Below are 41,002 nucleotides of genomic sequence, written 5' to 3'. Positions count from 1 at the left end.
TGCGGCCGGTCCGGCCGCCGCACCGGCCCGCGGGCAGCGGCGCCACGCCGCTGCTGGTCGCCTTCGGGATCGTCTTCGGCCTGGCGGCGCTGCTCGTCCTGCTCGCGGTCCTCGCCAATCTCGGCTGACGCCCGCGCGGCCCCGTCGGTGTGGCCGCCTATCCTGGACCGAATGAGCGACTTCGATCCCACCGCCGCCGACACCGTCGACAGCGCCGTGCTGCGCCGCTTCGTCGCCGTCGGGGAGGAGTTGCACTTCGCCCGCGCCGCCAAGGCCCTGCACATCGCCCGGCAGAGCCTGAGCCGCACCGTCATCGACCTCGAGAACGAGCTCGGCACCAGGGTTTTCGTGCCCGGCGCGTCCCCGACCCGGCTCACCGACGACGGGAGCGCGCTGCTCGACTACGCCCGGGCCCGGCTGGCCGCCGAGGCCAGGGCCGCGCAGGAGGTGGTGCCCGAGGCGCCCGCGAGCCTGCGGGTCGGTTTCGTCCCGGGGGTCACCGTCGCCAAGTGGTCGCGCATCTGGGCCGAGCGTCTGCCCGGGCACCCGCTCGAGGTCGTCGGGGTCTCCCAGGCCGAGCAGGAGAGCGCGCTGCGCGAGGGCCGGGTCGACGTCTGCTTCGTGCGCCTGCCGATCGACCGCGAGGGCCTGCACGCGATCTCGCTGTACCGGGAGACGCCGGTCGCGGTGGTGCGCAAGGAGGACGAGCTGTCGCTGCTGACCGAGGTCACCGACGCCGATCTCGACGGCGAGATCGTCCAGCCCACCGGCGATCTCGACCGGGCGGCCGACACGCTGGCCCTGGTCGCCGCGATCGGCGGGGCGGTGGTCGTCCCGATGTCGATCGCCCGGCTGCACCACCGGCGGGACCTGGTGTATCGCACCAGGATCGGCGTTCCCGACACCGAGATCGCGCTGGCCTGGGCCACCGGGGGCACGGCCGACCCGGAACTGGTCGAGGAGTTCGTCGGCATCGTGCGCGGCCGTTCGGCCAACAGCTCGCGCGGCAGCGCGGACCGGGCCGCCGACCGGGCCACGGCACCGCGCGCCAAGGCCGGCGGGAAGAAGGGCGGCGGGCGCACGGCGACGAAGAAGGCCGCGCCGCAGCGCGGCAAGCAGCCGAGAGGACGATCGGGCGGTCGCGGCAGGCGCTGACCGGCCCCGGACACGACGACGCCCGCGGACCCGGAGAGGGCCGCAGGCGTCGGGGACCGGGCTAGCGGGGGATCCGCTTGGTGACGGTGTCCAGGACCAGGATCAGCGCGATGAGGCCCGCGGTACCGACCAGGAAGATGTCCTCGACGTGGCCGTGGTGGTTACCGAACAGCATGGCGAGCAGCGCGACCACGGTGACCCAGCCGGCGATCTTGAACGTCTTCGGCGACTCACCGCTCCAGCCGAACGCGGCGGAGGGCACCTCGGCCGGGTCGACTTTGGTGACGACGGCGCTGGTGGCGGGTGCGAGTTCCGTGGCGGCCACGATCGCTCCTTAGGCTCGTGCTTGCGGTAATTGCTGCGCCTATCGTGGCATACGACTGTGCGTCGTAGCCAGCAGCCCTGCCACAATGGGCCCGTGTCCCATCCCGCATCGTCGCGTGAACCTCTCCCGGCAGGCCCGGGCGAGAAGGTGAAGGTGCTGCTCCTCGGCAGTACCGGATCGATCGGAACGCAGGCCCTCGAGGTCGTCGCGGCCGACCCGGACCGCTTCGAGATCGTCGGTCTGGCCGCCCGGGGCGGCAACACCGCGCTGCTCGCCGCCCAGATCGAGGCCACCGGCACCCGCAACGTCGCCGTGGCCGACCCGGCCGCCGCGGCCGCGCTCGGGGTCGAGCTGGCGGGCGCCGCGGCCGTCACCGAACTCGTGCGCCGCACCGAGGCCGACGTCGTCCTCAACGCCCTGGTCGGTTCGCTGGGACTGGAACCGACCCTGGCCACCCTCGAGTCCGGCACCCGGCTGGCGCTGGCGAACAAGGAGTCCCTCGTCGCGGGCGGGTCGCTGGTGACGCGCGCCGCCGCGCCGGGACAGATCGTCCCGGTGGACTCCGAGCACTCCGCCCTGGCCCAGTGCCTGCGCGGCGGCCGGGCCGAGGAGGTCGACCGGCTGGTGCTGACCGCCTCGGGTGGCCCGTTCCGTGGGTGGACCACCGAGATGCTGGAGTCGGTGAACCCGCGCGAGGCGAAGGCGCATCCGACCTGGTCCATGGGCCCGATGAACACCCTCAACTCGGCCTCGCTGGTGAACAAGGGCCTGGAACTCATCGAGACCCACCTGCTGTTCGGCATCCCCTACGACCGCATCGATGTCACCGTGCACCCGCAGTCGATCGTGCATTCCATGGTGACCTTCACCGACGGTTCGACCCTGGCCCAGGCCAGCCCGCCGGACATGCGGTTGCCGATCGCGCTGGCCCTGGCCTGGCCGGACCGGGTGCCCGGCGCGGCCGCGGCCTGCGATTTCACCACCGCGCAGACCTGGACCTTCGAGCCGGTCGACGACGAGGTCTTCCCCGCCGTCCGGCTGGCCAGGCAGGCGGGCGAGGCGGGCGGCAGCGTGACCGCGGTCTACAACGCGGCCAACGAGGTGGCGGTCCAGGCGTTCCTCGACGGCGCCCTCCGATTCCCCGATATCGTGCGCACCGTGGGCCGTGTGGTCGAAGCCGCCGACCGCTGGCACGCCGAGCCCGATACCCTGGACGATGTCCTCGCGGCCGACAGCTGGGCCCGGCACCACGCCACCGAGATCATCGCGAGCTGACCGCTGCCGCCGACGAGCAAAGGGAACACATGGTTTACGCGTTGGGCTTTGTGCTGTTCGCACTGGGCATCACGATTTCGGTCGCGTTGCACGAGTGTGGGCACATGTGGGCCGCGCAGGCCACCGGGATGAAAGTGCGGCGGTACTTCATCGGGTTCGGCCCCAAGGTCTTCTCGTTCCGCCGCGGCGAGACCGAATACGGTCTCAAGGCGCTGCCGCTGGGCGGCTTCTGCGACATCGCGGGTATGACCGCGCTCGACGAGATCGACCCCGAGGACGTCGACCGCGCCATGTACCGGCAGGCCACGTGGAAGCGGCTGCTTGTCATGTTCGGCGGCATCCTGATGAACTTCGCGCTCGGCTTCGTGCTGCTGGTGGTGCTGGCGATCGGCTGGGGCCTGCCGCACCTCGACCAGCCGCCCGCCACCCAGCTGGGCACCATGAGCTGCGTCGCGGCGCAGAACCCCGACCGCACCCTGCGCGACTGCGCGGGTGACGGCCCCGCCCAGCGGGCCGGGCTCCGGCGCGGCGACATCGTGACCGCCGTCGCCGGCGTGCCGGTCACCACCTGGGAGCAGTTCCAGGCCGAGACCCAGAAGCAGACCGGCCCGTTCACCTACACCGTCCGACGCGACGGCACGACGACCACCGTGTCGGTGACCCCGGAGCGGGTCGTGCGCTACGCCAAGGACGGCACAAGCAAGGAGGTCGGCGCGGTCGGTGTCGGCCCCGACTTCTACCCGCCGGAGAAGTACGGCCCGATCGCCGCGGTGCCCGCCGCGGCGTCGTTCACCGGGGAGATGTTCGTCCAGACGGTGAAGTCGCTGGCGCAGATGCCGCAGAAGGTGTCGGCGCTGTGGACCGCGGTCACCGGCGGCGAGCGCGACCCGGAGACGCCGGTCAGCGTCTACGGCGCGAGCCGCATCGGCGGCGAGACCGCCGAGCGCGGCCTGTGGGGCGTGTTCATCATGGTGCTGGCCAGCCTGAACTTCTTCCTCGGCGCCTTCAACCTGCTGCCGCTGCTGCCGCTGGACGGCGGTCACATCGCGGTCGTGCTCTACGAGAAGGTGCGCGACACGGTGCGCGGCTGGCGCGGCAAGCTGCCCGCCGGGCCGGTCGACTACCTCAAGCTGCTGCCGGTCACCTACGTGGTCGTGGTCATCGGCGGCGCCTACATGCTGCTCACCCTGGCCGCCGACATCGTCAACCCGATCCGCCTGCCCTGACCGTCGTCCGCGATCGCGTGCCAGGCTCGGGTCGCGGCGGTGCCGGTTACGCCCGAGTAGCCGTCCTCACAGGGTGCGCGCCGGCGCGGCGCGACTAAGCTCGGAAGACGAACGGCCAGGTCGATCGATCATTCGCGCAGAAAGTAGGCAGCCGACAGTGACCAGCACAATCGGATTGGGGATGCCCGCCGCCCCCGCCGCTGTCCTCGCACCGCGGCGCAAGACCCGGCAGCTGATGGTCGGCTCGGTCGGCGTCGGCAGCGACCACCCGGTGTCGGTGCAGTCGATGACCACCACCAGGACCCACGACGTCAACGCCACCCTGCAGCAGATCGCCGAGCTCACCGCCTCGGGCTGCGACATCGTGCGGGTGGCCTGTCCGCGCCAGGAGGACGCGGACGCGCTGGCCACCATCGCGCGCAAGTCGCAGATCCCGGTCATCGCCGACATCCACTTCCAGCCGCGCTACATCTTCGCCGCGATCGACGCGGGCTGCGCCGCGGTGCGGGTGAACCCCGGCAACATCAAGGAGTTCGACGGGCGCGTCAAAGAGGTCGCCAAGGCGGCCGGCGACGCGGGCATCCCCATCCGCATCGGCGTCAACGCCGGTTCGCTGGACAAGCGGATGATGGAGAAGTACGGCAAGGCCACCCCCGAGGCGCTGGTGGAGTCGGCGCTGTGGGAGGCCGGGCTGTTCGAGGAGCACGGCTTCGGCGACATCAAGATCTCGGTCAAGCACAACGACCCGGTGGTCATGGTCGAGGCCTACCGCCAGCTCGCCGCGCAGTGCGACTACCCGCTGCACCTCGGCGTGACCGAGGCGGGCCCCGCCTTCCAGGGCACGATCAAGTCGGCGGTCGCCTTCGGCGCGCTGCTGAGCGAGGGCATCGGCGACACCATCCGCGTCTCGCTCTCGGCGCCGCCCGCCGAGGAGGTGAAGGTCGGCGGCCAGATCCTGCAGTCGCTGAACCTGCGGCCGCGCAAGCTCGAGATCGTGTCCTGCCCGTCGTGCGGCCGCGCCCAGGTCGACGTGTACACCTTGGCCAACGAGGTGAGCGCCGGGCTGGAGGGCCTCGAGGTGCCGCTGCGCGTCGCGGTCATGGGCTGCGTCGTCAACGGGCCGGGCGAGGCCCGCGAGGCCGACCTCGGCGTCGCGTCCGGCAACGGCAAGGGCCAGATCTTCGTCAAGGGCGAGGTCGTCAAGACCGTGCCGGAGGCGCGGATCGTGGAGACCCTCATCGAGGAGGCGCTGCGCATCGCCGAGGAGATGGGCGAGCAGAGCGGCGGCGGAGCGCCGGTCGTCACCGTCGGCTGACCGGGTCCCGGTCACGTTTTCGCCGACTCGTACCACCCGGCGGGGTTTCGTGGCAGGCTGGAGGCGTGCGGAGTCTGCTGGAGCCGACGCGACGGTCCAAGACCGGCCCCGCGCGCCCCGTGCCGGTGCGCGAGTTGGCTCAGGTCCTGAAAGCGCTGGATACCGATCCGGTGGCCTCGTGCATGATCGCGGCCCGGGTCCAGGAGTTCGGTCTCGACGCCCGGGTCGGGCTCGGCGAACTCTGGAGCCGCGGCGCCCCCGCCGACTCCCTCTGTTTCTCCGGCGCGAACCTGGTCCCCTTGCACGGTGACCTGGACGACCTGCGCGCCTTCGCCGACCGGGCCCGCCGCTGGCCGCGCGTGTGCTCCTCGGTCGTCGGCCGCCGGGAGCTGGCGCTGCCGCTGTGGGAGATGCTCGCCCCCGCCTGGGGCACCCCGCGCGACCTGCGCGCCGACCAGCCGCTGCTCGCCCTCGACCGGCCCGCCGTGACCGCCTCCGACGGCGCCGTGCGCCGGGTCCGGCTCGACGAGATCGATCGCTACCTCTCGGCCGCTATCGCCATGTTCATCGAGGAGGTCGGCATCGACCCGCGGGCGGGCGACGGCGGGCGTGGCTACCGGCGGCGGATCCGCAGCCTGATCGAATCCGGCCGCGCCTGGGCGCGTTTCGAGGACGGCGAGGTGGTCTACAAGTCCGAGATCGGTGCCCTGTCGCGGCGCACCGGCCAGATCCAGGGCGTCTGGGTGCATCCCGACCACCGCGGCAACGGTCTGGGCACGGCGGGCACGGCCACCGTCGCCAATGCGGTTGTGGCGACCGGCCGTACGGCCAGCCTGTACGTCAACGACTACAACTCCGTCGCCCGCCGCGCCTATCACCGCATCGGCTTCCGCCAGATCGCCACCTTCGCCACCGTGCTGGTGGATTGAGCCGTCCCCGGGCGGAATTCGCGCCGTCCCGGCGTGTTGGGCGCCGCGACACGTCGGCGGCCGGGGCTACCATCGGGACCGATGAGGACACCGATGCTCACCAGTTTCGCGGTCGCTGTTCTCGCCGTCGCGGCGACCGCCTGTTCGTCCGGCGCCCAGGGGCCGGTCCCCGCCGCCGACGCGTTCGCGCGTGCCCTGGCCGCGCACGACACGGCCGCGGCCGCCGCGCTGACCACCCAGCCCGAACGGGCCCGGCCCGCACTGGATTCGGCGTGGGCGGAGCTGCAGGCGGAGAAGCTGTCGGTCCGGATCGGGGACGCGCGGGTCAGCGGTGACACCGCCACCGTCGACTACACCTACGAGTGGACGCTGCCGAAGAACCGCGTGTGGACCTACAGCGGCGAACTGCAGATGGGCCGCACCGGCGGGGCGTGGCAGGTCCGTTGGACCGCCTCGGACCTGCACCCCAAGCTCGGCGACACCCAGACCATGGAGCTGCGGGCCGCGCCCGCGCCGCGCGCGCGGGTCAACGAGTCCGCGGGCGGTGACGTGCTGGTCCCCGGCAAGGTGTCGCGGGTGATCTTCGACGCGGGCGCCGCCCAGGACCCGGCCCGGACCGCCGACGCGCTCGGCGCGAGCCTGGTCCGCGTCGACAAGACCCTCACCGGTCCGGCCGTGCTCGCCGCCGCCCGCCGCGCCTCGGGACCCGTCACCGTCGTGCGGCTGACCGAGGGGGAGTGGAACGAGGTCGGGGGCGAGCTGATCGGCCTGCCGGGGGTGACGGTCACCCAGGAGTGGGACCTGGTCGCCACCGATCGCCACTTCGCGCCGGACCTGCTGAGCCAGGTGCGCAAGTCGGTGATCGCCGAGGTCGACGGCAAGGCGGGCTGGTCGGTGGTGACCCGCAACGCCGACGGCGCCGACACCGACGTGCTGCACGAGGTGCCGGCTCAGCCGGCGCCGTCGTTCTCCCTCAGCATCGACCGATTCGTGCAGAACGCCGCCCAGCACGCGGTCGACCTGCGCACCGAGCAGACCATGCTGGTGGCGCTGCGCCCGTCGACGGGCGCGATCCTGGCCGTCGCCCAGAACGCGGCGGCCGATCGCGACGGTCCGGTCGCGACCATGGGCCAGTACCCGCCGGGTTCGATCTTCAAGACGGTCACCGCCTCGGCCGCCATGGCCGCCGGGACGGTCACCCCCGACACGGTGCTGCCGTGTCCGAGCCGGATCACGATCGGGGAACGCACCATCCCCAACTACGAGCTGTTCACCATCGGCAGCGTCCCGATGGCCAACGCCTACGAGCGCTCCTGCAACACCACCTTCGCCAAGCTGGCCAGCGGGCTGTCCGGCACCGCCCTGCCCGAGGCCGCCGCGCGCCTCGGCGTCGGCCAGGACTACACCGTCGACGGTCTGCCGACCTTCGGCGGCTCGGTGCCGCCGGCCGAGGACCTCGTCCAGCGCAGCGAGGACGGCATCGGCCAGGGGCGGGTACTGGCCAGCCCGTTCGCCATGGCGGTGATGGCGGCGACGGTCGCGCACGGCTCCTCGCCGGTGCCCTATCTCATCGAGGGGCGGCCGACCGTGGTGAAGGGGGAGCGTCCGCCGATCGATCCCGCCGTGGTGGACGGCCTGCGCGCGATGATGCGCCTGGTGGTGACCGGCGGTACCGCCGAACGGATCCGGGACCAGGGCGAGGTGTACGGCAAGACCGGCGAGGCCGAGGTCGAGGGCGGGTCGCACTCGTGGTTCGTCGGCTACCGGGGCGACATCGCCTTCGCGACCCTGCTGGTCAAGGGCGGCAGCTCCGACAACGCGGTGGCGGTCACCCGGGACATGTTCGCGGCGCTGCCGCCCGGCTACTGAGTCGTCAGCGGGCGGCGGCCGCGGCCGCGAAGGAGGCGATGTCGACGGGGGCGAGCAGGCCGCGCACGACGGCGAGGGAGGTGTCGGTGGCGTGCTCGGTGGCGGCCTCGTGCTGGATCTCGTAGCCCGTGGTGGGTCCGGCCGGGTCCGCGGGATGGGCGCGGTCGAGCGCGTCGATGGTGGCGGCGCCGCCGAAAATCATCGCTCCGATGGTCAGAAACATTGTGGAACGCTTCATGATTCGTCTCCCTCACGCCCGGGCGGAACGTCGTGCGGTGGATCGAGCGGCGTTACCCTTTCCGTTCTGTACGCCGTATGGCCATTACTGGAAAGTAGCTGACGAATGCACCGTAGGGCGGAAACGGCGCGCGGAACAAGCCGCTGGTGACCAGCGACACGGAATCGTTGCTTTTCGGATCCCGATCAGATCCGCTGCAGCGTGGCGGCCAGATGGTGCTGCAGGGATTCGCCGACCGCGGCCATCCGCAGGGTGTAGTCGACGGTGTCTCCCGTGACGTGGAAGGAGCGGCCGAGCCCGGTCACCGATTTCGCCGAACCGGACAGCCCGATGTTCGTCGAGTTCAGTTCGAGCCGGACTCCGTCGGTGGTCTCGGTGACGGTGCCCTCGCAGATCTCGGTGATCCCGGTCGGGTGGGCCAGGATCAGTTCCACGCGGCCGGGCGCGGGGCTGCGCAGGTAGCCGGTCTCGGCGTGCAGGCCGCGGCCGTCGTCGGCCGCGCGGGTGCGTTGCCGGTAGGTCAGGAAGGGGCGGCCGAGGTGCCCGAAGGAGATCTCCTCCAGATAGTCGAACGGCGCGATGGTCGGGTATTCCCCGTGGCCACGGCCGCGCCAGCGGCCGAGCAGCGGGGCGAGCGCCGCGATGTCGGGATGCAGCGGGACGGGGGTGGTGGTTTCCGCGGTTTCGGCCACGCGCGACAGCCTACGCGCGGGCGCCCGGCGCACCGCCCTCGGCCCGGTCGCCCGCGGCCGACGTTACCGGCGCGCCCGACGACCTTCCCGCGATAGGGTGTGCCTCGCCGCCGCCCGAGGTGCGGCGAGCCGCAAAGGAGTAGACGTGTTGGGACATGTGAGGCCCGCCCGTGGGTTTCGCGCCGGGCTGGTGCGGTCCGCGGTGTTCGGCGCCGCACTGGTCATGGCCGCCGCCTGTTCGGATTCCGGGACGGGCGCCGAACCCGCCGCCATCGACGGTAATCGGTACAGCCAGACGATTCTGGCCGCGAATTCCGACGCCGCGCACGCCCAGTTCACCCAGGCCGACCTGGTGAACGCGTGGGGTCTGGTGGATCGCCCGAAGGGTGCCGGTGGGCATTTCTGGGTCGGTGCGGGCGGGAAGTCCTTCCAGTTCCTCGGCGACGTGCATTCGTCGTCGGACCCGAAATTGCAGAAACTCTCGCAGGACGGCCTGAAAACCGTCGTGGTGCCCGGCGCGGACGCCGATCCCGGCGACAAGAGCATCGGCAAGACCACCGGCGCGGTCTTCAACGGCGCCCCGGTGAATTCCGACGTGTTCGTGGTGCGCGACCAGCCGGTCACCTTCGACGACGGTTTCGTGCTGCCGCTGACCGGTTCGGCGCGGGTCGTGTTCGCCACCGACTCCGGTCGGCTGGCGGCGTGGACCGAGCTGGCGCCCGACGGCGCCACGGTGCGCCGCGACGGCCCGGCGGTGCAGGTCTTCGACGGATCCGCGGCCGGCATGTCGTTCACCGGGCTGGCCGTCGCCCCGTCCGGAGATCGCCTGCTGGCGGCCGACTTCGGGGAGAACCCGCAGCTGCGGACCTTCGACAAGTTCTGGCAGCCGGTGGCCACCACCGGGTTCGCCAACCCGTTCGCCACCGGTGAGGTGCTCGACGTGACCGCGCCGGAGAAGGGCCGCAAGGCCGTGCCCGGCGATCCGGTGCCGTTCAACGTCACCACGATCGGCGGCCGGGTCTTCGTGACCTACGCGATCAGCGGCAAGGATCCCAAGGACGCGAAGAAGTTCGCCAAGGGCGCCGAGGTCGCGCTCGACGCCAAGGGCGAACAGGCCGCGGGCGGCAAGCCCGATCGCGGCAAGGTGGTCGAATTCGACGCCGCGGGCAAGCTGGTGCGCATCCTCGACGACGACGGCCGCCTGAACGCGCCGTGGGGCGTGACCATCGCGCCGTCGAATTTCGGTGTGCTGTCGGGCAAGCTGCTGGTCGGTAACTCCGCCGGGCTCGGCCGGGTGCTCGCCTACGACGACACCACCGGCAAGTTCACCGACTACCTGCGCGACGGCGACGCGAAGGCGATCGAGATCGCCGGCCTGCACGCGCTGGTGTTCGGCGACGGCGACACGCTCGGCGACGCGAACGCGCTCTACTTCACCGCAGGCCCCGACAACGGTCGCGGCGGCCGGTTCGGCAGCCTGCGCCTGAAGTAGGAACGCCCACACCGGACACGGGCGGCGTAGCGGACATCTCGGATGTCCGCGCGCCGCCTGTTCCTTCCCGGGCCCGAGTGCGGGACAGTGGTGACGGGAAGTTTGCCGGTGTCATCGTCCGTCACCTCCGTGGCGGCCGGTGCCGGAGCAGGAAGGTCGGGCGATGAAGGTTTTCTGTGCTGTGGCCGGTTGCCGTACGGGGGAGGGCCGCCATGGTTGACGGCTCCCCGCTACCGGATCGGGACGCGGTGCTGGCCGCTCTGCGCGGCCTGCCCCACGACGGTCATCCGATGCTGACGGCGGCCGCCGAACTGGTGGCGTTGCACCGCCGCCGCGAACGCGGTCCCGTCGTCGCGGCGGCCGAAGTCGACCGCCGCCGTGCGCATCTGGTCCGCACCATCGACCGCTGGGCGGTGCTGGCCACGCCGGTTCCCGCGTGTTGGGCCCAGGTGAGCAGCGAATCGGTGGGCAGCCTGGTCGACCGGCTCGCCGCCCTGTCCGAGGCGGTCTTCGCGGTCCCGGACGAGTTCTTCTACGCCGAATGGCGCCGGCTCGACGCCCTGGCCCACGACTATCAGGAGCTGATCGAGGCCCTGCGGGCGGGCACCCACACCCTGCCCGCGCCCGCCTGGTAGCGGCCGGGAAAGGGTTCCGGGCCACCCGATTCCGGCGGCGTACCATCGGTGACGGGGGCCGCCGCCGGGTTCCCCGCTGCCCGAGGAGAGCGAGGTCGGCGTGCGTGATTCTCCCGTCATCCCCGATCCGCGCCCCGCTCGGCCGGCCGGAGCCGGCCTGGGGATCGGTTGTGCCGCAGCGGAGTTCGTCGGCCGGAGCGCTCCGTCCGCCGCGCCGGTGCGTCACTCGCCGACACCCGCACGCGGCGCCCGAGACGATCCCGCCTCGGGCGCGGACACCCGCGCCACTCCCCGGCATCACCGACCGGCACGCGAACGCGCCGAGCCGGCGGACCGGGCCGACAGCATCCCGGTGCCGGCGAGCCCGCCCGCGTCGGAACGGGCGACCCACACCGATCCGGCGGCGGTCGCCCTGGCGCCGGTGTTGCGCTTCCGGCCCCGGAGTGCGGAAGCCTCCGGAAGCCCGCTGTTCTGCGTCGCCCCGTCCGACGGCTTGGCCTGGCCGTACGCCGGCCTGACGGCCCATCTGCCCCCTTCGGTCCCGCTCTACGGCCTCCAGCCGCCGGGCCTCACCGCGGGGCCGGTGCCGGGGGGGCACGGGGGAGCCGGGGCCCGCCCGCGGAACGGTTCCGGCAGACACCTGGCACCCGGCGACGGTCGCGGACTTCGCCGAGCACGGCGCGGCGTCCCTGCGCACGGTGGCGGCACACGGTCCGTATCGCCTGCTCGGCCTCGGTTTCGGCGGCTTCGTCGCCTACGAGATCGCCGCGCGGCTGCGTGCGGCGGGCGAGCAGGTCGACCTGGTCGTGGTCGACTGCGTTCCGGGCCGGGGGGAACGCCCGGACGCCCCGTCCGCGAACGCCTCGACCCACGCGGGAACCGTGCCGACGGCCACCTCCGCCGAGGCCCCCGTCCCGGGCCCGGCGAACCCCCTCGACCTCGCCCGCGTCACCGGCGTCGTGCGCCCCCGCACGGCGGGCGTGGCCTCGGCCGCGCGGTCGGCGACGGCGACCTACCGGCCCACCGCGTCGGACATCGACCTGACCGTCGTCGTCCTGGCCGGGACCCGCGTCGGCGCCGACGACCCCGCCGCCGCGCTGCGGCGGTGGCGCAGGCACACGAGCGGGCGGGTGACGGGGAGACTGCTCGACGCGGCGCCGGGCGAACTCGCCGCGCCCGAGGTGTCGGCGCTGCTGGCCGAGATCCTCGACGCGCACCCGCGCGGGTGATCCGTCAGCGGAAGCTCTCGCGCACCTGCTGGAGCAGGGCCGCGGAATCGCGGGGGCTCAGCGCCATGGCGCGCAGCTGGTCGAAGATGACGCCGAAGCGGCGGATCTCGTCGTAGCCCTCGACGAGGACGTGGGTCGCCAGGCTCTCGACGTAGACGACCTCGGGGTCGGTCGGGTTGTGGAAGTCGAGCAGCGTGAACGAGCCCGCCATGCCGGGGTGGGCGCCCGCGTCGAAGGGCAGGATCTGCAGGATGACGTTCTTGCGCTGGGTTTCCTTGATCAGCTGGTCGAGCTGACCGGCCATGACCGCGGGGCCGCCGACGACGCGGCGGATGGCGGCTTCGTCCATCACCACCCACAGGTCGAGTGGTTCGTCCTTGGTGAGGTTGACCGCGCGGTCCATCCGGGCCCTGGCGCGGTTCTCCATGGTGGCGGCGTCCAGGCGGGGCATGGTCGTGTCGATGACGGCGGCGGCGTAGTCGTAGGTCTGGAGCAGGCCGGGCACCGTGGAGGTCTGGTATTGGCGGGCGGAGAGCGCCTCGGCCTCGAAATTGATGAAGGCGGCGTAGACCTCGGAGACCGCGCCCTCGTATTCGTGCGACATGCCGGGTTTGAGCGCGTCGGCGAGTAATCGGTTCGCTTCTTCGCGTTGGGCGTCGCTGACCTGATAGAGGTCCAGCATGGCGCCGAGAGTGCGCCGTTGGGGGCGCGCCTGCGCCATTTCGATCCGGTACAACGTCGTGACGTTGATTCCCGTGCGCGCGCTGACTTCTTCCTTGCTGAGGCCGGCGCGCTCGCGTAGCTCTCGAAGCATCGCGGCCAGTCTGCGGAGCCTGACGGTGAGTGCGGTCCGCTTGCCTGCCATGCGTTCCCCTTCGCTCGGTCGTTTCGCATTATTGCGTGTGCGCCGTCCCGCTGTCACGGGATCGGCGCGAACAGGGTTGTTAACGCCCCTTCAGCCCGCCGTACTGGGAGTCAAGGGGTCTTACGCGCTCCGAATCCTGTTGATGCACACGACATCTGTACTTGCATCTGTGTGTACGGACCTTGACCGCAGGAGTGACAACGCAATCTTGCGTTCTTGCGACAAGGGGAGCATGATCCAGCTAGCCTAGTCGCCAGTTCGACCATCCAGCAGGGCTAGGGATTAACCGAATCGAGAGCGAATCATGTTGGTACATAAATTGTTGGTGCCGGGTGAATTCGGGGTGCGGCGATGAGCGCGCCGGTGGTTGGGGTACTGCCGACCGCGCCGCAATTGTTGTGTGCGTTCCAGGGGCGTCGTTTTCAAGATCGCGAATTGTTGCGATCGGCGCACGCGCTCGCGGAACTGCACGAGCGGAGGGTGCAGGTGCGCGATGCCGCGCTGCTTGCCGAGATCGATTGCAGGCGGGGTGAACTCGTCGACGACATCAACGACTGGATCACCACCGAGGTGCCGCAGCCGCGCAGTGGCGCGTCGCTGCACACCGAGAGCCTCGGTGCGGTGGTGGACCGGATGGCCCGCAGCTGGGTCGACGCCAATCAGGCCATCGATGTCGACGGCGCGCGCAGCGACAACACGCACAAGCACTGGTATCACCTGGCGGAGCTGGTCGACGGCTACACCGACCTGGTGACCGATGTCGCCGGAGGCCGCAGGCGGCTGCCGGAGCAGTAGTGAGAGTTCCATGATTTGCGACGGTGTGCGCGAGCGGGGAGAGCCCGACGCGCACACCGTTTTTCGTCATCCGGCGTCGGTGAGCACGGTGTCGAAGGCGACCCGGTCGCCGCGGTAGAGCGAGCGGACCCGCTCCACCGGTTCGCCCGCCGCGTCCACGCTGCGCCGGTGCAGCAGCAGCATCGGCAGGGCGGTGGTGCACTCGAGCAGGCCCGCCTCCCTGGGGGTGGCCAGGACGGTCTCGACCCGCTCGCTCGCGCGGGCCAGGGCGGTGCCCGAATGCCGGATCGCGGCGTAGAGCGACGTGGTCGGGTCGTAGTCGGCGTAGAGGTGGGCGAACCGGTGCAGCGGGAGGTAGGTGCTCTCCAGCCCGATCCGCTCGCCGTCGGCCAGCAGGACGCGTTCCAGGTGCATGACCGGGGTCTGCGGCGCGAGCGCGAGCGCGTCCGCGGTGTCCTCGTCGGCCGGCTCGTCGGCCCAGGTGACCAGGATGCGGCCGGGCACCCGTCCCTGGCTGATCGCGCCCTCGGTGTAGGAGCGCAGCGACAGGGGCTGCACGAGTTTGGGTCGCGAGACGACGGTGCCGCGCCCTCGGCGGCGAATCCGCCCGGCCACCAGCAGTTCCCGCAGCGCCTGGCGCACGGTCTCCCTCGCGACGCCGAAGCGGCCCGCCAGTTCCCGTTCCGACGGGACCGGGTCGTCGGTGGCGAGCTCGTCGAGGATGGCCTCGATCTCGGTGCGCACCTGATAGGCCTTGGAGAACCGGGTGGTCTCGGTCGATCGCATGGTCCCAGCCTACCCGAATTGGTCTATACCAATTGTTAACCCGCTGTTCGCGCGGGCCACACCCATCGGTCTAGACCATTCGTCAGGATGGTCGCATGCGATTGGTCATCATCGGCGGCGGGATCCTCGGCACCGCCCACGCCTGGGCCGCGGTCACCCGCGGTCACGAGGTCGTGCACCTGGAACGGGAGCGGGAGGCGCGCGGCGCGACCGTCCGCAACTTCGGGCTGGTGTGGGTCTCGGGCCGTGCCCCCGGCGAACTCGCGATCGCCCTGCGGTCGCGGGAGCTGTGGGAGGAGATCGGCGGGCGGGTCAGCGGGGTCGGGTTCCGTCCCGCCGGCTCGATCACGCTGGCGCGCACCGCCGCCGAGCTCGCGGTCGCCGAGGCCGCCGCGGCGGGCCCCACCGCGGCCGAGCGTGGCTTCACCCTGCTCGACCCGGAGCAGGTGCGGCGAGTGAATCCCGCACTGCGCGGGGACTTCCTGGCCGGGCTGCACTGCGCCACCGACGCCGCGGTCGAGTCCCGCCGAGCGCTGCCCGCGCTGCGCGCCTACCTCACCGGCACCGGCCGCTACACGTTCCACGAGGGCGTCGAGGCCCGGGCCGTCACCGACACCGGCTCGGGCGCGGTCGTGCTCGACGACCACGGCCGGCGCTTCGAGGCCGACGTGGTCGTCCACTGCCCGGGGGCCGCCCATTCCGGCCTGACCCGCGAACTGGCCGGCGACCTGCCGGTGCGGCGCGTGCGCCTGCAGATGATGCAGACCGAGCCGCTGGGCGAGCCGCTCACCACCGCGATCGCCGACGGCGACAGCTTCCGCTACTACCCCGGGTTCGCAGGCCCCGCCCTCGACGCGCTGGCCGCCACCCAGTCGCAGACCGCGACCGCCGCCGAACACCGGATGCAGCTGCTGTGCGTGCAGCGCCTGCACGGCGGCCTCACCATCGGCGACACCCACGAGTACACCGAACCGTTCGGCTTCGACGTCGACGAGGCGCCCTACGAACACCTCACCGAGGTGACCGAGGCGTTCCTCGGCCGTCCGCTGCCCCGCGTGGTGCGCCGGTGGGCGGGCGTCTACAGCCAGAGCGTCGACCCCGGCGCCGTGTGCACCCGGGTCCGTGCCGCCGACCACGTCTGGGTCGTCACCGGTCCCGGCGGCCGCGGCATGACGCTGGGACCCGCCATCGGCGCCGACACCGCCGACCTACTCGATCTGTGAGGAACACCGTGCCGGAGAACACCATCCAGCTCGCCGTGCTCGACATGGCGGGTACCACCGTCGCCGACGACGGGCTGGTGCTGCGCGCCTTCGACGCCGCCGCCACCAGCGCGGGCATCCCCGCCGCGGGGCCCGAACGCGAGGCCGCGCGGCGGTACGTGCTCGACACCATGGGGCAGTCCAAGATCGTGGTCTTCCGTGCCCTGCTCGGGGATGAGGACCGCGCCGCGGCCGCCAACCGCGCCTTCGAGGCCGCCTACTCCGACCTGGTCGACGCGGGCGGCGTCGCGCCGATCCCCGGCGCGGCCGCGGCGATCGGCACCCTGCGCGAGGCGGGTGTCAAGGTCGCCCTGACCACCGGGTTCAGCCGGAGCACCCAGGACCGCCTGCTCGCCGCGCTCGGCTGGACCGACCTGGCCGACCTCACCCTCGCCCCCGCGCAGGCCGGCCGCGGCCGCCCCTACCCGGACCTGGTGCTCACCGCCGTGCTGCGCCTCGGCGTCGACGCGGTCGACCGCGTCGCGGTCCTCGGCGACACCACCAGCGACATCGGCACCGGCCTCGCCGCGGGCGCGGGCATCGTCGCGGGCACCCGCACCGGCGCGCACACCGCCGAGCAGCTGCGCGCCGCGGGCGCCACCCATGTCGTCGACTCGGTCGCCGACTTCCCCGCGCTGGTCCTCGGCCCGCGCCCCTGACCCCGGCGCGTCCCGCCGCCGGTTCCCGTCCCTCCGACCTCCCCTCGAACCAGAGCGAAAGTTGCTGTCACCGTGCGTATTCCTCCCCTCACGCGCCGCCGCCCGACCCGACTCGCCGTGCTGCTGCTCGCGGCAACCACCGCGGCCGCGCTGACCGCGGGCTGCGGCGGCACCGGCACCGGTTCCTCCGGCGGCGACACCGTCACCGTGTACTCCGCCGACGGCGTCGGCGGCTGGTACAAGAACCGCTTCGCCGAGTTCACCGCGCAGACCGGCATCGCGGTCGACCTGGTCGAGGCCGGGTCCGGGGAGGTGGTCAACCGGGTGGACAAGGAGCAGTCCAACCCGCAGGCCGACCTCGTGGTCACCCTGCCGCCGTTCATCCAGAAGGCCGAGGCCGCGGGCCTGCTGCAGCCCAGCGGGATCGACACCTCGGCCGTGCCCGCCGCGGACAAGGACCCCGACGGCACCTACGTGACCCTGGCCAACAACTACCTGTGCTTCATCGCCAACGGGTCGGTCGACGCGAGCGCGCTGACCTGGGACGACCTGCTGAAGCCGGAATACAAGGGCAAGCTGCAGTATTCGACCCCCGGCCAGGCGGGCGACGGCACCGCCGTGCTGATCCTGCTGCAGCAGCTGCTCGGCAAGCAGGGCGCGCTGGACTACCTGGGCAGGCTGCAGGCCAACAACGTCGGCCCGTCCTCCTCGACCGGCAAGCTGCAGGCCAAGGTCGACAAGGGCGAGCTGCTGGTGGCCAACGGCGACGTCCAGATGAACCTGACCACGGTGCGGGAGAAGGGATCGACGTTCTCGGTGTTCTTCCCCGCGGGCGCGGACGGCAAGCGCTCCACCGTCGCCGTCCCGTACGTGATGGGCCTGGCCAAGGGCGCCCCGCACAAGGACGCCGCCACCCGGCTGATGACCTACCTGCTCGGCGCGGAGGCGCAGGCGAAGCTGGGCCCGGAGGCCTTCGCCGTTCCCGCCCGCGCGGAACTGCGCGCCGGGGAGACCGCGGGCCCGACCACGGTGCTGCGGGGCGTCGAGGTACTGCCCGTGGACTGGACCAAGGTCCTGAGCGAGCTGGACGCGGACCTGGCCGCGTACCAGAAGGCCACCGGCAGCTGAGCGGCGCGGGCCACGAGGAGCGCGAACGATGAACGACGGACACGGAATCCGGACCCGATCCGCCACGACGGCCACCGACTCGACGGCCGAACCCGCCATCGTGTTCGACCGGGTCGGGGTCAGCTACGGGCGCGGTCGCGCCGCGGCGGTCGCCCTGCGCGACTTCTCACTGCGCGTCGCGGCCGGGGAGACCGTCGCGCTCCTCGGGCCGAGCGGTTCGGGCAAGTCCACCGCGCTCAAGGCGCTGGCCGGTTTCGTCCGGCCGACCACGGGCACGGTGCGGCTGGCAGGCCGCGACGTCACCGATCTGCCGCCCGCGCGGCGCGGGATCGGCGTGGTCGTCCAGTCCTACGCGCTGTTCCCGCACATGACCGTGCGCGGCAACGTGGCCTTCGGCCTGCGGGCGCAGCGGGTCCGCCGCGCCGAGATCGCCCCGCGCGTGGCGGAGGTGCTGGAGATGGTCGGCATGGCGGGGTATGCCGACCGGCTGCCCCGCGAGCTCTCCGGCGGCCAGCAGCAGCGGGTCGCGATCGCCCGCGCCCTGGCCATCCGGCCGAAGGTGCTGCTGCTCGACGAGCCCCTGGCCGCCCTCGACGCGCAGCTGCGGCAGTCGATGCTCGGCGAGCTGCGCGACCTGCGCACCGCGCTGCCCGGCACCGCCATGATGTACGTGACCCACGATCAATCAGAGGCGCTGGCGCTGGCCGACCGCATCGCGGTGATGCGCGATGCCCGCCTGGTCGACATCGACACCGCCGAGAACCTGTGGCAGCGCCCGCCTTCCGGGTTCACCGCCGCCTTCCTCGGCGGGGCGAACCTGGTGCTCTGCACGGTCAACCGGGTCGCAGGCGGCAGCGCGCTGGTCACTGCGGGCACCGCCACCCTGCGCGCGCACGCGCCCGAACCCGGGGTGGGTCAGGGTGATTGGGCGCCGGACAGCGCGGCCCTGCTCTGCGTGCGTCCGCACACCGTCCGGCTCGGCGCGGCCGGCGCCGCCGAGTCGATCGCGGGCACCGTGGTGTCGAGCGTGTGGCGCGGCGCGACCACGCGCGTCTCGGTCGCGCTCCCCGGCCTCGACACCGAGATCGCCGCCGACGTCCCGGGGCGGCACACCCACGCGCCCGGCGCCCGGGTCGGCCTCCGCTTCGCCGACCCGGCGGGCGTGCTGATCCCCGCGGCGGTGGAGCGCTCGTGAACACCGCCGTCACGACCCCGCCGCCCGCCCGGGTCTCCGTGCCGCGCCCGCGCCGGGTGCGGGCCGCCGTGTGGTGGACGCTGCCGCCGGTGACCGTCGTCGCGCTGATCGCGGGCTACCCGATCCTGCGGGTGCTGACCGAGTCCACCGTCACGCCCACCGGCCGCGGCCTGTCGGTGTGGACATCGGTGGTCGGGTCGCCGCAGTTCCGCGACGCGCTCTGGCGCACCGTGTCCATCGCGGCCTGCTCCACGCTCGGCTGCCTGGTGCTCGGCACCTTCCTGGCGGTCGTGCTCGCCTTCGTCCCGTTCCCCGGATCCGCAGTGGTCGGCAGGCTGATCGACACGGTGCTGACGCTGCCGTCCTTCCTGATCACGCTCGCCTTCACCTTCCTCTACGGCACCGCGGGCGCGGTCAACGCGCTGATCGCCCGGATCACCGGGAGCCCAACCCCCGCGCTGGATTTCCTCACCACCCCGCTCGGGGTGGTGCTGGCCGAGGTCACCTTCTTCACCCCGTTCGTCGTCCGGCCGCTGCTGGCCTCCTTCGCGCAGCTGCCGCGCGAACAGCTCGACGTGGCGGCCGCGCTCGGCGCCTCGCCCTGGCGCGTGCTGCGGCAGATCGTGTTGCCCGAGGCGTGGCCCGCGCTGGCCGCGGGCGGCAGCCTCGTCCTGCTGCTGACCCTCAACGAGTTCGGCATCGTCCTGTTCACCGGCGCGAAGGGCGTCATCACGCTGCCCGCGCTGATCTACACCCGCGGCATCGTCACCTTCGACCTGCCCGGCGCGGCCGTCCTGGCCACCGTGCAGGTGGCGCTGTCGCTGACCCTGTACCTCGGCTATCGCCTGATCTTCGCCCGCGTCACCCACCGGAAGGGGGCCTGAACCGTGCTCGTCTGGACCCGCCGCGGCAGGGCTGTGCTGATCGCCGTGTTCGCGCTCGTCGTGCTCGTCGTGTTCGTCGCGCCGCTGGCCACCGTCGTCCTCGCCGCGCTGGCGGGCCGCTGGACCGGGCCGCTGCCCTCGGACCTGGGCACCGGCCACCTCGCCGCCGCGCTCTCGGGAGAGCAGCTGGCGAGCCTGTCGGTCAGCCTGCAGACCGCGTTGCTGGCGGGCGCGGTCGCGCTGGTGCTGGGGACCTGGGCCGCGCTGGCCGCCCGCGAGGCGCCGTCGTGGGTGCGCCGAGGCACCGACGCCGTGTTCCACCTGCCGGTCGCGGTGCCGTCGGTGGCGATCGGCCTCGGCGTGCTCATCGCCTTCAACCAGCGGCCGCTGCTGCTGGGCGGCACCACGTGGATCGTCGTCCTCGCCCACACCGTGCTCGTCCTGGCGTACGCGTTCAGCGCCGTGTCCGCGGCGCTGGACCGCCTCGACCCCGCCTACCGGCAGGCCGCCGAATCGCTCGGCGCCGGACCGGTCCGGGTGCTGTGCCAGGTGACGCTGCCGCTGCTGCTGCCCGCCCTGGGGGCCGCGGCGGGGCTGGCGATCGCGCTGTCGATGGGCGAGCTCGGCGCGACCATCATGGTCTACCCGGCCACCTGGAAGACGCTGCCGGTGAGCATCTTCGCCCAGACCGACCGCGGCGAGATCTTCGACGCCGCGGCCGGGACGACGGTGCTGGTCGCGGTGACGCTGCTCGCCCTCGTCGTGCTCGGCCGGCTGCGCGGGCGGGCCGCCCTGCGCTGATCGGGCCCGCAGTCACCCGGCGGCCATACGATGAATCCGTGTCCGTACTACCCCTGATCTTCACCGCGGGCTGGGCCAGCGGGATCAACGCCTACGCGGTGGTGTTCCTGCTCGGCCTGTTCGGCCGCATCGGCTGGGCCGCCGACGTCCCGCCGGGCCTCCAACGCACCGACGTGCTGGTCGCGGCGGCCGCGCTGTTCCTCGTGGAGGCGGTCGCCGACAAGATCCCCTACCTGGATTCGTTCTGGGATTCCTTCCACACCGTCGTGCGTCCCGCGTCGGGCGCCGTCGTCGCCGCGCTCATCGCCGGCCAGGACGATTCCCTGCCCACCCTGTTCGCCGCCGCGGTCGGCGGCACCACCGCGCTGGCCAGCCACGTCGTCAAGGCGGGCACCCGCATGGCGATCAACACCTCGCCGGAACCGGTCACCAACGTCGTGGTCAGCACCGCCGAGGACCTCGGCGTGGCGGGCGTGGTCACCCTCGCCGTCTTCTTCCCGATCCTCGCGGCCGTGATCGCCGCGATCGTGCTGGCCGTCGGGTTGTGGATCGTCTACGCGTCCTGGTCGCGGATCAGGCGCTACCGGCGGCGCCGCAGGGAACGCCGCGCGGCACGCGCCGGTGGGGGAGCGGCGTCGCCGGTGTGAGCGGCCCGCCCCGGCCCGCCGCGACGAGCCCGGCGTGCTCGCGCGGCGCGGGCGAGCGCCGGGATCCGGTCGGCGCGTGGGGGATCAGAGCAGCGCGCCGGTGTCGACCGCCGTCAGGCCGCCGTCCACCCGCAGGTCGTGACCGTTGACGTAGGCGGCGTCCGAGGAGGCGAGGAACGCGACCGCGGCGGCGACGTCGTCGGCGGTGCCGACCCGGCCCGCGGGCGTCGATCCCGCCGCACCGGCCCGGGCGGCGGCGGAGAGTTCCGCGCGGAAGGCCGGGGTGTCGATGTAGCCAGGGCTGACGGAGTTCACCCGGATCCGGCGGGGCGCGAGTTCCGCGGCGAGGGAACGGGTGAGGTTGTGCACCGCGGCCTTGCTCGCTGCGTACAGCGCCGAGCCCGGCACGCCGCGGTGCAGGCCGAAGGACGCGTTGACGACGATCGCGCCGTGCTCGCGCAGGATCGGCAGCGCCCGCTGGATGGTGAAGAACGCGGCCTTGAGGTTGCTGTCGACGACCCGGGCGAACAGGTCCTCGGTCACCTCGGCGACCGGCTGGAACGACCCGATGCCCGCGTTGGCGAACAGCACGTCGAGGTGCCCGAACCGCGCGCGGACCTCGGCGATCAGCGCGTCGACGTCGGCGAGGTCGCCGCCGTCGCCCGCGACCCCGTGCGCCGCCGCGCCGAGCGAGGCGACCGCCGCGTCGAGCCGGGTCCGATCCCGTCCGGTCACGACGACCCGCGCGCCCTCGTCGATCAGCCTGCGCGCGGTCGCCAGGCCCATCCCGCTGCTCCCGCCGGTGATCAGCGCCGTCTTACCCTCGAATCGGAAACCGTTGTGCGTCATGGGTCGAGCCTCGCCCGGCGCGGGGCGCGCCGCCAGTGCGTGGTGAACAGGGGTGTGCCACCACCACCCTCACGCGGTGCGGCTCGCGAGCGAGGAGGCCCGCAGGGCGGCCAGGCGTTCGGCGGTCCCGGTGTCCGGGCGTGGGTTGTAGAGCACCAGCGAGCGGTCCGGCTGATCGGCGATGATCAGGGTGGTGGCGTCGAAGTACAGTTCTCCGGCGTCCGGGTGCCGCAGGGCGTTGATCGCCTGCGCGGGCACACCCACGTCGTGACGTTGCCACAGCCGCGCGAAGTCGGGGTCACGGCTCGCGAGTTCGGCGGCGACCCGCTGGAACTCCCCGTCCCCGGCCGCCCGCGCCGCGTCGGCCCGATAGGCCGCGACGACCCCGGGCGCGGCGTCGGCCCACAGCGCGGGCAGCCCCCGATAGCGCGGACTGGTGAAGAAGGTCACCAGGCAGTTGTGCGGCCTGCCCGGCACACAGCCGAAGACCGCGCCCGCGAGTTCGTTGAACGCCAGGATGTTCCAGTACCGGTCCCGCACGATCGCGGGACCGCGCTCCCAGCCGTCCACGATCCCCCGGATCTCCGGGCCGACCTCCGCCCCCGAGGAGCCGACCACCGCGGGCGGATTCAGCCCGGCCAGCACGTACAGGTGCGCCCGCTCGGCGTCGTCGAGCCGCAGCACCCGGGCCACCGCGTCGAGCACGTCGCCGGAGACGGTGATGTCACGCCCCTGCTCGAGCCACGTGTACCAGGACACCCCGACCCCGGCGAGCATCGCCAGTTCCTCGCGCCGCAGTCCCGGCGTCCGCCGGTTCCCGGCCGCGGGCAGCCCCACCTCGGCCGGGCCGATCCGGGCCCGCCGGGTCCGCAGGAATTCCTTGAGCTGTGCCCGGCGCGCCACCGAAGCCGCACTCGTCATACCGTCCACGGTAGTCAGCGCACCTGCGGCGCCACCTTCGACCCGAGCAGCTCGATGCTGTGCAGCACCTGCTCGGGCGGCAGGGTGCCGACGCTGGTGTGCAGCATGAATCGGTCGAGGCCGAGGGTGTCGCGCACGTCGGCGATCTTCTCCGCGACGCGGTCGGGGGAGCCGACGAACAACGAGCCGCCCGGGGAGCGGAGGGCGTCGAACTGGTCGCGTGTCATCGGTCCCCAGCCGCGTTCCCGCCCGATCACGGACATGGCCCGCGCGTAGGGGGCGTAGAAGTCGGCCACCGCCCGGTCGTCGGTGTCGGCGACGTAGCCGTGGGCGTGGACCGCGACCGGCTGTGGTTCGTGCCCGCCCTGTTCGAGGGCCCGGTGGTAGAGGTCGACCAGGGGCCGGAACCGGGCGGGCTGGCCGCCGATGATCGCCAGCGCGAGCGGCAGGCCGAGCAGACCCGCCCGGACCACCGACTCCGGGCTGCCGCCGACCGCGATCCAGACCGGCAGCGGCCTGCCGTCGGTGCGCGGGTAGACCACGGCCTCGCGCAGCGGCGCCCGGAACCGGCCCGACCAGGTGACGGGTTCCTCCTCGCGCAGGTGCAGCAGCAGCGCGAGCTTCTCCTCGAACAGGGCGTCGTAGTCGGCGAGGTCGTAGCCGAACAGCGGGAACGACTCGGTGAACGAGCCGCGCCCGGCCATCAGCTCGGCGCGCCCGTTCGAGAGGCCGTCCAGGGTCGCGAATTCCTGGTAGACCCGGACCGGGTCGGCGGAGCTCAGCACCGTCACCGCGCTCGTCAGCTGGATGCGTTCGGTGCGCGCGGCCGCGGCGGCCAGGACGACGGCGGGCGCCGAGGCCGCGAAATCGACCCGGTGGTGCTCGCCGACGCCGTAGACGTCGAGGCCGGCGGCCTCGGTCGCGACCGCCTCGTCGACCACCTGACGCAACCGTTCGGCGGCCGTCGGCGCGGGCCGGTCGCCGACCGCGTAGCGCTCGGCGAAGGTGGTGAGTCCCAGTTCCATGGCTGCTCCGTTTCCGGTCGGCGTTGCTGGTCAGCTTAAACGGACCGTGGTCCGAAAACATTCCGGTGTGCGGGTGGGCGCCGGGTGGGCGCGCGACGGCACGCCCATTAGTCTGGTGAAATGTCTGTCAGTACCCGTCAGCCGCTCGTGCCCGGCGTCCAGTCGCCGATTCGCGACGTGCCCCGTTCCATCGAACGCCCGGAGTACGTCTGGAAGAAGACCGCCAACGAGGGCAGCGAGCCCTGGGTGCAGACCGCCGAGACCATCGAGAAGATGCGCATCGCGGGCCGGATCGCGGCGCGGGCGCTCGAGGAGGCGGGTAAGGCGGTGGCGCCCGGCGTGACCACCGACGAACTGGACCGCATCGCCCACGAGTACATGTGCGATCACGGCGCCTACCCCTCGACCCTGGGCTACAAGGGCTTCCCGAAGTCGTGCTGCACCTCCCTCAACGAGGTGATCTGCCACGGCATCCCCGACTCCACCGTGATCCAGGACGGCGACATCGTCAACATCGACGTCACCGCCTACATCCACGGCGTGCACGGCGACACCAACCGGACCTTCCTCGCCGGCGACGTCGACGAGGAGGTGCGCCTGCTCGTGGAACGGACCGAAGAGGCCACCAACCGCGCCATCAAGGCCGTCAAGCCCGGGCGCGCGCTCAACGTCATCGGCCGCGTCATCGAGTCCTACGCCAACCGCTTCGGCTACGGCGTGGTTCGCGACTTCACCGGCCACGGCGTCGGCCCCACCTTCCACAGCGGCCTGGTCATCCTGCACTACGACCAGCCCAGCATCGAGTCGGTCATCGAGCCCGGCATGACCTTCACCATCGAACCGATGATCAACCTCGGCGGCATCGACTACGACATCTGGGACGACGGCTGGACCGTGGTCACCAAGGACCGCAAGTGGACCGCGCAGTTCGAGCACACCCTGGTCGTGACCGACACCGGCGCCGAGGTCCTGACCCTGCCGTGAGCGGGGCGCGGGTCGAGTCGCCCGGCGCGGAGCCGTCGGCGCCGCCGTTCGACGAGCGCGCGGGCGCGGCATGGACATGAGGGGCGTGCGCGGCGCCCTGCTGATCGCCGGCACCACCTCCGACGCGGGCAAGAGCGTGGTGGTGGCCGGCCTCTGCCGGCTGCTGGCCCGGCGCGGGGTGCGGGTCGCGCCGTTCAAGGCGCAGAACATGTCCAACAACTCCGTCGTGACCCCCGACGGCGGCGAGATCGGTCGCGCGCAGGCGCTCCAGGCCCGGGCGTGCGGGCTCGAACCCAGCGTCCGGTTCAACCCGGTGCTGCTCAAACCCGGCAGCGACCGCCGCTCCCAGCTCGTGGTGCGCGGCAAGGCCGTCGGAACCGTCGGCGCCCGCGACTATTTCGAACACCGGCAGCGTCTGCGCGAGGTCGTCGCCGACGAACTCGCCGCGCTGCGCGCCGAATTCGACGTCGTGATCTGCGAGGGCGCCGGTTCCCCCGCCGAGATCAACCTGCGCGCCACCGATCTGGCGAACATGGGTCTGGCCCGCGCGGCGGATCTGCCCGTGCTCGTCGTCGGCGACATCGATCGCGGCGGCGTCCTCGCGCATCTCTTCGGCACCGTCGCCGTCCTGGAACCCGAGGACCAGCGACTCGTCTCGGGCTTCCTGGTCAACAAGTTCCGCGGCGACGTCGACCTGCTCCGGCCCGGCCTGGAACAGCTGGAGGCCCTGTCCGGCCGCCCCACCCTCGGCGTGCTCCCGTTCGCCCCCGACCTGTGGCTCGACGCCGAGGACTCCCTCGGCACCGTCGCGGGCGCCCCGGTGGGCCGTCCCGCCCCGCCGCACGGCCGGGACTGGCTGAGCGTCGCCGCCGTCCGCCTGCCGCGCGTCTCCAACTCCACCGACATCGAGGCGCTGGCCTGCGAACCCGGCGTCGCCGTGCGCTGGGCCGACCGCCCCGACCAGCTCACCGGCGCCGACCTGGTCGTCGTCCCCGGCAGCAAGGCCACCGTCTCGGACCTGAACTGGTTGCGCGCCAACGGCCTCGGCGACGCCCTGCGCGCCCGTGCGGCCTCCGGCCGTCCCGTGCTCGGCATCTGCGGCGGCTACCAGATGCTCGGCACCCGCATCGACGACGACATCGAATCCGGCGACGGATCCACCGAGGGCCTCGGCATCCTCGACCTCGACATCACCTTCGCCGACCCGAAGATCGCCCGCCGGTCCACCGGCACCCACGGCCGAATCCCCGTCGCCGGCTACGAGATCCACCACGGCCGCGTCACCCGCACGGCCGAGTCGCCCTGGCTCACCGTGGACGGCGCGCCCGAGGGCGCGGCCCGGGGCGGGGTCTGGGGCACCCACCTGCACGGGCTCCTGGAGAACGACGTCTTCCGCCGCGCCTGGCTCGCCGAGGTGGCCGCCCACGCGGGCCGCACCGGATTCGCCTGCGCCCCGGACACCTCCGTCGCCGACGTCCGCACCGCCCAGCTCGATCTGCTGGCCGACCTCATCGAAGCCCACGTCGACCTCGGCGCCCTGCGAGACCTCATCCGCGACGGCGCCACCCCGGATCTGCCCGTGATCCGGACCGCCCTGTGACGGCCGGACGGCTCCGCGCCACGACCTTTCTGAACTTTCGCGACCATCTCTTCGGCGCCGACAGCGCGCACGGTTACCGCTGGATCGACCTGCGCGCCTTCGTCTTCCCCGATGGTCCCGCCGATCAGCTCCTGGTCGGCCTCCTCGCCGCGACCGACTACCGCGACGACTACGTCGGCGGCGGCGTGGATCCGGCGGGGAGGGTCCACGGCCCGTATCACCTCGCCGCGATCACTCCCGCGGCCTTCGCCACCGTGGACACGGCGACGGCGGACGCGATCGTGGACCGGTGGCTGCACCTGCACGGCCCGATCCCGCCCGGTCTGGCGGCCGAGATCGACACCACCGTGTACCGGATCCTCCACCGGGCCGACACGATCCACGTCCTGGAGGATCCGGGCGCTCACGCCCGCCACGACTACGGCTGGATCCACACCGAATTCCACGAACTGGTCGCGATCGGGCCGGGCCCGGGCGAAGTGACGCTGATCGTCCTGGCCGACGACTGACGGTTCCCTGTCCGGCACCGGCCTCTTCGGCGCCGAGGGGATGAGCCGCGGACCGATCCGGTGCCCGGACCGGCTGTCAGTACCGCCAGGCCGATTCGCGTGCCGAGTCCCGCGCCCGCGCGATCATGCCGTCGATCTCCGTGCACAGCCGACCCGTATCGATCGGCATCGCCTCGATCCGCTCGCCTTCGCGGATCAGGTAGCGGCCGTCGTCGACGTAGTCGATGACGGTGATCTGGGTGCCCCGGTCGGTCGAGCCGTCCAGTGCCGCGCCGTGGTCGACCCGGACCTCGGCGTAGGTGCGGAACGGTCGCTTGATCAGCCGGGTCGCCCGCTCACCGGCCGACCGGTGCATGGATCCGCGGTCCACCGGCTGGTCGAACTCCGAGCGATGGATGTCGACCGCGGGCTCCGCGCCAGGCCGCACGTCCGGCAGCACACCGAGCAGCTGCCGGACCACCGTCTGCGCGGGCCGCAGGGACACCATGATGTTGGCGCCCTCGCGGAACTCCGCACCCGGAATCTGCGCCGCCACCGCGCCGTTGCCCGCTTCGATCGTCGCGCAGGCCCGCACCATCCGGTCCCGTCCGTCGCGCCGGTACCCGAACATCTCCACCCGCACCTCCGGATGCGCCAGCGCGTGCAGGGCGTGGAAGAGCGCTTCCTCGTGCCGCATGCGGTCGATCATCGAGTTCGCCGCCGTGCGGCACGACTCGTCGAACTCGGCCTGCGAGGCGGCCCCCGACCGGAACTGCAGCGGAAACGGCATCCGGTCGCGGCCCAGCGTCTCCCAGACGACCCAGAACTCGAACTGGGTCAACTCCCAGGTACCGCTCATGCATCCCCGCCGATCACCGGTGGCACGTGCTTCTCGTCCGGACCGAGCAGTTCCTCGTAGACCCGGCGCAGCCAGTCGGGCGCGTTGTGCTCCGACTCGTCCTCCTTGCCGCCACCCCGGCCGGGCGCACCCATACCACCCATGCCGCTCATCCCCGAACGCGCGGTCCCGGCCGCCGCGGTGGTGCCCGCACCCGCCGCCGTCGGATTCTGCTGTCCCGTACCGGGAATGCTCTTCCCGGCCCCGGGGGTGCCGCTTCCGGGGCTACCCGAACCCGGCCCGCCGGATCCGGTCGGGTTGGTCCCCGCCGGATTGGTCCCCGCCGGGTTGGTGCCGTTCGGCGTCGTCGGGTTCGTGGTCTCCGGTGTGGTCGACTGCGGGGTCGTCGACGACGGATTGGTGCTCGTGTCGTCGTCGTTGTCGTCCGTGGTGGTGTCGTCCGGGTTCTCCGTGGTCGTGGCCGGATTCTCGGTGGTCGACGCCGGATTGGTGTTGGGGTTGGTGCCGTTGGGCGTGGTCCCGTTGGGGTTGCCGGACCCGTTGCCGTTGCCGTCGCCGTCGTTGTCCGGGATCTCGCCGTTCGGCTTCGCCTGCGGCGTCACCGGCAAGGGCACCTTGGGCACTTTGGTGTCGGCCTGCAAGGCCACCGGCCGGTAGACCGTCTGCATGATCTCGTTGGCCTTGTTCTCGGCGTTCTGTGCGCGGCGTTCGTCGGTGCCGGAGATGAACCAGCCGGTCACGCCGCCCGCCCCCGGCAGTACCGAGTTGGCGACAATGTTCACGCCGCTCGCCAGAATTCCGCCCGACCGGCCCTCCGAAGGCTGGGGCACCTGGTAGTACACCTGCTGGAACCCGGTGTATGCCTCTTCCATCTTGTTCGCGATGAGCGAGGCGGCCTGGTCGACCTTGTGCACATCACCCAGGTAGCTCTTCACGCTCGCCAGCGCGCTGTCGGCCGCCGAACCCGACCAGCCCCGCTGCATCTCCTTGGCGATATTGTCGTGGAACGCAGTGGCTTTGGTGGTGGTGTCCGTCGCCAGGTCTTTCCAGGACTGCACGCTGTTGCTCATCTCGGTGAGCTTGATCGAATCGATGAACTCCATGATCTTGGCATGGGGAACTCCGACGAAGTTCTCGATGACACCGTCGACCAGCACCGGCGCGGTGTACTCACCGGAGAAGCCCTGTCCGAGGGTGGCGTTCTCCGCGTAGAGCCGGTTCCGGGCATTGTTGCCATCGGTCTGGGCGTTCTTCTCCGGTGTGGTCGGGCTGATCCCGGAGGTGAACAGGTCGGTCACCCGGCCACCGAGGTAGCCGAGTGCCGACAGCGTGTAATCGTATGAGTCGCTCATCTTTCCCCCGTGCGTCAGCCCAGATTGTTCGTCTTGGCCTTGATTGCCGCCTGGGTCTGCTCGTCGCAGGCCTGATAGGCGGCGCCTGCCTTGCGGTACATGTCGGCCATGGCTTCGATGACCTCGATGTGTTGGCGTGCGGCTTCGGAGTAGGACCCGGAATTCGCGCCGCCGTCGGCCAGATCGGAGAACTTCTTGCCGAGTGCCTTGGCCGAGGCGAGATTCCCGAATGCGTCAGCGCGGACCAGACCACGGCTTCTCGTCGACAGGTCACGAAGCTGCCCAGCGTAGTCATCGCACCACTTGGCGCACCGCTCTGCGGCATCGAACTCGATGATCAACCGACCCGCTGCGGCTTCTCCCGCAAGGCGCTGTAGTTCTTGGACCATCGTGGCAGGATTTGTCACGGACGCTACCTCCTATGGATTTCCGCTCGGCCGCACTACTCCGGGAGGCTGGCGGCGATCTGCTCGGCGGCGCGTGTGGCGAAGGTGCACGGGTCGGTGCTGGTCTTGCTGTCGACGAATTTGTCGGTCGATACAGAGATCACGCCCTTTGTCGACTCGAACGCGATATCGCATTCCACCGGAGGGTTCTCTGTGCCGACGTACGACTGAACCGCTCTACGTCCGCGGATCTGCACGTCCTTGAAGTCGTGGAAGAGGCCGTTGGCCCTATAGTCGGCCATGGTGTACGAGGTGGCGCTGACCAGCATGTAGTGGCCCCATCGCTCATCCGACTTGTCCGCACGCCACTTGCAGCCGACGAACCTCTCGCGATCGCGGCCGAAGGGCTTCGTGTCCTTGGTCGCCGGATCCGCACCGGTCGCGGCAATCACACTGTCTGGCAGCGTGCACGGATCGAACAACTGCTCCTTGGACAGTGGTACCCCCGCTGCGCTGGTCGTCGGCGCCCCGGACCCCGTGACGGTCTCCCCACATCCCACGACGGCGAGCGCCACCGCGCACACCCCGGCCACGACACCGATCACCCGCATGGGTACCCCCGACCTTCGACTCGACTCCGGGTCACGATAGCAGAGACATCGGGGGCCGCCGACTCGGCCGAAACCGCGCCCACCTGCGCAAACATGAGTTCGTCCCCTCATCAGGCGCGTCCTTTCCCCACAACGTCTCGATGGATAGGACGCGCCTGACCCCGATCCGGTTCCCATTTCGGCAGTGGCTTCCGCATCGTTGTGGCCCGGCGGTGCCGCACTGCACCTTGCGCGCGGCCGCCGACCGGGCAATCGAGGGGACGGGTCTCTGGTTCAGTGGAAGCTGGTGTGCCGATCAGGCACCGTCCAGTGCAGCACGCTGTATATGGACGGCCGGCGCCATCTCCTCCGTGCGTCAGCCGAGATTGTTCGTCTTGGCTTTGATGGCCGCCTGGGTCTGTTCGTCGCAGGCCTGATAGGCGGCGCCTGCCTTGCGGTGCATGTCGGCCATGGCTTCGATGACCTCGATGTGTTGGCGTGCGGCTTCGGAGTAGGACCCGGAATTCGCGCCGCCGTCGGCCAGATCGGAGAACTTCTGGGCCAGCGCCTTGGCCGAGGTGAGATTGCCGAAGGAGTCTCTACGCACCAGTCCTCGGCTTCTCGTCGAGAGGATGCGCAGTTCACGAGCGTAGTCGTCGCACCATCTCGCACACCGCTCGGCGGCGTCGAACTCGATGATGAGGCGGCCGGCCGAGGCTTCGCCGGCCAGGCGCTGGAGTTCCTGGACCATGGTGGCTGGATTCGTCATCGTCGCTCCCTGGTTGTCAGCTGGGCCCTGCCCTACTTCGGCAGGCTCGAGACCACCTGCTCGGCGGCCTTCGTCGCGAAAACGCAGGGATCGGTAGTCGTCTTGCTGTCGACGAACTTGTCGGTGGAAACGGAGACGATCCCCCTCGAGGTGTTGAAGGCGATATCGCATTCAACCGGCGGGTTTTCGTTGCCGACGTACGATCGCAGACCTGCACGGCCACCGATCTGGACATCAACGAAGTCGTGGAAGAGTGAGTTCGCCCGATAGTCCTCGAGGGTGTAGGTGGTCGAACTCACCATCATGAAGTGGCCCGAACGGCCATCCGAGTTCTCGGCCATCCACTTGCAGGCACGGAACCTCGACGGTTCCCGACCCAGTGGGTTCGTGTCCTTGGTGGCCGGGTCCGCACCGGTCGCGGCGATCACACTGTCTGGCAGTGTGCACGGATCGAACAGCTGCTCCTTGGACAGTGGTGTCCCCGCTGCGCTGGTCGTCGGCGCCCCGGACCCCGTGACGGTCTCCCCGCATCCCGCGACGGTGAGCGTCACCGCGCACACCCCGGCGACGACACCGATCACCCGCATGGGTACCCCCGACCTTCGACTCGACTCCGGGTCACGATAGCAGAGACATCGGGGGCCGCCGACTCGGCCGAAACCGCGCCCACCTGCGCAAACATGAGTTCGTCCCCTCATCAGGCGCGTCCTTTCCCCACGACGTCTCGATGGATTGGACGCGCCTGACCCCGATCCGGTTCCCATTTCGGCAGTGGCTTCCGCATCGTTGTGGCCCGGCGGTGCCGCACTGCACCTTGCCGCGGCCGCCGACCGGGCGACCGAGGGGACAGGTCTGAGATTCAGCAGGTATGTGGTCTGCTGGTGAGGGACCGCCCAGTGCAGCACGCGGTGTATGGGGCAGCGTCGGCGACAGGTGTATGCATCTCGGTCTTCCCCAGCGCTCATCATCGGGGGTAGAGGATCGGCGGGCGGCGTCCAGCGCGTGCGTCACCCGAGATTGTTCGTCTTGGCTTTGATGGCCGCCTGGGTCTGTTCGTCGCAGGCCTGATAGGCGGCGCCGGCCTTGCGGTACATGTCGGCCATGGCTTCGATGACCTCTATGTGCTTGGTGGCGGCATCGGCATACGAACCGGTACCCGCGCCGCCGAGTGCCAGATCGTTGAACTTCTTCCCCAGCGCGATCGCCGAGGTCAGTTTTCCGAAGGAGTCGACGCTCACCAGGTTCTGCGTCCTCGCTACGAGTCGGCGCAGGTCCGTGACGTAGTCGTCGCACCATCGTGCACAACGCTCAGCGGCGTCGTACTCGATTATCAATCGTCCTGCGGACGCTTCCCCCGCCAGACGTTGGAACTCTTTCGTCATCTCGGTCGGTGTCGTCATCGAATCAGCTCTCTCAACCCGGCCGCGATCACCGGGGTACCGAAGGAGCGACCTGTTCCGCGGCGATCGCGGCGAACTTGCAGGGATCAGTCGATGTCTTGCTGTCGATGTACTTGCTGGCGGTCACGAATATCACGCCTTGCGAGGTGGTCGAAAACGCGATTTCACACTCGCTCGGAGGCTCGGCCGTACCGAGGTTGAATTGGATGGCGTCGCGATCTCCGACCTTGACTGCACGGAAATTGCGGTAGTAGCTGTTGGCTCGGAAGTCATCGAGGGTGTGTGTTGTCGACCCCACTGTGATGAAGTGGCCCCATCGCCCATCGGACCCCTTGGCTTCCCACTGGCATCCCTTGAACTGCTCCCGGTCGACGCCGAACGGGTGCGACTCACGCCAACTCGGATCCACACCGGTCGCCGCGATCACACTGTCCGGCAGCGTGCACGGATCGAACAACTGCTCCCTGGACAGTGGTGCCCCGGCAGCACTGGTCGTCGGTTGTCCGGACCCGGAGACGGTCTCCCCACAACCCACCACAGCGAGCGCCACCGCGCACAGCCCGGCAACGACACCGATCACCCGCATGGATACCCCCGGCCCTCTCCTCGACTCCGGCTCACGATAGCAGAGACCGCAATCGCCACCCCATCTGCCGAAACCGCTTCTACCTGCGAAGATGTCACACAATCCGCTTCGCGGCGCGTCCCTTGACGCAACGTTCTCGATGAATTGGACGCACGACTCACCAGCCGGGTTCCCTCGATTTCCGGGTGCCGTCCTGGGCCGGCCGCGCGCGGCCGGAGCGGTGACACGCGGATGAGGCAGGAGCTGATCTCCGAGAGCAACTCACGCGGCTGTCCCCGCTCGGCGATCGTGGATACAGTGGCCGAAACGTGCGCGGGCGTTTCGGAATCCGTGTGAATCGGCGGGAGGGGCTGCCTCGGTGAATGCCGAACTGCGGGGGCTCACGGTGCGGGTCGATACCGGCCGGTGGAGTGGGGTGCTGCTGTCGGGAGTGGATCTCGTGGTGCCCGCCGGGCAGGTCACCGCCGTGCTCGGTGGGCCGGGCGCGGGTAAGTCGATGCTGGCGGCGGCGCTCGCCGGGCGGCTGCCGGCGGCGGCCGAGGTGTGCGGGCAGGTGCGGGTGAACGGCGAAGTGGTCGAGGGGCGGCGGTGGCCGCGGCTGTGGGGGAGCGTGGTCGGGTTCGTGCCGCAGGACGGCGTCACCGCGTTCGAGCCGGGGGACACGGTGGGGGCGCAGCTGCGGCGGGTGGAGCGGCGGCATCGCGCGTGGACGGTCGAACGGGCCTGTGCCGCGGCGAGTTACCCCGGGTACGCGAGGGATCTGCTTCCCGCGCAACATTCCGGCGGGCAGATCCAGCGGGCCGCCCTCGCCGCCGCGTTGCTGCCCGCGCCCCTGATCCTGATCGCCGACGGGCCCACGAACTCCCTGGACCCCTGGACCGCCCACGAGGTGTGGACGGCATTGCGCGACTACGCCGACGCGGGCGCGGCGGTGCTGGTGGTCAGCAACGAGATCCGCATGCTGGTCACCGAGGGGTTCGCGGATCGGCTGGTGATCGTGCACGCCGGGGCGGTGATCGCGGCGGGGACACCCGGCGAACTGGCCGAATCGACGCAACCCATGGTGCGCCTGCTGCTCGGAGCGGCGATGTGACACCGTGTCCCGGCGCGGCTGCCGGCGGCGGCCGCTGCTCGGTGCAGCGCGCGGTATGCGGCCGGTATTTCGCCGAGCTCACGATCGGCGTCGCGGGACCGGAAGGCGGCGCACGCGCCACGTGACGGCTACGGGCGGGGGATGGCCTCGGAGAGGGTGGAGGCGGCCGCGGCGGCGATGGTGCACAGGTCGTTGGTGACCTTGCTGTCGGAGAAGCGGCCCGCGGTCACCGCGACGGTGCCCTGGCCGCTGTCGAAGGCGACGCCGCATTCGATCGAGGGGGTGCTGGTGCCGACCGAGAACTGGAGGGCGGTGCGGTTGTCGAAGGCGATCGTGCGGAAGTCGCGGTAGTTGTCGTTGCGGCGGATGTCGTCGAGGGTGTGCGAGGTCGACGCGATCTGCAGGAAGTGGCCGGGGTTGGAGCCCGCGGCGTCGGTGGACCACCGGCAGGTGATGAAGCCGATCTTGGAGGCGCCGAAGGGGTTGGTGTCCTTGGTGGCGGGGTCGGCGCCCGCGGCGGCGAGGATGCGATCGGAGACGGTGCACGGGTCGAACAGCTGCATGGTCGCGGCCGGGGTGTTGCGGACGGTCGGTGGTGCCTCCACCGGGCCCGTGCCACCCTCGGCGCTGCCCGAGCAGCCCGCCAGCACCGCCGCAGCACCGACGATCGCCATGATGCCGATTACACGCATTGCCATTCCCCATACCTCGAAAGTCGGCTCACCGTAACAAAGCTCGCCGTGCGTTGCAGAACAATGAGATCCTCGCTGTGGATGATCCATCATGGATCTCCTGGCCCTCGGGCACCCTGCGCCCCAGGTGTACCAGCAGAAATTACGGCGAAAGGGCCGGTCGGCGCGCGGGCCGACCGGTGCGGGTTTCCGGTATACCGGGCTTACGGTCCGGAGCGGGCTACGCGTCGCGGACGCGGTCGCCGAACCCCGGGAACGCGGCGAGGGCGAACAGCAGGGCCGGGCCGCCGAGGATCAGCATGCCGATGAGCCACAGGAAGTCCGTCGCCGCGGCCGCGGGGGTGTGATAGGCGTGGTTGATCGAGCCGATGTCGATGAGAACCGTACGCGCGCTCACGATCTCGCCCGCGTGGACGTCGGCCAGGCGCACCTCGCGCCCGTCCTCGAGGATCCGCCCGACTCCGGCCCGGCTGCCGGTGCCGATGGAGCCGATCGACCCCTCCTCGATCCGCACGGTGACCTCGTCGCCGAGCCCCAGCAGATAGGCGACGGCGTTGACGGGCTGCACGGCGCCGAAGACGGCGCCGGCGCCGAAGAGGAGAGCGAGGACCCCGAAGGCCATCCGGCGCAGTACCGACGTCATCCGTGCCCCCTTCGTCCCCGCGAATCGGTCCGTGCGCCATGGTACGGACGAAACGACCGCCACCCCGGTGGATTTGCCGGATCCGGCCCGCGACCGGGAGCGGGCTCGCCGGTGTGTGGGCGGTCTCCTCCCGCGTGGTGCACCACACCGTGTGAGAGTTCCCGCAATCGGGGGGTGCCCGGGTGTGAAACCCCAGTACACGGGCGGAAACAGACCGGCGGAAGCTGACGTAACGCGCTGCCGCTCTCAGGCGGAACGTGTACGGTACGACGACATGAAATCGCGGCAGATCACGGTCGGTGAACGGGTCTTCACGGTGCGGGTCGACGGCCCCGACTCGCGGCACAGTGTGCTGTTGTTCCCGGACTCCGGCGACCCTGCCGACGTCTTCGACAAGGTGTGTGAGCGCCTGCACAACTCCGACCTGCGGACGGTGGTCGTCGAGTCGGTCGACGGCCTGGAACCGGCCGACGTGCACGCGATCCTCGACGAGGTCGGCGTGCCCTACGTCAACGTCGCCGGGCGCGGCGCGGGCGCGGCGCTGGCGTGGCGGCTGTGCGCGGGGCCGTTCGGGCGGTTCATGAGCCTGGTCGTGGCCGACGCCGGACATCCGGCGGTCGACGGCGCCGCCGTGGCCCCGATGGAACTGCCGGTCACCATGCTGGTGAGCAACCGGACGCCGCGCGCGACCGCGGACGCCTCCGGTCGCTACGTCTACGGCGAGTTCCGGGTGGTGCCGGTCGACGTCGACGACATCGCCGCCGACGCCGACGCCGAACTGGCCACCGAGATCGTGCTGCGCACCAGCCTCTGGTGACTCGGCTGACTCAGCGCTTCACGTAGCCGGCCAGCCAGTCCAGCCAGCTGTCCATCTCCTCGAACGCGGTGGCGCGCACGGCCTCCGAGGACAGGAACACGTCGTGGCGGGCGCCGTCGATCGGGACGATGTTCGTGCGGTCGCCCAGGCAGCCCGCCCAGCGCTGGATCTGGGTCACGTCGAGCACGGCGTCGGCCACGTCGACGGCCGGGCTGTGCTCGCGGGCGAACTTGGTGATCCGCGAGCGCAGGATGAGCGCGGGCGCGCCGATGTCGAGGCCGCGGTGCAGCTGGGCGTGGCCGCGGCGGATGGCGCGCAGCCAGCCGAGGCGCACGGCCTCGCCGGCCAGCGGCTTCCAGTCGAGGTTGTAGTCCCATTCGCCCGCCTTGGAGTGGTGCAGGCTGTCGCCGTAGGCGGTGCTTACGCCGGCGCCGGGCAGCTCGGCGAAGGCGCGCAGCTTGCCGACGGCGTTGATGATCGGCGTGCCGACGCTGCGGTAGTAGGCCGGGCCCTGCAGATCGAACCACGGGCTGTTGAGGACCACGCCGGACACGCCCGTCGCGTCCGCGCCGCGCACCGCGCGCAGCCGGTCCAGCCACAGGGCCACGACGAGGCCGCCGGTGGAGTGGGCCACGATCAGCACGTCGGTGCCGGTCTCCTCGCGGATGATGCGCAGCGACTCGTTCAGTTCGGCGTCGTAGAGCGCGAGATCGCTGACGTAGTGCGGTGTCTGTCCCTCGCGGCGGGAGCGGCCGCACTTGCGCAGGTCGAGCGCGTAGAAGCGGTGGCCGCGCGCCGCGAAGTGCTCGGCCAGGTGCTCCTGGAAGAAGTAGTCGGTGAAGCCGTGGACGTAGAGGACGGCGGGCGCGGTGGCGGGCGCGCTGCCCTCGGGGAGATGACGCACGAGCGTGGCGACCGCCTCGCCCTCACCGTCGGGATCGGGGCCGAACGACAGCGTGCGCTGCTGGTAGTCCGCGCCGAGGACATCGAGTTGCCACAGTTCGTCGGTCCGGGTGGGCGAGTCGGAGCCGAGCGACGTTTCGTTGGTCACACTGCCCAATCTAGCCCGAGGTCGCCGTGACGTGCAGTGTTGGCATTCGTCACATTCGGCAGGTCGGTTGCACGCTCGCGGTCCGCTGAGGTGCACAATTGGCATCAGGTGAACGACGGGTAACCTACCCACGGCGATTCACAGCATTCGCTCCACACCAACAGCGCCGCACGGCTCCACCCCCCAGGGAAGGGCCCGCGACGAAGGACAAGGAAGTCGATCTACTCGTGCCGAACGCTGCCAAGACTGAAAAGACCGATGTAGTACTCATCGGTGCCGGCATCATGAGTGCCACGCTGGGCGCGCTGCTGCGGCAGCTGCAGCCCGAATGGTCGATCTCGGTGTTCGAGCGGCTCGACGCCGCCGCCGCGGAGAGCAGCGACCCGTGGAACAACGCGGGCACCGGTCACTCGGCGCTGTGCGAGCTGAACTACAGCCCGCAGAACGCCGACGGCTCCGTCGACATCGGCAAGGCCGTCGACATCAACGAGCGCTTCCAGGTCTCGCGGCAATTCTGGGCCTCGGCGGTCGACCGCGGCATCCTCGGCGACCCCTCGGGCTTCATCAACCCCATCCCGCACGTCAGCTTCGTGCACGGCGCCGACAACGTCGAGTACCTGCGCAAGCGGTACGAGGCGCTGGCGCCGCACCCCCTGTTCCGCGGCATGGAGTACATCGACGACCCGGCCGTCTTCGCCGAGCGCCTTCCGCTGATGGCCAAGGGCCGCGACTTCTCCGACCCGATCGCGCTGAACTGGACCGACGGCGGCACCGACATCGACTTCGGCGCGCTGACCAAGCAGCTGCTGGCCTACATCGGCTACAGCGGCGGCGAGATCGCCTTCGGCCACGACGTGCGCAACCTGAGCAAGCAGAAGGACGGCTCGTGGAACGTCACCGTCCGTAACGAGCGCACCCACAAGACCCGCACGCTGAACGCGAAGTTCGTCTTCGTCGGCGCGGGCGGCGGCGCGCTGCCCCTGCTGCAGAAGTCGGGCATCAAGGAGGCCAAGGGCTTCGGCGGCTTCCCGGTGTCGGGCCAGTTCCTGCGCTGCACCAACCCCGAGCTCATCGCCCAGCACGACGCCAAGGTCTACGGCAAGGCCGCCGTCGGCGCCCCGCCGATGTCGGTGCCGCACCTGGACACCCGCGTCATCAACGGCAAGGAGGGCCTGCTGTTCGGCCCGTACGCCGGCTGGACCCCGAAGTTCCTCAAGGACGGCTCCAACGCCGACCTGTTCAAGTCGATCAAGCCGAACAACATCGGTTCGCTGGTCGGTGTCGGCCTGACCGAGCTGGGCCTGACCAAGTACCTGGTCACCGAGCTGCTCAAGTCGCAGAACGGCAAGGTCGCCACCCTCGAGGAGTTCATGCCGCGCGCCGAGGGCCGCGACTGGGAGCTCATCACCGCGGGCCAGCGCGTCCAGGTCATCCGCCGCAAGGGCGCGGGCGGCGTGCTCGAGTTCGGCACCGCCGTGATCTCCGCCGGCGACGGCACCATCGCCGGCCTGCTCGGCGCCTCGCCGGGCGCCTCGACCTGCGTGACCGCCATGCTCGACGTGCTGCAGCGCTGCTTCCCGCGCGAGTACGCCGACTGGACCCCGCAGCTCAAGGAGCTCATCCCCTCGCTGGGCGTGAAGCTGTCCGAGGACCAGGCGCTGCTCGCCGAGGTGCGGGACTGGACCAACACCTCGCTCAAGCTCACCGGCGGCGGCAACACGCCGCAGCGCGACGGTATCGCGAGTCTCGCCGGAGTGTGATAGCAAGACGCGATGATGTCAACGGTCGCAATCAAGAGGTCCTGGGCGGCGGATCTGGACACCGCCACCCTGTACCAGCTGTTGAAGCTTCGCGTCGAAGTGTTCGTCGTCGAGCAGAAATGCGCCTACCCCGAGCTGGACGGGCGTGACCTGCTGCCGGAGACCCGGCACCTGTGGCTCGACGACGAGGGGGAGGTCATCGCGACCCTGCGGCTCCTCGAGGAGCACACCGACGGGGTGAAGAGCTTCCGGATCGGCCGGCTGTGCACCGCCGTGCCCGCGCGCGGGCACGGTTACACCACGCGGCTGCTGCAGGCCGCGCTGGCTGAGACCGGCTCGTCGGTGGTGCGGCTCAACGCCCAGAAGTACCTGGTCGAGCTCTACGCCAAGCACGGTTTCGTCCAGGACGGCGACGAATACGTGGAGGACGGCATCCCGCACGTCCCGATGCGCAAGAACTGAGCCGGACCCGACGGCCCCCGGAACCCGTTCCGGGGGCCGTCGCCGTCGCGCCCGGGGCGGGGCGGCCACCCGAGGGCGACGCGGCGTGCCTAAGCTCGGAGCGTGCCCGGTTCAGCGAAATCCACCGCCCAGCTCGACCCCGCCCTGCGCGCGGAGCCGGGTTTCCCGTTCTCCGCGATCGTCGGTCAGGAACGGCTGCAGCTGGCGCTGATCCTGTCGGCCGTGCACCCGGGCATCGGCGGCGTGCTGGTGCGCGGGGAGAAGGGCACGGCCAAGTCGACGGTGGTGCGCGCCCTGGCGCACCTGCTGCCCCCGGTGGTGGACGAGACCGGAGCCCGGCCTGCGCGGCTCGTCGAGCTTCCCGTCGGCGCCACCGAGGACCGGGTCGTCGGCTCGATCGACCTGGAACGGGTGCTGCGCGACGGCGAACAGGCGTTCCGCCCCGGCCTGCTGGCGGCCGCCCACCACGGCGTGCTCTACGTCGACGAGGTGAACCTGCTGCACGACCACCTGGTCGACGTGCTGCTCGACGCGGCCGCCATGGGCCGCGTGCACGTCGAACGCGACGGGGTCTCGCACACCCACCCGGCCCGGTTCGTTCTCGTCGGCACGATGAATCCCGAAGAGGGCGAACTGCGTCCGCAGCTGCTCGACCGCTTCGGCCTCACCGTCGACGTCGTCGCCTCGCGCGAGGTGGACACCCGGATGGCGGTCGTGCGCAGGCGCCTGGACTTCGAGGCCGATCCCGCCGGGTTCGCGGCCGCCTACGCCGACGCCGATCGCCGTGTCGCCGAACGCATCCTGACCGCGCGCGGCCGCCTGGAGCGGGTCGCGCTCGACGACCGCGAGCTGCGGCGCATCGCGGCGCTGTGCGCGAGCTTCGACGTGGACGGGATGCGCGCCGACCTGGTGGTCGCCCGCACCGCGACCGCGCACGCCGCCTGGCGCGGCGCCGACCGGGTGACCGCCGAGGACGTCCGGGTGGCCGCCGAGCTGGCGCTGCCGCACCGGCGGCGACGGGATCCGTTCGACGAGCCCGGTATCACCGAGGAGCAGCTCGACGAGGCCATGGACCGGGCGGCCGACGAGGTCGACCGGTCCGCCGCGGCCGACGAGCTCGAGTCCTCGCACGGTGAGGGGGAGCCGGACGACGATCCCGACGGCGACGGCCCCGGCGGGGGCGGCCGACCACGGGACGGCGGCCCGGGACCGGACGGCGGCCCGCCCCCCGGCACCGCCCCCGCTGCCCCCGGCTCGGACGACGCGGACGACG

At 71.3% G+C, this 41,002-nt stretch carries 44 protein-coding genes; 25 read left to right on the top strand and 19 right to left on the bottom strand.

Annotation, left to right across the window (positions count from 1 at the left end; translation table 11 throughout):
• The first annotated feature begins 171 nt into the window (after positions 1-171).
• Complete coding sequence (locus ON36_RS18440; protein ID WP_052314107.1) at positions 172-1,155, top strand: LysR family transcriptional regulator; 984 nt, start codon at positions 172-174, stop codon at positions 1,153-1,155.
• 61 nt (positions 1,156-1,216) lie between these two features.
• Here ON36_RS18440 and ON36_RS18435 read toward each other — a convergent pair whose 3' ends face one another.
• Positions 1,217-1,480 carry a DUF2631 domain-containing protein gene (locus ON36_RS18435; protein WP_043654912.1) on the bottom strand — a complete coding sequence of 88 codons (264 nt, stop codon included), beginning with the start codon at positions 1,478-1,480 and terminating at the stop codon, positions 1,217-1,219.
• 93 nt (positions 1,481-1,573) lie between these two features.
• Here ON36_RS18435 and dxr point away from each other — a divergent pair, with 93 nt between their 5' ends.
• The 5 genes from dxr (at position 1,574) to ON36_RS18410 (ending at position 8,094) form a co-directional block, all read left to right on the top strand.
• The gene (dxr, locus tag ON36_RS18430) at positions 1,574-2,755 is read left to right on the top strand and encodes a 1-deoxy-D-xylulose-5-phosphate reductoisomerase (RefSeq protein WP_083885223.1); all 1,182 of its coding nucleotides are present in this window, start codon (positions 1,574-1,576) and stop codon (positions 2,753-2,755) included.
• 29 nt (positions 2,756-2,784) lie between these two features.
• Positions 2,785-3,981 carry a M50 family metallopeptidase gene (locus ON36_RS18425; RefSeq protein WP_043654907.1) on the top strand — a complete coding sequence of 399 codons (1,197 nt, stop codon included), beginning with the start codon at positions 2,785-2,787 and terminating at the stop codon, positions 3,979-3,981.
• A gap of 157 nt (positions 3,982-4,138) precedes the next feature.
• Positions 4,139-5,296, top strand: a complete 1,158-nt coding sequence (gene ispG / locus ON36_RS18420; protein ID WP_043654904.1) for a flavodoxin-dependent (E)-4-hydroxy-3-methylbut-2-enyl-diphosphate synthase — start codon at positions 4,139-4,141, stop codon at positions 5,294-5,296.
• A 65-nt stretch (positions 5,297-5,361) separates the two neighbouring features.
• Entirely contained in the window at positions 5,362-6,225 is an 864-nt protein-coding gene (locus tag ON36_RS18415) for a GNAT family N-acetyltransferase (protein ID WP_083885222.1), read from the top strand.
• A gap of 81 nt (positions 6,226-6,306) precedes the next feature.
• Positions 6,307-8,094: a penicillin-binding transpeptidase domain-containing protein gene (locus tag ON36_RS18410; protein ID WP_052314106.1), complete on the top strand. Its 1,788-nt coding sequence runs from the start codon at positions 6,307-6,309 to the stop codon at positions 8,092-8,094.
• A gap of 4 nt (positions 8,095-8,098) precedes the next feature.
• On the opposite strand, the gene ON36_RS18405 is transcribed toward ON36_RS18410, so the two are convergent.
• Together ON36_RS18405 and ON36_RS18400 are read right to left on the bottom strand one after the other, a co-directional pair.
• Complete coding sequence (locus tag ON36_RS18405; RefSeq protein WP_043654895.1) at positions 8,099-8,296, bottom strand: hypothetical protein; 198 nt, start codon at positions 8,294-8,296, stop codon at positions 8,099-8,101.
• Positions 8,297-8,517: 221 nt separating this feature from the next.
• Complete coding sequence (locus ON36_RS18400; RefSeq protein ID WP_085999644.1) at positions 8,518-9,033, bottom strand: peroxynitrite isomerase; 516 nt, start codon at positions 9,031-9,033, stop codon at positions 8,518-8,520.
• 136 nt (positions 9,034-9,169) lie between these two features.
• Here ON36_RS18400 and ON36_RS18395 point away from each other — a divergent pair, with 136 nt between their 5' ends.
• From ON36_RS18395 to ON36_RS18385, 3 genes are all read left to right on the top strand, one after another.
• On the top strand, positions 9,170-10,516 hold the full coding sequence (locus tag ON36_RS18395) for a TIGR03118 family protein (RefSeq protein WP_245558128.1): 1,347 nt from the start codon (positions 9,170-9,172) through the stop codon (positions 10,514-10,516).
• Positions 10,517-10,728: 212 nt separating this feature from the next.
• Complete coding sequence (locus ON36_RS18390; RefSeq protein WP_043654889.1) at positions 10,729-11,151, top strand: hypothetical protein; 423 nt, start codon at positions 10,729-10,731, stop codon at positions 11,149-11,151.
• A 524-nt stretch (positions 11,152-11,675) separates the two neighbouring features.
• Complete coding sequence (locus ON36_RS18385) at positions 11,676-12,380, top strand: thioesterase domain-containing protein (protein WP_083885219.1); 705 nt, start codon at positions 11,676-11,678, stop codon at positions 12,378-12,380.
• 4 nt (positions 12,381-12,384) lie between these two features.
• Here ON36_RS18385 and ON36_RS18380 read toward each other — a convergent pair whose 3' ends face one another.
• Positions 12,385-13,245, bottom strand: a complete 861-nt coding sequence (locus ON36_RS18380) for a helix-turn-helix domain-containing protein (protein WP_043654882.1) — start codon at positions 13,243-13,245, stop codon at positions 12,385-12,387.
• A gap of 435 nt (positions 13,246-13,680) precedes the next feature.
• On the opposite strand from ON36_RS18380, the gene ON36_RS18375 reads away from it, so the two are divergent.
• Positions 13,681-14,040: a DUF4254 domain-containing protein gene (locus ON36_RS18375; RefSeq protein ID WP_043654880.1), complete on the top strand. Its 360-nt coding sequence runs from the start codon at positions 13,681-13,683 to the stop codon at positions 14,038-14,040.
• A 66-nt stretch (positions 14,041-14,106) separates the two neighbouring features.
• Here the strand turns inward: ON36_RS18375 and ON36_RS18370 are convergent, their stop codons facing one another.
• Complete coding sequence (locus tag ON36_RS18370) at positions 14,107-14,826, bottom strand: GntR family transcriptional regulator (protein ID WP_043654877.1); 720 nt, start codon at positions 14,824-14,826, stop codon at positions 14,107-14,109.
• 95 nt (positions 14,827-14,921) lie between these two features.
• On the opposite strand from ON36_RS18370, the gene ON36_RS18365 reads away from it, so the two are divergent.
• From ON36_RS18365 to ON36_RS18335, 7 genes are all read left to right on the top strand, one after another.
• Positions 14,922-16,049 carry a TIGR03364 family FAD-dependent oxidoreductase gene (locus ON36_RS18365; RefSeq protein ID WP_043654874.1) on the top strand — a complete coding sequence of 376 codons (1,128 nt, stop codon included), beginning with the start codon at positions 14,922-14,924 and terminating at the stop codon, positions 16,047-16,049.
• A complete protein-coding gene (locus ON36_RS18360) occupies positions 16,046-16,747 on the top strand; it encodes a phosphonatase-like hydrolase (RefSeq protein WP_281004870.1) in 702 nt (233 codons plus the stop codon). Before ON36_RS18365 ends, ON36_RS18360 begins: the two co-directional genes overlap by 4 nt.
• A 72-nt stretch (positions 16,748-16,819) precedes the next feature.
• Entirely contained in the window at positions 16,820-17,875 is a 1,056-nt protein-coding gene (locus ON36_RS18355; RefSeq protein WP_169334713.1) for a 2-aminoethylphosphonate ABC transporter substrate-binding protein, read from the top strand.
• Between the two features lie 28 nt (positions 17,876-17,903).
• The gene (locus ON36_RS18350; protein WP_052314105.1) at positions 17,904-19,070 is read left to right on the top strand and encodes an ABC transporter ATP-binding protein; all 1,167 of its coding nucleotides are present in this window, start codon (positions 17,904-17,906) and stop codon (positions 19,068-19,070) included.
• Positions 19,071-19,108: 38 nt separating this feature from the next.
• Complete coding sequence (locus ON36_RS18345; RefSeq protein WP_052314108.1) at positions 19,109-19,954, top strand: 2-aminoethylphosphonate ABC transporter permease subunit; 846 nt, start codon at positions 19,109-19,111, stop codon at positions 19,952-19,954.
• Positions 19,955-19,957: 3 nt separating this feature from the next.
• Positions 19,958-20,755 (top strand): ABC transporter permease, encoded by a 798-nt coding sequence (locus tag ON36_RS18340; RefSeq protein ID WP_043654868.1) that lies wholly within the window; start codon positions 19,958-19,960, stop codon positions 20,753-20,755.
• 38 nt (positions 20,756-20,793) lie between these two features.
• Positions 20,794-21,402 (top strand): DUF4126 domain-containing protein, encoded by a 609-nt coding sequence (locus tag ON36_RS18335; RefSeq protein ID WP_043654865.1) that lies wholly within the window; start codon positions 20,794-20,796, stop codon positions 21,400-21,402.
• 84 nt (positions 21,403-21,486) lie between these two features.
• Here the strand turns inward: ON36_RS18335 and ON36_RS18330 are convergent, their stop codons facing one another.
• The 3 genes from ON36_RS18330 to ON36_RS18320 form a co-directional block, all read right to left on the bottom strand.
• Entirely contained in the window at positions 21,487-22,251 is a 765-nt protein-coding gene (locus ON36_RS18330) for an SDR family NAD(P)-dependent oxidoreductase (RefSeq protein WP_043654862.1), read from the bottom strand.
• A 69-nt stretch (positions 22,252-22,320) separates the two neighbouring features.
• Complete coding sequence (locus ON36_RS18325) at positions 22,321-23,172, bottom strand: helix-turn-helix transcriptional regulator (RefSeq protein WP_043654925.1); 852 nt, start codon at positions 23,170-23,172, stop codon at positions 22,321-22,323.
• A 14-nt stretch (positions 23,173-23,186) separates the two neighbouring features.
• Positions 23,187-24,197 carry an LLM class flavin-dependent oxidoreductase gene (locus ON36_RS18320; RefSeq protein WP_043654860.1) on the bottom strand — a complete coding sequence of 337 codons (1,011 nt, stop codon included), beginning with the start codon at positions 24,195-24,197 and terminating at the stop codon, positions 23,187-23,189.
• Between the two features lie 120 nt (positions 24,198-24,317).
• On the opposite strand from ON36_RS18320, the gene map reads away from it, so the two are divergent.
• The 3 genes from map (at position 24,318) to ON36_RS18305 (ending at position 27,290) form a co-directional block, all read left to right on the top strand.
• Positions 24,318-25,181: a type I methionyl aminopeptidase gene (gene map, locus ON36_RS18315; RefSeq protein ID WP_043654857.1), complete on the top strand. Its 864-nt coding sequence runs from the start codon at positions 24,318-24,320 to the stop codon at positions 25,179-25,181.
• Positions 25,182-25,257: 76 nt separating this feature from the next.
• Complete coding sequence (locus tag ON36_RS18310; protein ID WP_085999643.1) at positions 25,258-26,781, top strand: cobyric acid synthase; 1,524 nt, start codon at positions 25,258-25,260, stop codon at positions 26,779-26,781.
• Complete coding sequence (locus tag ON36_RS18305; protein ID WP_043654853.1) at positions 26,778-27,290, top strand: hypothetical protein; 513 nt, start codon at positions 26,778-26,780, stop codon at positions 27,288-27,290. The genes ON36_RS18310 and ON36_RS18305 overlap by 4 nt, the downstream gene beginning before the upstream one ends.
• A gap of 76 nt (positions 27,291-27,366) precedes the next feature.
• On the opposite strand, the gene ON36_RS18300 is transcribed toward ON36_RS18305, so the two are convergent.
• The 8 genes from ON36_RS18300 to ON36_RS18265 all read right to left on the bottom strand — a co-directional run bounded on the left by ON36_RS18300 (position 27,367) and on the right by ON36_RS18265 (position 33,211).
• The gene (locus ON36_RS18300; protein WP_043654851.1) at positions 27,367-28,128 is read right to left on the bottom strand and encodes an ESX secretion-associated protein EspG; all 762 of its coding nucleotides are present in this window, start codon (positions 28,126-28,128) and stop codon (positions 27,367-27,369) included.
• Positions 28,125-29,480 (bottom strand): PPE domain-containing protein, encoded by a 1,356-nt coding sequence (locus tag ON36_RS32845; protein ID WP_052314104.1) that lies wholly within the window; start codon positions 29,478-29,480, stop codon positions 28,125-28,127. The genes ON36_RS18300 and ON36_RS32845 overlap by 4 nt, the downstream gene beginning before the upstream one ends.
• 14 nt (positions 29,481-29,494) lie before the next feature.
• A complete protein-coding gene (locus ON36_RS18290; RefSeq protein WP_169334712.1) occupies positions 29,495-29,869 on the bottom strand; it encodes a hypothetical protein in 375 nt (124 codons plus the stop codon).
• A 53-nt stretch (positions 29,870-29,922) separates the two neighbouring features.
• Positions 29,923-30,477, bottom strand: a complete 555-nt coding sequence (locus ON36_RS18285; protein ID WP_043654845.1) for a DUF3558 domain-containing protein — start codon at positions 30,475-30,477, stop codon at positions 29,923-29,925.
• Between the two features lie 355 nt (positions 30,478-30,832).
• On the bottom strand, positions 30,833-31,225 hold the full coding sequence (locus tag ON36_RS32840; RefSeq protein WP_157224935.1) for a hypothetical protein: 393 nt from the start codon (positions 31,223-31,225) through the stop codon (positions 30,833-30,835).
• A gap of 32 nt (positions 31,226-31,257) precedes the next feature.
• Complete coding sequence (locus tag ON36_RS34885) at positions 31,258-31,812, bottom strand: DUF3558 domain-containing protein (protein ID WP_043654842.1); 555 nt, start codon at positions 31,810-31,812, stop codon at positions 31,258-31,260.
• 420 nt (positions 31,813-32,232) lie between these two features.
• Positions 32,233-32,625 carry a hypothetical protein gene (locus ON36_RS34880; protein ID WP_157224934.1) on the bottom strand — a complete coding sequence of 131 codons (393 nt, stop codon included), beginning with the start codon at positions 32,623-32,625 and terminating at the stop codon, positions 32,233-32,235.
• A 28-nt stretch (positions 32,626-32,653) separates the two neighbouring features.
• Positions 32,654-33,211, bottom strand: a complete 558-nt coding sequence (locus ON36_RS18265; protein ID WP_043654834.1) for a DUF3558 domain-containing protein — start codon at positions 33,209-33,211, stop codon at positions 32,654-32,656.
• Positions 33,212-33,569: 358 nt separating this feature from the next.
• Here ON36_RS18265 and ON36_RS18260 point away from each other — a divergent pair, with 358 nt between their 5' ends.
• Positions 33,570-34,304: an ATP-binding cassette domain-containing protein gene (locus ON36_RS18260; RefSeq protein ID WP_043654831.1), complete on the top strand. Its 735-nt coding sequence runs from the start codon at positions 33,570-33,572 to the stop codon at positions 34,302-34,304.
• A 128-nt stretch (positions 34,305-34,432) separates the two neighbouring features.
• On the opposite strand, the gene ON36_RS18255 is transcribed toward ON36_RS18260, so the two are convergent.
• Both ON36_RS18255 and ON36_RS18250 read right to left on the bottom strand, forming a co-directional pair.
• On the bottom strand, positions 34,433-35,002 hold the full coding sequence (locus tag ON36_RS18255) for a DUF3558 domain-containing protein (protein WP_157224933.1): 570 nt from the start codon (positions 35,000-35,002) through the stop codon (positions 34,433-34,435).
• A gap of 214 nt (positions 35,003-35,216) precedes the next feature.
• Complete coding sequence (locus ON36_RS18250; RefSeq protein ID WP_043654821.1) at positions 35,217-35,639, bottom strand: hypothetical protein; 423 nt, start codon at positions 35,637-35,639, stop codon at positions 35,217-35,219.
• Between the two features lie 274 nt (positions 35,640-35,913).
• Between ON36_RS18250 and ON36_RS18245 the strand changes: the two genes are divergently transcribed.
• Positions 35,914-36,456, top strand: a complete 543-nt coding sequence (locus tag ON36_RS18245) for a beta/alpha barrel domain-containing protein (protein ID WP_043654818.1) — start codon at positions 35,914-35,916, stop codon at positions 36,454-36,456.
• Positions 36,457-36,466: 10 nt separating this feature from the next.
• Here ON36_RS18245 and ON36_RS18240 read toward each other — a convergent pair whose 3' ends face one another.
• Positions 36,467-37,507: an alpha/beta hydrolase gene (locus ON36_RS18240; RefSeq protein WP_373281809.1), complete on the bottom strand. Its 1,041-nt coding sequence runs from the start codon at positions 37,505-37,507 to the stop codon at positions 36,467-36,469.
• Between the two features lie 284 nt (positions 37,508-37,791).
• Between ON36_RS18240 and mqo the strand changes: the two genes are divergently transcribed.
• The 3 genes from mqo to ON36_RS18225 all read left to right on the top strand — a co-directional run.
• Entirely contained in the window at positions 37,792-39,267 is a 1,476-nt protein-coding gene (gene mqo / locus ON36_RS18235; protein WP_052314102.1) for a malate dehydrogenase (quinone), read from the top strand.
• A gap of 12 nt (positions 39,268-39,279) precedes the next feature.
• Entirely contained in the window at positions 39,280-39,729 is a 450-nt protein-coding gene (locus tag ON36_RS18230; protein ID WP_043654811.1) for a GNAT family N-acetyltransferase, read from the top strand.
• Between the two features lie 102 nt (positions 39,730-39,831).
• Positions 39,832-41,002: magnesium chelatase ATPase subunit I (locus ON36_RS18225; RefSeq protein WP_245558127.1), on the top strand; the 1,171-nt coding region annotated here is incomplete at its 3' end.

This window comes from Nocardia thailandica NBRC 100428 (assembly GCF_000308795.1).
Lineage (GTDB): Bacteria > Actinomycetota > Actinomycetes > Mycobacteriales > Mycobacteriaceae > Nocardia > Nocardia thailandica.
The sequence above is the reverse complement of the archived record's forward strand: the minus strand, read 5'-3'. Positions and strand labels throughout refer to the sequence as shown.

Excerpts from the sequence above, each read along its gene's own strand:
- ON36_RS18440 (WP_052314107.1), top strand. The coding sequence starts at position 172 with ATGAGCGACTTCGATCCCACCGCCGCCGACACCGTCGACAGCGCCGTG.
- ON36_RS18425 (WP_043654907.1), top strand. The coding sequence starts at position 2,785 with ATGGTTTACGCGTTGGGCTTTGTGCTGTTCGCACTGGGCATCACGATT.
- ON36_RS18410 (WP_052314106.1), top strand. The coding sequence starts at position 6,307 with ATGAGGACACCGATGCTCACCAGTTTCGCGGTCGCTGTTCTCGCCGTC.
- ON36_RS18405 (WP_043654895.1), bottom strand. The coding sequence starts at position 8,296 with ATGATTTTCGGCGGCGCCGCCACCATCGACGCGCTCGACCGCGCCCAT.
- ON36_RS18390 (WP_043654889.1), top strand. The coding sequence starts at position 10,729 with ATGGTTGACGGCTCCCCGCTACCGGATCGGGACGCGGTGCTGGCCGCT.
- ON36_RS18380 (WP_043654882.1), bottom strand. The coding sequence starts at position 13,245 with ATGGCAGGCAAGCGGACCGCACTCACCGTCAGGCTCCGCAGACTGGCC.
- ON36_RS18370 (WP_043654877.1), bottom strand. The coding sequence starts at position 14,826 with ATGCGATCGACCGAGACCACCCGGTTCTCCAAGGCCTATCAGGTGCGC.
- ON36_RS18365 (WP_043654874.1), top strand. The coding sequence starts at position 14,922 with ATGCGATTGGTCATCATCGGCGGCGGGATCCTCGGCACCGCCCACGCC.
- ON36_RS18350 (WP_052314105.1), top strand. The coding sequence starts at position 17,904 with ATGAACGACGGACACGGAATCCGGACCCGATCCGCCACGACGGCCACC.
- ON36_RS18330 (WP_043654862.1), bottom strand. The coding sequence starts at position 22,251 with ATGACGCACAACGGTTTCCGATTCGAGGGTAAGACGGCGCTGATCACC.
- ON36_RS18325 (WP_043654925.1), bottom strand. The coding sequence starts at position 23,172 with ATGACGAGTGCGGCTTCGGTGGCGCGCCGGGCACAGCTCAAGGAATTC.
- ON36_RS18320 (WP_043654860.1), bottom strand. The coding sequence starts at position 24,197 with ATGGAACTGGGACTCACCACCTTCGCCGAGCGCTACGCGGTCGGCGAC.
- map (WP_043654857.1), top strand. The coding sequence starts at position 24,318 with ATGTCTGTCAGTACCCGTCAGCCGCTCGTGCCCGGCGTCCAGTCGCCG.
- ON36_RS18310 (WP_085999643.1), top strand. The coding sequence starts at position 25,258 with ATGAGGGGCGTGCGCGGCGCCCTGCTGATCGCCGGCACCACCTCCGAC.
- ON36_RS18300 (WP_043654851.1), bottom strand. The coding sequence starts at position 28,128 with ATGAGCGGTACCTGGGAGTTGACCCAGTTCGAGTTCTGGGTCGTCTGG.
- ON36_RS32845 (WP_052314104.1), bottom strand. The coding sequence starts at position 29,480 with ATGAGCGACTCATACGATTACACGCTGTCGGCACTCGGCTACCTCGGT.
- ON36_RS18290 (WP_169334712.1), bottom strand. The coding sequence starts at position 29,869 with ATGGTCCAAGAACTACAGCGCCTTGCGGGAGAAGCCGCAGCGGGTCGG.
- ON36_RS18285 (WP_043654845.1), bottom strand. The coding sequence starts at position 30,477 with ATGCGGGTGATCGGTGTCGTGGCCGGGGTGTGCGCGGTGGCGCTCGCC.
- ON36_RS32840 (WP_157224935.1), bottom strand. The coding sequence starts at position 31,225 with ATGACGAATCCAGCCACCATGGTCCAGGAACTCCAGCGCCTGGCCGGC.
- ON36_RS34885 (WP_043654842.1), bottom strand. The coding sequence starts at position 31,812 with ATGCGGGTGATCGGTGTCGTCGCCGGGGTGTGCGCGGTGACGCTCACC.
- ON36_RS34880 (WP_157224934.1), bottom strand. The coding sequence starts at position 32,625 with ATGACGACACCGACCGAGATGACGAAAGAGTTCCAACGTCTGGCGGGG.
- ON36_RS18265 (WP_043654834.1), bottom strand. The coding sequence starts at position 33,211 with ATGCGGGTGATCGGTGTCGTTGCCGGGCTGTGCGCGGTGGCGCTCGCT.
- ON36_RS18255 (WP_157224933.1), bottom strand. The coding sequence starts at position 35,002 with ATGGCAATGCGTGTAATCGGCATCATGGCGATCGTCGGTGCTGCGGCG.
- ON36_RS18250 (WP_043654821.1), bottom strand. The coding sequence starts at position 35,639 with ATGACGTCGGTACTGCGCCGGATGGCCTTCGGGGTCCTCGCTCTCCTC.
- ON36_RS18245 (WP_043654818.1), top strand. The coding sequence starts at position 35,914 with ATGAAATCGCGGCAGATCACGGTCGGTGAACGGGTCTTCACGGTGCGG.
- mqo (WP_052314102.1), top strand. The coding sequence starts at position 37,792 with ATGAGTGCCACGCTGGGCGCGCTGCTGCGGCAGCTGCAGCCCGAATGG.
- ON36_RS18230 (WP_043654811.1), top strand. The coding sequence starts at position 39,280 with ATGATGTCAACGGTCGCAATCAAGAGGTCCTGGGCGGCGGATCTGGAC.